General features: G+C 72.7%; 47 protein-coding genes, 2 pseudogenes and 1 CRISPR repeat array (2 of these 50 running past the window's edge). Of the genes and pseudogenes, 28 read left to right on the top strand and 21 right to left on the bottom strand.

The genetic code is table 11. The features are described 5' to 3' along the window. Positions 1–21: the 3' end of an aldo/keto reductase gene (locus tag ACIOC1_RS03560; protein ID WP_391041793.1), read on the top strand. It extends 954 nt beyond the left edge of the window; only the last 21 of its 975 coding nucleotides appear in the window; the start codon falls outside the window, past its left edge; the stop codon is at positions 19–21. A gap of 93 nt (positions 22–114) precedes the next feature. Here the strand turns inward: ACIOC1_RS03560 and ACIOC1_RS03565 are convergent, their stop codons facing one another. Then, entirely contained in the window at positions 115–585 is a 471-nt protein-coding gene (locus tag ACIOC1_RS03565; protein ID WP_401851529.1) for a winged helix-turn-helix transcriptional regulator, read from the bottom strand. A 196-nt stretch (positions 586–781) separates the two neighbouring features. Between ACIOC1_RS03565 and ACIOC1_RS03570 the strand changes: the two genes are divergently transcribed. After that, positions 782–1,420, top strand: a complete 639-nt coding sequence (locus tag ACIOC1_RS03570) for an NADPH-dependent F420 reductase (protein WP_401851532.1) — start codon at positions 782–784, stop codon at positions 1,418–1,420. A 37-nt stretch (positions 1,421–1,457) separates the two neighbouring features. Here ACIOC1_RS03570 and ACIOC1_RS03575 read toward each other — a convergent pair whose 3' ends face one another. Beyond that, the gene (locus ACIOC1_RS03575) at positions 1,458–2,600 is read right to left on the bottom strand and encodes an enolase C-terminal domain-like protein (protein WP_391041789.1); all 1,143 of its coding nucleotides are present in this window, start codon (positions 2,598–2,600) and stop codon (positions 1,458–1,460) included. A gap of 251 nt (positions 2,601–2,851) precedes the next feature. Here ACIOC1_RS03575 and ACIOC1_RS03580 point away from each other — a divergent pair, with 251 nt between their 5' ends. The 8 genes from ACIOC1_RS03580 to ACIOC1_RS03615 all read left to right on the top strand — a co-directional run bounded on the left by ACIOC1_RS03580 (position 2,852) and on the right by ACIOC1_RS03615 (position 13,612). Next, positions 2,852–3,859 (top strand): LacI family DNA-binding transcriptional regulator, encoded by a 1,008-nt coding sequence (locus ACIOC1_RS03580; RefSeq protein ID WP_355339792.1) that lies wholly within the window; start codon positions 2,852–2,854, stop codon positions 3,857–3,859. A 129-nt stretch (positions 3,860–3,988) separates the two neighbouring features. After that, on the top strand, positions 3,989–5,389 hold the full coding sequence (locus tag ACIOC1_RS03585) for an ABC transporter substrate-binding protein (protein WP_401851534.1): 1,401 nt from the start codon (positions 3,989–3,991) through the stop codon (positions 5,387–5,389). Between the two features lie 6 nt (positions 5,390–5,395). Beyond that, positions 5,396–6,346 carry a carbohydrate ABC transporter permease gene (locus tag ACIOC1_RS03590; RefSeq protein WP_401851537.1) on the top strand — a complete coding sequence of 317 codons (951 nt, stop codon included), beginning with the start codon at positions 5,396–5,398 and terminating at the stop codon, positions 6,344–6,346. Beyond that, entirely contained in the window at positions 6,343–7,233 is an 891-nt protein-coding gene (locus ACIOC1_RS03595; protein WP_355339801.1) for a carbohydrate ABC transporter permease, read from the top strand. The genes ACIOC1_RS03590 and ACIOC1_RS03595 overlap by 4 nt, the downstream gene beginning before the upstream one ends. A gap of 63 nt (positions 7,234–7,296) precedes the next feature. Continuing rightward, positions 7,297–9,594, top strand: coding sequence for a hypothetical protein (locus tag ACIOC1_RS03600; protein WP_401851540.1), 2,298 nt, complete (start codon positions 7,297–7,299; stop codon positions 9,592–9,594). A gap of 38 nt (positions 9,595–9,632) precedes the next feature. Beyond that, positions 9,633–11,858, top strand: a complete 2,226-nt coding sequence (locus ACIOC1_RS03605; protein WP_401851543.1) for an FAD-dependent oxidoreductase — start codon at positions 9,633–9,635, stop codon at positions 11,856–11,858. 11 nt (positions 11,859–11,869) lie between these two features. Next, positions 11,870–12,727, top strand: coding sequence for an NAD(P)-dependent oxidoreductase (locus tag ACIOC1_RS03610; protein WP_355339810.1), 858 nt, complete (start codon positions 11,870–11,872; stop codon positions 12,725–12,727). Between the two features lie 129 nt (positions 12,728–12,856). Then, complete coding sequence (locus ACIOC1_RS03615) at positions 12,857–13,612, top strand: spermidine synthase (RefSeq protein WP_401851546.1); 756 nt, start codon at positions 12,857–12,859, stop codon at positions 13,610–13,612. Between the two features lie 119 nt (positions 13,613–13,731). Here ACIOC1_RS03615 and ACIOC1_RS03620 read toward each other — a convergent pair whose 3' ends face one another. Beyond that, entirely contained in the window at positions 13,732–14,310 is a 579-nt protein-coding gene (locus ACIOC1_RS03620; protein ID WP_391041776.1) for a TetR family transcriptional regulator, read from the bottom strand. A gap of 406 nt (positions 14,311–14,716) precedes the next feature. On the opposite strand from ACIOC1_RS03620, the gene ACIOC1_RS03625 reads away from it, so the two are divergent. Next, the gene (locus ACIOC1_RS03625) at positions 14,717–16,903 is read left to right on the top strand and encodes an MMPL family transporter (RefSeq protein WP_401717587.1); all 2,187 of its coding nucleotides are present in this window, start codon (positions 14,717–14,719) and stop codon (positions 16,901–16,903) included. Between the two features lie 70 nt (positions 16,904–16,973). Here the strand turns inward: ACIOC1_RS03625 and ACIOC1_RS03630 are convergent, their stop codons facing one another. Next, positions 16,974–17,798 (bottom strand): phosphotransferase, encoded by an 825-nt coding sequence (locus tag ACIOC1_RS03630; protein ID WP_401851550.1) that lies wholly within the window; start codon positions 17,796–17,798, stop codon positions 16,974–16,976. Between the two features lie 117 nt (positions 17,799–17,915). Between ACIOC1_RS03630 and ACIOC1_RS03635 the strand changes: the two are divergent. From ACIOC1_RS03635 to ACIOC1_RS03650, 4 genes and pseudogenes are all read left to right on the top strand, one after another. Continuing rightward, a pseudogene (locus ACIOC1_RS03635) lies at positions 17,916–18,331 on the top strand (transcriptional regulator); the annotation flags it as partial. Continuing rightward, positions 18,320–18,775, top strand: a complete 456-nt coding sequence (locus ACIOC1_RS03640) for an NUDIX hydrolase (RefSeq protein WP_401718491.1) — start codon at positions 18,320–18,322, stop codon at positions 18,773–18,775. The pseudogene ACIOC1_RS03635 and the gene ACIOC1_RS03640, both read left to right, overlap by 12 nt. A 225-nt stretch (positions 18,776–19,000) precedes the next feature. Beyond that, positions 19,001–20,860, top strand: a complete 1,860-nt coding sequence (locus tag ACIOC1_RS03645; RefSeq protein WP_401851552.1) for a protein kinase — start codon at positions 19,001–19,003, stop codon at positions 20,858–20,860. A 34-nt stretch (positions 20,861–20,894) separates the two neighbouring features. Beyond that, the gene (locus tag ACIOC1_RS03650) at positions 20,895–21,647 is read left to right on the top strand and encodes a hypothetical protein (RefSeq protein ID WP_401851555.1); all 753 of its coding nucleotides are present in this window, start codon (positions 20,895–20,897) and stop codon (positions 21,645–21,647) included. Positions 21,648–21,665: 18 nt separating this feature from the next. On the opposite strand, the gene ACIOC1_RS03655 is transcribed toward ACIOC1_RS03650, so the two are convergent. Further along, a complete protein-coding gene (locus ACIOC1_RS03655) occupies positions 21,666–24,737 on the bottom strand; it encodes a glycosyl hydrolase (RefSeq protein WP_401851558.1) in 3,072 nt (1,023 codons plus the stop codon). Positions 24,738–25,077: 340 nt separating this feature from the next. On the opposite strand from ACIOC1_RS03655, the gene ACIOC1_RS03660 reads away from it, so the two are divergent. Further along, positions 25,078–25,797 carry a peptidoglycan recognition family protein gene (locus ACIOC1_RS03660; protein ID WP_401851561.1) on the top strand — a complete coding sequence of 240 codons (720 nt, stop codon included), beginning with the start codon at positions 25,078–25,080 and terminating at the stop codon, positions 25,795–25,797. Between the two features lie 175 nt (positions 25,798–25,972). Here ACIOC1_RS03660 and ACIOC1_RS03665 read toward each other — a convergent pair. After that, positions 25,973–27,076 (bottom strand): annotated as a pseudogene (locus ACIOC1_RS03665) (LLM class flavin-dependent oxidoreductase). A gap of 158 nt (positions 27,077–27,234) precedes the next feature. Here ACIOC1_RS03665 and ACIOC1_RS03670 point away from each other — a divergent pair. Next, positions 27,235–27,555 (top strand): SCO0607 family lipoprotein, encoded by a 321-nt coding sequence (locus tag ACIOC1_RS03670; RefSeq protein ID WP_391041766.1) that lies wholly within the window; start codon positions 27,235–27,237, stop codon positions 27,553–27,555. Positions 27,556–27,632: 77 nt separating this feature from the next. Here the strand turns inward: ACIOC1_RS03670 and ACIOC1_RS03675 are convergent, their stop codons facing one another. Next, entirely contained in the window at positions 27,633–31,124 is a 3,492-nt protein-coding gene (locus ACIOC1_RS03675; protein WP_401851563.1) for a phosphodiester glycosidase family protein, read from the bottom strand. 340 nt (positions 31,125–31,464) lie between these two features. Between ACIOC1_RS03675 and ACIOC1_RS03680 the strand changes: the two genes are divergently transcribed. Beyond that, positions 31,465–32,358 (top strand): hypothetical protein, encoded by an 894-nt coding sequence (locus tag ACIOC1_RS03680; RefSeq protein ID WP_401851565.1) that lies wholly within the window; start codon positions 31,465–31,467, stop codon positions 32,356–32,358. A gap of 101 nt (positions 32,359–32,459) precedes the next feature. Here the strand turns inward: ACIOC1_RS03680 and ACIOC1_RS03685 are convergent, their stop codons facing one another. Next, positions 32,460–33,593 (bottom strand): N-acetylmuramoyl-L-alanine amidase, encoded by a 1,134-nt coding sequence (locus ACIOC1_RS03685; protein ID WP_355339846.1) that lies wholly within the window; start codon positions 33,591–33,593, stop codon positions 32,460–32,462. A gap of 54 nt (positions 33,594–33,647) precedes the next feature. Beyond that, positions 33,648–34,097 (bottom strand): hypothetical protein, encoded by a 450-nt coding sequence (locus tag ACIOC1_RS03690; RefSeq protein WP_401852026.1) that lies wholly within the window; start codon positions 34,095–34,097, stop codon positions 33,648–33,650. Here ACIOC1_RS03690 and ACIOC1_RS03695 point away from each other — a divergent pair. Beyond that, a complete protein-coding gene (locus tag ACIOC1_RS03695; protein ID WP_401851567.1) occupies positions 33,994–36,549 on the top strand; it encodes a lamin tail domain-containing protein in 2,556 nt (851 codons plus the stop codon). The genes ACIOC1_RS03690 and ACIOC1_RS03695 overlap by 104 nt on opposite strands. Positions 36,550–37,166: 617 nt before the next feature. Here ACIOC1_RS03695 and ACIOC1_RS03700 read toward each other — a convergent pair. Further along, on the bottom strand, positions 37,167–37,832 hold the full coding sequence (locus ACIOC1_RS03700; protein WP_391121938.1) for a redoxin domain-containing protein: 666 nt from the start codon (positions 37,830–37,832) through the stop codon (positions 37,167–37,169). A 122-nt stretch (positions 37,833–37,954) separates the two neighbouring features. Between ACIOC1_RS03700 and ACIOC1_RS03705 the strand changes: the two genes are divergently transcribed. Further along, complete coding sequence (locus tag ACIOC1_RS03705; RefSeq protein WP_401851570.1) at positions 37,955–38,590, top strand: TetR family transcriptional regulator; 636 nt, start codon at positions 37,955–37,957, stop codon at positions 38,588–38,590. Positions 38,591–39,167: 577 nt separating this feature from the next. Here the strand turns inward: ACIOC1_RS03705 and ACIOC1_RS03710 are convergent. Then, on the bottom strand, positions 39,168–39,842 hold the full coding sequence (locus ACIOC1_RS03710; protein WP_401852011.1) for a formylglycine-generating enzyme family protein: 675 nt from the start codon (positions 39,840–39,842) through the stop codon (positions 39,168–39,170). A 269-nt stretch (positions 39,843–40,111) separates the two neighbouring features. Between ACIOC1_RS03710 and ACIOC1_RS03715 the strand changes: the two genes are divergently transcribed. Together ACIOC1_RS03715 and ACIOC1_RS03720 are read left to right on the top strand one after the other, a co-directional pair. Continuing rightward, positions 40,112–40,552: a VOC family protein gene (locus ACIOC1_RS03715; RefSeq protein ID WP_391041758.1), complete on the top strand. Its 441-nt coding sequence runs from the start codon at positions 40,112–40,114 to the stop codon at positions 40,550–40,552. A 44-nt stretch (positions 40,553–40,596) separates the two neighbouring features. Further along, positions 40,597–41,328 (top strand): cytidylate kinase family protein, encoded by a 732-nt coding sequence (locus tag ACIOC1_RS03720; protein ID WP_401851573.1) that lies wholly within the window; start codon positions 40,597–40,599, stop codon positions 41,326–41,328. Positions 41,329–41,343: 15 nt separating this feature from the next. On the opposite strand, the gene ACIOC1_RS03725 is transcribed toward ACIOC1_RS03720, so the two are convergent. Further along, the gene (locus ACIOC1_RS03725) at positions 41,344–42,195 is read right to left on the bottom strand and encodes an SDR family oxidoreductase (RefSeq protein WP_401851575.1); all 852 of its coding nucleotides are present in this window, start codon (positions 42,193–42,195) and stop codon (positions 41,344–41,346) included. A 105-nt stretch (positions 42,196–42,300) separates the two neighbouring features. On the opposite strand from ACIOC1_RS03725, the gene ACIOC1_RS03730 reads away from it, so the two are divergent. After that, the gene (locus tag ACIOC1_RS03730; RefSeq protein ID WP_401305682.1) at positions 42,301–42,711 is read left to right on the top strand and encodes a winged helix-turn-helix transcriptional regulator; all 411 of its coding nucleotides are present in this window, start codon (positions 42,301–42,303) and stop codon (positions 42,709–42,711) included. A gap of 49 nt (positions 42,712–42,760) precedes the next feature. Here ACIOC1_RS03730 and ACIOC1_RS03735 read toward each other — a convergent pair whose 3' ends face one another. After that, positions 42,761–43,207: a DUF1772 domain-containing protein gene (locus ACIOC1_RS03735; RefSeq protein WP_355339867.1), complete on the bottom strand. Its 447-nt coding sequence runs from the start codon at positions 43,205–43,207 to the stop codon at positions 42,761–42,763. A gap of 97 nt (positions 43,208–43,304) precedes the next feature. Between ACIOC1_RS03735 and ACIOC1_RS03740 the strand changes: the two genes are divergently transcribed. Next, complete coding sequence (locus tag ACIOC1_RS03740; RefSeq protein ID WP_355339870.1) at positions 43,305–43,883, top strand: TetR/AcrR family transcriptional regulator; 579 nt, start codon at positions 43,305–43,307, stop codon at positions 43,881–43,883. 45 nt (positions 43,884–43,928) lie between these two features. Here the strand turns inward: ACIOC1_RS03740 and ACIOC1_RS03745 are convergent, their stop codons facing one another. The 3 genes from ACIOC1_RS03745 to ACIOC1_RS03755 are packed head-to-tail and all read right to left on the bottom strand — an operon-like array spanning position 43,929 to position 45,210. Next, entirely contained in the window at positions 43,929–44,150 is a 222-nt protein-coding gene (locus ACIOC1_RS03745; RefSeq protein WP_401851578.1) for a DUF397 domain-containing protein, read from the bottom strand. 20 nt (positions 44,151–44,170) lie between these two features. Beyond that, positions 44,171–44,392 carry a DUF397 domain-containing protein gene (locus ACIOC1_RS03750; protein ID WP_401851580.1) on the bottom strand — a complete coding sequence of 74 codons (222 nt, stop codon included), beginning with the start codon at positions 44,390–44,392 and terminating at the stop codon, positions 44,171–44,173. 2 nt (positions 44,393–44,394) lie between these two features. After that, on the bottom strand, positions 44,395–45,210 hold the full coding sequence (locus ACIOC1_RS03755; RefSeq protein WP_401851583.1) for a helix-turn-helix domain-containing protein: 816 nt from the start codon (positions 45,208–45,210) through the stop codon (positions 44,395–44,397). Positions 45,211–45,439: 229 nt separating this feature from the next. Between ACIOC1_RS03755 and ACIOC1_RS03760 the strand changes: the two genes are divergently transcribed. Together ACIOC1_RS03760 and ACIOC1_RS03765 are read left to right on the top strand one after the other, a co-directional pair. Continuing rightward, a complete protein-coding gene (locus ACIOC1_RS03760) occupies positions 45,440–45,952 on the top strand; it encodes an ATP-binding protein (protein ID WP_401851585.1) in 513 nt (170 codons plus the stop codon). Between the two features lie 479 nt (positions 45,953–46,431). After that, positions 46,432–46,932 carry a GNAT family N-acetyltransferase gene (locus ACIOC1_RS03765; protein ID WP_401851587.1) on the top strand — a complete coding sequence of 167 codons (501 nt, stop codon included), beginning with the start codon at positions 46,432–46,434 and terminating at the stop codon, positions 46,930–46,932. A gap of 157 nt (positions 46,933–47,089) precedes the next feature. Then, a CRISPR array of direct repeats spans positions 47,090–47,601; the repeat unit is 20 nt; unit sequence CCCCCGCGCACGCGGGGATG. Between the two features lie 138 nt (positions 47,602–47,739). Here ACIOC1_RS03765 and ACIOC1_RS03770 read toward each other — a convergent pair. Together ACIOC1_RS03770 and ACIOC1_RS03775 are read right to left on the bottom strand one after the other, a co-directional pair. Continuing rightward, complete coding sequence (locus tag ACIOC1_RS03770) at positions 47,740–48,555, bottom strand: ABC transporter permease (RefSeq protein ID WP_401851589.1); 816 nt, start codon at positions 48,553–48,555, stop codon at positions 47,740–47,742. Then, complete coding sequence (locus ACIOC1_RS03775; protein WP_401851591.1) at positions 48,552–49,493, bottom strand: ABC transporter ATP-binding protein; 942 nt, start codon at positions 49,491–49,493, stop codon at positions 48,552–48,554. The genes ACIOC1_RS03770 and ACIOC1_RS03775 overlap by 4 nt, the downstream gene beginning before the upstream one ends. Positions 49,494–49,646: 153 nt before the next feature. Here ACIOC1_RS03775 and ACIOC1_RS03780 point away from each other — a divergent pair, with 153 nt between their 5' ends. Beyond that, positions 49,647–51,089, top strand: coding sequence for a sensor histidine kinase (locus ACIOC1_RS03780; protein ID WP_401851593.1), 1,443 nt, complete (start codon positions 49,647–49,649; stop codon positions 51,087–51,089). Then, complete coding sequence (locus tag ACIOC1_RS03785; RefSeq protein ID WP_401851595.1) at positions 51,086–51,793, top strand: response regulator; 708 nt, start codon at positions 51,086–51,088, stop codon at positions 51,791–51,793. The genes ACIOC1_RS03780 and ACIOC1_RS03785 overlap by 4 nt, the downstream gene beginning before the upstream one ends. Positions 51,794–51,866: 73 nt before the next feature. Here ACIOC1_RS03785 and ACIOC1_RS03790 read toward each other — a convergent pair whose 3' ends face one another. The 3 genes from ACIOC1_RS03790 to ACIOC1_RS03800 form a co-directional block, all read right to left on the bottom strand. Beyond that, positions 51,867–52,679, bottom strand: a complete 813-nt coding sequence (locus ACIOC1_RS03790) for a maleylpyruvate isomerase family mycothiol-dependent enzyme (protein ID WP_401717510.1) — start codon at positions 52,677–52,679, stop codon at positions 51,867–51,869. A gap of 115 nt (positions 52,680–52,794) precedes the next feature. After that, on the bottom strand, positions 52,795–54,150 hold the full coding sequence (locus tag ACIOC1_RS03795; protein WP_355339903.1) for a M1 family metallopeptidase: 1,356 nt from the start codon (positions 54,148–54,150) through the stop codon (positions 52,795–52,797). 133 nt (positions 54,151–54,283) lie between these two features. Next, positions 54,284–56,290 carry the 3' portion of a Pls/PosA family non-ribosomal peptide synthetase gene (locus ACIOC1_RS03800; protein WP_401851598.1) on the bottom strand. Its footprint extends 1,968 nt past the window's final position, so the window shows 2,007 of its 3,975 coding nt (coding positions 1,969–3,975); the start codon falls outside the window, past its right edge; it ends in the stop codon at positions 54,284–54,286.

Here is a 56,290-nt window from a genome sequence, read left to right on the forward strand (position 1 = left end):
CGGAACTTCTACGCGTCGTAGCGGGCTGTCGCCTCACCACCGCGAGCCACGGCGAGCAACCGTGAACCCCGGCGAGCCACCGCGACGCACCGCTCATCACCGCTCACCGACTGCTCACCACTCCTCGGCGCCCCGCGCCGCTTCGCGCGCCGCCGTATGCGCCGCTGCATGCGCCGCCGTATGCGCCGCTGCATGCGCCGCCTCCTGGGCGTCGAGGAGTTCGTCGCCGTGGTCGAGGGCCCAGCGGCCGAGCGCCCGCATCGGGCCGTCGACCAGGCTCTCGCCCAGCGCGGTCAGCCCGTACTCGACGCGCGGCGGCGCCTCCGCGTACGCCCGGCGGCCCACCAGGCCGTTCCCGAGCAGCCGGTGCAGCGTCTCGGTCAGGACCTTGTCGCTGATCCCGCCGATCGCGGCGCGCAGCGCGCGGCGGCGGCGCGGGCCCGTGCGCAGCGCCGCGAGCACGACCGGGTCCCAGGTGTGGGCGAACAGGTCGGTGGCCGCGCGCAGCCGGCAGTCGGCGACCCGTTCGTAGCAGTGCGCGCCGGGGCTCTCGCGCGTCTCGTCGGGGCTCTCGTGAGGGCTCATCGCGCCACCCATCATGGTCCGTCCCTCGCGCACCGGCCGGTGCGTATCGGCTTCCCTACCGTATCCGTCAGACGATCGCCGCTGGTCACGGCGCCGGGCGGGGACTGGTCGCAGCGCGGGTCAAGGCGCTGGTCACGGCACAGGCCACGGGCGCGGCGCGGGCCACGGCACAGGGGCACGGTCGAGGGAGCGAAGGATGCGGATCGGGATTCTCGGTACGGGAACGCTGGCGCGGGCGCTGGGCGAGGGCTGGCTGCGCGCCGGGCACGAGGTGGTGGTCGCGGGGCGCTCGACGGCCAAGGCGGCGGCGCTCGCCGAGGCGCTGGGCCGCGGCACGCGGGCCGTCGCGCCCCGGACGGCCGTCAGCGGGCGGGACGCGGTGTTGCTCGCCGTCGCGTGGGACGGCGCGGAGGACATGCTGGGCGCGGCGGGCGCGGCCGAGGGACTGCTGGCCGGGACGCCGCTGATCGACCCCACGAACGCGGTGGCGCACGGCGCCGGAGTCCTGCTCACGGGACCCGCCGAGTCCATGGCCGGGCGCGTCGCCGCCCGCGCCCCCGGCGCGCATGTGGTCAAGGCGTTCCACCTCTTCCCCTCGACCCAGTGGACCGACCCCGTCGGGCCGGCCGTCACCGTCCCGATCTGCGGCGACGACCCGGCCGCGCTGGACGTGGTCGCCCGCCTCGTCCGGGACGTGGCCGCGACCCCGGCCGTCCTCGGCGGACTGGACCGCGCCCGCCAGGTCGAGGAGGTCGCGGGCTTCGTCATCACCCTGGCCTTCGCGGGCCACGACCCCAACGCGGCCGTCCCGGTCGTCCCGTCCCCGGTCGCGTAACGCCCGCCGAATCCGCGTCCGACGTGCCCTGATCCTTCTACCAGTTGGTGAAGGCGCCGTCCGGCGTGCGCAGATGGGGCCGCTCGGTCGTCGTGGCGCGGTGGGCGCGGGCGGCGTCGCGGTCGAGGGTGACGCCGAGGCCCGGCGCGTCGGTCGGCGTGACGCGGCCGGGGGAGATGGCCGGGCGGCTGGGGAAGAGCGCGGCGATGGCGGGCTCGGGGTCCGTCTGGTGCTCCTGGATCGCCACATTCGGGCAGGCCAGGTTGAGTTGGAGCGAGGACGCGGCGGTGACCGGGCCCAGCGGATTGTGGGTGGCGAGCTTGATGTGGTGGGTCTCCGCCATCGCGGCGATCTTCTTCGCCTCGGTCAGCCCGGCCGCCACCCCGATGTCGACGCGGGCGTAGTCGATCAGCTCCTCCTCGATCAGGGTCCTGAACTCCCATTTGGAGCCGTACTGTTCGCCCGCCGCCAGCGGTACGCCGGTCCGCGCGCGCAGCATCCGGTAGCTCTCGGGGTTCTCGCTGCGCAGCGGGTCCTCGACGAAGTACGGTCGGGCCGCCTCGATCTCGCGGCACAGGGTGACCGCCTCCGGCGGGTCGAGCCGGGTGTGCACGTCCAGGATCAGCTCGATCTCGTCGCCGAGCGCGTCCCGCACCGCGTGGAACAGGCTCACCGAATCGCGCAGGCAGCGCCGGGCGTCGAGGACGTCGTCCACGTCGTGCGGCGCGGAGAAGCGCACATGCCGCCAGCCCTCGGCGACCAACTCCCGGCAGCGGTCGAGGAATCGCTCGCGGTCGTGGTAGTCGTCGCCGACGTGCACGTACGCCGGGACCCAGTCCCGTACGCGTCCGCCGAGCAGGTCGTGCACCGGCACGCCGAGCGCCTTGCCGCGGATGTCCCACAGGGCGACGTCCACGGCGGCGATGGCGGCGCCGATGATGCGGTCGGCGGGGAAGAAGCCGCGGCGGAACATCACCTGCCACAGGTGCTCTATGCGCCGCGGGTCCTCGCCGACGATCAGCTCCGCGAGGTGTTCGAGGCCGCCCGCGACCGCCCGCTGCCGGGATCTGATGCCGACCTCGCCCAGGCCGTGGATGCCCTCGTCGGTGTCGACCACCACCAGCATCATGCTGTCGCCGTGGTCGGGGAGGGTCAGCACTTCCAGGCCGGTGATCTTCATCCCGCTCCTCCGTGAGTGAGGCCCCCGCGAGTGAGGCACTGTGCGCGGCGCCGTCCGCGGCCGGTGAGCCGCTATGAAAACGTTCCCGCAACTTCATCATGCTTGCTGAGAACGCATCATCCGCAAGGACCGCCCTGATCCGCAAGACCCTGCTGCACTGGAGATTTTCATTGCGGTAACACTCTTGACACCTCCGGGAACGTTCGCAAAGATCCACGGCATCCGGCAGCAGCGACGCGAGGAGGCGGTCCGTGGCAATCACGATCCGGGAGGTGGCGAGCGCCGCGGGCGTATCGGTGTCGACGGTCTCCCGCGCCTTCACGGCGCCCGACCAGGTGCAGCCGAAGACCCGGCAGCGCATCCTGGAGGCCGCGGCGAAGCTCGGTTACGCGCCGAACCCGGCGGCGCGCAGCCTGCGCGGCGGCGGCACGGGCACGCTCGGGCTGATCATCCCCGACATCGCCAACCCGTTCTTCCCGCCGATCGTCAAGGCGATGCAGGCCCGCGCCCGGCGGCTCGGCTACACCGTGCTGGTCGCCGACAGCGACGAGCGCGAGGCCGACGAACTGGAGACGATCGCGGCGGTCTCCAAGCGGGTCGACGGCCTGGTGCTGTGGGCGTCCACGCTCACCGAGGACCGGCTGGGCGAACTGGCCGACCAGATGCCGCTGGTGGTCGTCAACCGCCATGTGCCCGGCATCCCCGAGGTACGGATCTCGCTGTCGGCCGGGATCGCGCAGGCCGTGGAGCACCTGCGCGCGTACGGCCACCGCCGGTGCGTGTTCATCAACGCCTCACGGGACGAGCTGAGCCGCGGCAAGTCCATCCACGAGTCCTTCGAGGCGCAGGACGTCTCCTTCGTCGAACTCGGGCCCTACGAGCCGCGGTTCGAGACGGGCGTGCTGGCCGCCACGCTGGTCGCCGCGCACGGCGCGACGGCCGTGCTCGCCCACAACGACCTCGTCGCCCTCGGCGTCCTGCACCAGATGGCGAGCCTCGGCGTGAGCGTGCCCGGTGACGTCAGCGTCATCGGCATCGACGACACCCTGCTCGCGTCCGTCTCCACCCCCAGCCTCACCACCATCAGGATCGACCCGGAGGAGGTCGCCACCCGGGCGGCCGACCTGCTCCTGGAGACCATCGCGGGCCACGGCGCGGCGCGTGCCGACGCGCCCGCCGACCCGCGGGCCACCCCCTTCGTGGAGATCGGCTCCCGGCTGGTCCCCCGCGCCTCCACCGGGCCCGCGCCGGGCCGCTGAGTCACCCGCCGTACCCGCGGCCACCGGCCGCCACGGCGCACATCGGCGCGACCCGCCCCGGGAACCGCGTCCCCCCATTCACAGCAAGGCACCCCGCACCGACCTCACCCTGCCCTCCGTGGAGACGAAATGTCCAGACAATCCCGTAACGCGGCCCTGCTCGGCTGCACCGCCATAGCCGTGTCCGTGGCCCTCACGGCCTGTTCCGCCGTCACCCCGAGCAAGTCCGGCGGCGACGGCGGCGGCGACCTCACCCTCCGCGTCCAGGGCATGCCGCCCGCCACCGACAAGGCCGCGCTGACCCTCTTCAAGCAGCAGGTCGCCGACTTCGAGAAGGCCAACCCCGGCATCAAGGTCAAGGGCTCCACCACCGTCTTCGACCCGCTGACCTTCTCCGCCAAGCTCGCCGGCGGCAACGTCGAGGACGTCATCAAGGTCCCGCTCACCGAGCCGCAGCGGCTGATCCAGCAGAAGCAGGTGCAGTCGATCAGCGGCCAGCTCCAGTCGTGGGACCACTTCAAGGAGTTCAACCCGCAGGTCCTCAAGCCGCTGAGCGACAGCGCGGGCCAGGTCTACGGCGTCCCGCAGAATCCTTACGCCCAGGGCCTGGTCTACAACCGCGCGCTGTTCAAGGCCGCCGGGCTCGACCCCGACAAGCCGCCGACGACGTGGGACGAGGTCCGCGCCGACGCCAAGGCGATCGCCGCGAAGACCGGCAGGGCGGGCTTCGTCCAGGAGTCCAAGGACAACCAGGGCGGCTGGCAACTCGCCATGCTCTCCTACGCGTTCGGCGGCGACCTCGAACAGCGGCGGGGCGACACGTACACCGCGACCCTCACCGGCGAGGCCACGAAGAAGGCGCTCGGCCTGCTCAAGGACATGCGCTGGAGCGACAATTCGCTCGGCCGGAATCTGCTGAACAACCAGAACGACGTCATCAAGCAGTTCGCGGCCGGACAGGTCGGGATGTTCATGGGCAGCCCCGGCACCTACCGGCTGGCCAAGACGCAGTTCGGCATGGAGAACACCGACGACTTCGGCGTCGCCTCGATGCCGCAGTCCGGCGGCAACGCGACCCTGACCGGCGGCGACATCTACATGGTGCCCAAGTCCGCCGACACCAAGCACGCGGCGGCCGCCGTGAAGTGGCTGACCTTCGCCTACGCCGAGCCGCAGTACAGCACCGAAGCCGCCGCGGGCCAGGCCAAGGCGCTGGCGGCCGACCCCAAGTCGGCGGTCGGCGTACCGACGTTGCCAGTCTTCGACACCGCGCGGCAGACCGAGATCAACGCGGCGATCAAGCCGTACGTGAACGTCGAGCTCGACAACTTCGCGCCGTACACCCAGGGACTGGGCACGCTCGACCTCAAGCCCGAGCCGCCGTACGAGGCGCAGACGCTGTACACCGCGCTCGACCCGGTCGTGCAGGCGGTGCTCACCGACCGCGGCGCGGACGTCGACGCACTGCTCGCGAAGGCGGAGAAGGACGTCAACGCCAAGCTCGCCACCGACCAGTCCACCCAGAAGTAGCCGTTCATGAGCCTGCTCACCCACTCCCGGCGCGCCGCGCCCGCACCCGTCGCCCCCGCCCAGGGGAGCGCGGGCCGCCGCCGCGGCGGGACCGCCGCGCGCAAGCAGATCACGGCCTGGCTGTTCCTGCTCCCGGCCGTGCTGGTCTTCGGGCTGTTCGCCTGGTGGCCGATCGTCCGCAGCCTGCTGCTGAGCTTCCAGCGGACCAATCTCGTCGATCCCGCCGTCTGGGTCGGCTTCGACAACTTCCGCGCGGTCTTCGACGATCCGCTGCTCGGCACCGCCGTCGGCAACACCCTGTTCTTCGTCGGCCTCGGTCTGCTGATCGGGTTCCCCGCGCCGCTGATCCTGGCCGCGGTGATGTCGACGGTACGGCGCGGCGCGGGGGTGTACCGCTTCCTGGTCTATCTGCCGGTCGTCATCCCGCCCGTGGTCGCGATCCTGCTGTGGAAGTGGTTCTACGACCCGGGCAGCGGCCTGTTCAACACCGCGCTCGGCAAGGTCGGCCTCGGCCCGTACACCTGGCTGGAGTCCTCCGACACCGCGATGCTCTCGCTGGTCCTGGAGGCCACCTGGGCCGGGATGGGCGGCGCCGTGCTGATCTACCTGGCCGCGATGGTCGGCATCCCCGGCGAGCTGTACGAGGCCGCCGAGGTGGACGGCGCGGGCGTCTGGCGCCGGATCTGGCACATCATGCTGCCCCAACTGCGCTCGGTCATCGGCCTGTTGCTGCTGGTCCAGCTCATCAACACCGTGCAGGTCTTCACCGAGCCGTACGTCTTCACCGGCGGCGGCCCCGACAACGCGACGCTGACCGTACTGCTGCTGATCTTCCGCTACGCCTTCCAGGACGGCGAGTACGGCCAGGCCGCCGCGCTCTCCTTCCTGATGGTGCTCGCGCTGGGCCTGCTGTCCGGGGTGTATCTGCGCGCCACCCGCGGCTGGAGCACGTCATGACCCTGCTGAGCGAATCCCTCACCACCTTCGTCTCCGCCCACGACCGGCGGCGGCCCGGCGTACGGGCGGCCGTCCGCTCCGTCCAGGCGCTGACGCTGATCCTGCTGCTGCTCATCGGCATCGGACCGCTGTACTGGATGGTCAAGGGCGCGGTGTCCGCGCCCACCGAACTCACCAACCACCCGCTGGCGTTGTGGCCCGACCGGCCGCGGCCGGGCAACTTCGCCACCGCGTACACCGACCTGAGCGTCGGCCGCTATCTGATGAACACCTTCCTGGTGGTCGGCGGATCGTGGTTCGTGCAGCTCTTCGTCTCCGCGACGGCGGGCTTCGCGCTGTCGGTCCTCAAGCCGCGCTTCGGCAAGGCCGTCTACGGCGCGATCCTGGCCACGATGTTCGTGCCGTACACGGTGAACATGGTCAGCCTCTTCATGACCGTCATCGACCTGCCGCTGCTGCACCTCAACCTCGGCGACACGTACTGGGCGATCTGGCTGCCCGCCGGGACCAACGGCTTCACGGTGCTGCTCGCCAAGCAGTTCTTCGACGCGCTGCCGAAGGAACTCTTCGACGCGGCACGGGTCGACGGGGCGAACACCTGGCAACTGCTCACCAGGATCGTGCTGCCGATGAGCAGGCCGGTGCTCGCCGTGATCAGCCTCCTCGCGGTCATGCACAGTTGGAAGGACTTCATCTGGCCGCTGGTCGCGCTCACCGATCCGGAGAAGCAGCCGATCAGCGTCGCCCTTGCCCAACTCGCCACCCAGGCACCGCAGGACCAGCTCATCGCGGCCATGGTGCTCGCCGTCGCGCCGCCGATCCTGTTCTTCGCCGTCGGCCAGAAGTACATCGTCGCCGGGCTCGGCTTCACCGGCGTCAAGGGCTGAGTACGCCCGCACCCCCCGCTTCATCCACGCACCTTCTCTTCGGGACAAGAGAGAGGCACCTCCATGCCAGTCGCACGCCGCACATTCCTCCAGGGCACGGCCGTCGCCACCGGGGCCGCGCTGCTCCCGGCCGTCGCCGCCCAGAACGCGCACGCCGCGGGCGCGGTCACCGTCTCCGCCGACGGCATCACGCTCGTCGGCCAGAGCGACGGCAGCGTCCTGATCAGCGACGGCTCGGGCACCGCCCGCGTCCTGATCAGCCACTTCATGATCAAGGACAGCGTCCTCGGCCAGCAGCGCACCTACGGCGGCACGCCGACACAGGTCACGCTGCCCGACGGCCGCCCCGCCGTGCGGATCACGTACACCATGGGCAGCGGCGCGTCCGGCGTCACGGTGCGCGGCACCTTCGACGTCACCGCGCACAAGGCCCACATGTCCTGGGAGGTCGGCGGCTCCACCACCCTGACGCCCACCGGCTTCATGGTCGCCCGCACCGTCCAGACGCCGAGCGCGGCCGAGTCGTACGAGGCGCTGACCACCTGGACGAAGGACCCGCGCGGCGGCATCCCGTACGAGGTCGACGCGGGCGCCGCGTACACCGAGACCTGGTCCGACACCCGGGGCTCCTTCTGCCTGGCCGCCAGCAACTCCACCTATACGACGGCCACATGGCTGCACACCCCCGGCGCGTCTACGGGCACGGACACCGCCGCCACGACGGCGGACTTCGTCCTCGGCGGGCTGCGCCCGCGCGGCGCCGGGGTGCTGGCCGCGGGCAGGCCGCTGGGCGTGGAGGTGTGGACCGACCAGCCGTTCAACCTCTACAAGACCGCCGGGCAGACGATGACGCTCAAGGCGCAGGTCGTCAACGGCGGTTCGGCGGCCAAGCCGGTCACCGTGACCTGGTGGGCGCGGGACTTCGCGGGCACGCAGATCGCGGGCGGCACCGTCTCGCAGACCGTCGCCGCGGGCACCGCATGGGACGCCTCCTTCCCGGTCGCCGCCCCCGCGCACGGCATCGTCTTCACCGAGGTCAGCGCCGTGAGCGGCGCCGACTCCGCGCTCGCCAGGACCAACCTGTCGGTGCTGCCCGACTTCGCCTACCAGGCGGGCGGCGAGTCGATGTTCGGCCTCGCCAACTACCCCTGGCTGCTCGAGCCGAGCCAGGCCGACGTGCTGGCGCTGCTGAAGCTGATCGGCGTGAAGCGGATCAGGATCGCCTACGCGGGCGCGCCCGGCATCGACACCGCGACCCTCGACGCCCACGGCATCCACCACAACGTGGAGCTGAGCGGCATCCCGATCGGCGGCAGCGCGGACCAGATCGCCGCATGGGCCGACACCAACACCGCGAAGGCGACCGCCGCCGCCGCGGAGTACTTCGAGGTCGGCAACGAGGTGAACGCCCCCTGGATGGAGGGCCGGGCCGTCGAGGCGTACATCAGCGACGGGCTGAAGCAGGTCACCGACCGGCTGGCGGCGGCCGGTTCCACGATGAAGGTCATGAACGCGGGCCTCGGCGGCATGGACTACGTGTGGACCGAGAAGTTCCAGCAGGCGGGCGGCTGGGACCTCATCGACGCCTTCGCCTTCCACCCGGGGCGCGGCAACTTCACCCCCGACTACGCCCCTTCGCCCGACGACTGGGTGGAGGGCACCACCGGCACCTACTGGAACTTCCTCGGCGCGCTGCGCAAGGCCAAGGAGATCATCGCCGAGTACGGGCCGAAGGAGCTGTGGATGTCCGAGGCGTACGCCCCCACCAAGCCCAACTCCTGGTGGCAGGACACCTACCGGCACGCCGCCGAGAACGTGCTGCTGAGCCTGGCGCTGGCCAAGTCCGAGGGCGTACGCGGCGTCAACTGGTACCAGTTGCACGACTCGACGATCCACCACCCGCAGGAGGCCGACCCGGACAACGTCGAGTTCCACTGCGGGATGATGCACCGCGACACCAGCGCCAAGCCGTCGCTGCTGGCGTACGCGACGGCCGCGCGCGTCCTCGACCAGGCCACGTACGTACGGCCGTTGGTCTTCGCCGACGCGGACGTGAAGGGGCTGCTGTTCACCACGCCCTCGGGCCCGGTGTCGATCCTGTGGACCCGCAAGGACGGCTACGTCCTCAACGCCGACCACGGCGCCGACTCCTGGTACGCCTCGCCCGAGCCGTGGACCGACCCGTGGCCGACGAAGACGCAGGTCGTCGCGCACTCCGGGACCGTGGCCGGGACGGTGCGGGAACTCAACTGCGTCGGCGAGGAGCGGACGTTGAACGCGGCCGGCGGGAAGGTCACGCTCACCCTGGACGGAGCGCCGCGCGTCTACTACGGCCTCGCCGCCAACCCCGACTGGAAGTAAGCACGTCATGAGGGGCCGAGAAGAGTCATGAGGACGTCATGAGGAACGACACCGCACGGCACGACATCACCGTCGTCGGCGGCGGCCTGGCCGGGGTCTGCGCGGCCGTCGCCGCCGCCCGGCTGGGCCGGACCGTGGCGCTGGTCAACAACAGGCCGGTGCTCGGCGGCAATTCGAGCAGCGAGGTCCGCGTGTGGGTCTGCGGTGCCACCGGGCACGGCAAGAACCACCACGCCCGCGAGGGCGGCATCATGGGCGAGCTGTTCGTCGAGAACCAGTACCGCAACCCGGACGGGAACCCGTACTACTGGGACACCGTGGTGCTCGACGCCGTGCGCGCCGAGCCCAACATCACGCTGTACCTCAACACCGATGTGCGCGAGGTCGACGCCGAAGGTCCCGACGACGCGCGCCGGATCACCGCGCTGACCGGCTGGACCATGGGCTCCGAGCGGCGCGTCCGCTTCGAGAGCGAGGTGTTCCTCGACTGCACCGGCGACGGCCTGATCGGCTACCTGGCCGGGGCCAGGCACCGCATCGGCCGCGAGGCGCGCGCGGAGTACGACGAGCCGTGGGCGCCCGAGACCGCCGACGACATCACGCTCGGCTCGACGCTGCTGTTCTACACCAAGGACGCCGGCCGCCCCGTCACGTACGTGCCGCCGGACTTCGCCAAGGACATCACCACGACGTCCATCCCGCAGCGCCGCATCATCAAGGCGGGCGACAACGGCTGCGCGTACTGGTGGATCGAGTTCGGCGGCGAACTGGACACCGTCCACGACAACGAGCGCATCCGCGACGAGCTGTGGTCGGTCATCTACGGCATCTGGGACCACATCAAGAACTCCGGCGAGTTCGACGCCGAGACCATGACGCTGGAGTGGGTCGGCTCGCTGCCCGGCAAGCGCGAATACCGGCGCTTCCTCGGCGACTACGTCCTCCACCAGGGCGACATCCTCGGCCAGACCGAATTCGCCGACCGCGTCGCCTTCGGCGGCTGGTCCATCGACCTGCACCCGCCGCAGGGCATGTACGCCACCGAGGCGGGCGCCAAACAGCGCTACGCGGACGGCATTTACCACATCCCGTACCGCAGCCTGTACTCGGTGAACACCGCCAATCTGCTCTTCGCCGGGCGGAACATCTCCGCCAGCCACGTGGCCTTCGGCTCGACGCGGGTGATGGCCACCTGCGCGACGATCGGGCAGGCGGCGGGCACGGCGGCGGCGCTGTGCGCGGACGCCGGGATCTCCCCGCGCGAGCTGGAAGTGGCGTCGCTGCACCGGGCGTTGCTCCGCGAGGACGCCTCGGTGATCGGGCTGGCCTCCGACGACCCGGACGACCTGGCGCTGCGGGCGACGGCGACGGCGTCCAGCACCCTGGCGGACCTGACCGTCGAGACCTCCGACGCCACCTGGCCGCTGACCGCCGACGCGGGCCTCGTCCTCCCGGCCGACCCCGCGCTCACCGGCCTCGAACTGCTGCTGGACGCCGAGCGCGACACCGTGCTGACCGTCGAGCTGTACGACCCGGAGCTGGGGCAGAACTATGTGCCGCGCCGCCTGGTCGGCTCGGTGTCGGTCCCGGTCGCCGCAGGGCACGGGCAGTGGGTCAAGACCGGACTGGAGTGGGCGCCGGACACCCCGCGCAACGCCTTCGTCGTCGTCCGCGCCGACCCGGCGCTCGCGCTGCGCGTCGCCGACCGGCCGACGCCCGGCGTGCTGTGCTTCACGCGGGTGCCGCTGCGACCGCAGGACGAGTCGCCGCAGCCGCTGCGCGAGTGGACGGACTCCGGCCTGCTGCGGCGGACCTTCTGCCTGCGGGCGGGGGAGACGGCCGCGTTCGCGCCCGCCAAGGCGGTCGACGGATACGCCCGGCCGTACGCGGGCCCGCACCTGTGGGTCTCGGAGCCGGTGCGCGAAGGCACGCCGGAATGGCTGGAGTTGGCGTGGGACGAGCCGGTCGCGCTGCGCCGGATCGAGGTCGTCGCGGACGACGACGTCAACGAGGACCTGATCAATCTGCACCACCACAGGACCCCCTTCGACACGCTCCCGACGCTGGTACGGGACTATCGGGTGGAGGTGCGCGACGCGGCCGGGGCCGACTGGCGGGTGCTGGACCGCGTGACGGCCAACCGGCGCCGCCGCCGGGTCCACGTCCTGGAGGAGCCGGTCACCGCCCGCGCGGTACGGATCGTCGTCGAGGCGACCAACGGCGCCGCGTCCGCGCACGTCGTCGCCGTACGGGCCTACAGGTAAGGGAGTTGGCGGTGGTCACAAGGGTGCTGGTCACCGGGGCGGCCGGGCGGATCGGGCGGGCGGTCCTCGCGCTGCTCGCCGAGCGCGGCGTCGAGGCGAACGCGCTGGTCCTCGACGACCCCGGCGACCTGGGCCGGCTCGGCGCGCGGCTGGTCGTGACCGGCGACGCGGCCGACCCGGAGACCGTCCGCAGGTCCCTGGACGGCGCCGACGCGGTCGTCCACCTGGCGGCGATCCCGACGCCCGAACGCAACACGCCGCAGGAGGTGTTCAGCGGCAACACGCTCGCCACCTTCTCCGTACTGGAGGAGGCCGGGCGGGCCGGGGTGCGGCACGTGGCACTGGCCAGTTCGTGGGGGGTCACGGGACTGCCCTGGACCGGCGACCCCGCACCGCACCCGCCGTACGTCCCCGTGGACGCCGCCATGCCCGGCCAGGTCGAGGACCCGTACGGGCTGTCCAAGCAGGTGGACGAGGTGACCGCCGCCATGATGGCGCGTCGGCACGCCATGAGCGTGGTCTGCCTGCGCTACCCGTACGTCGGCGGCTTCGAGGAGCGGCTGCGGGCGCACGCGGCGCTGGTCACCGAGCAACCGGCGTACGGCGCGCGGGACTTGTGGACGTATCTGGAGGTCGGCGACGCGGCGCGGGCCGCGCTGCTGGCCCTGCGGGTGACGCAACCCGGCGCGCATGTCGTGCACGTGTGCGCGCCCGAGATCCTGGTGCCCTTCCCCACCGAGGAGTTGATGCGCCGCTTCCACCCGACGACCCGCGTACTGCGTCCGCTGCCCGGCCGTACGGCACCGGTCGACACGGCGGCGGCGCGGCGGCTGTTCGGGTTCACGGCGGAACGCCTGATCGACGGGTGAGGTGACACCGGCCGGTCGGCCCCCGGACGGCGCCCGGTCGGGCTGGCGGTTGACGGCTGGTGAGGCGCAGGCCGCGCGGGCCGCTACCTTGGCCCGTACAACGCTGCCGTCGGGCCGGAGGAAAAGCACGTGAGCCGTCGCTTCGAGGAGATCGACTGGCGTCCGACGCCGATGGGCGAGATCAGCCTGCGGCGACGGCGGGACGTGGCGACCGGCGAGGACGTGCACGAGGTCAAACTCGGCGACGAGTTCCTGATGTCGAGCCTGTTCACCGCCGGTGAGATCGCGCTGTCCCGGCTCGGCCTGGCCGAACTCCCGGACGGGGACGCGGATGGGGATGGGGACGATGGAGGGGACTCGTACGCGGATGTCGCCGTCGGCGGGCTCGGCCTCGGCTACACCGCGCGCGCGGCGCTGGAGGACGCGCGCGTACGGTCGCTGGTCGTCATCGACGCGCTCGCCGAGGTGATCGGCTGGCACCGGGAGCATCTGGTGCCGCTGGGCGCGGAGTTGACGGCCGACCCGCGCTGCCGCTTCGTGCACGGCGACTTCTTCGCCCTGGCCGCCGACGCCGACGGGCTCGACCCCGAGACGCCCGGCCGCCGCTTCCACGCCGTGCTCCTGGACGTCGACCACTCGCCCGCCCACGTCCTCCACCCCCGGCACGCCGCCCTCTACCGCACGGACGGCCTGCGGCGGCTGGCCGCCCACCTCCACCCCGGCGGCGTGTTCGCCCTGTGGTCCAACGACCCGCCGGACGCCCCCTTCACCGCCACCCTCCGCGAGACCTTCGCTACGGCCGAGGCCCACGTCGTCACCTTCCCCAACCCGCTCCAGGACGGCGAGGCGACCAACACGATCTACGTGGCGCGCACGGCGTCCTGACGTCGGCGCCGTGCTGACGGACCGTCAGGCGGGCGCCGTGGTCGGGAAGGCGCGGGTCTCGGCGACCACACGGTCCTGGAACTCCGGCTCGCGCACCTGCGCGGTCCCACGTGCGGGCGCTACGACCTCGGCACCCGCAGAATCCGCAGCATCGTCGTCCGTAGCGCTTCCCCCAGCTCCTCGTCGGAGAGGTCGGCGAGGAGCGGCAGGGTCTCCGGGGCGAGGAGGGCGGTGCTGTAGGCGATGCGTTCGGCGGGCGTCGGCTGCTCGCCGTAGAAGAGGGTGAGGCCGCGCCGGTGCAGTGCGGCCACCTCTTCGTGGTTCTTGGTGGTGTGCCGCGCGTCCGGATCGGTGGAGGCCATCACGGCGTAGTGCCGGTTGGTGACGAGGAATTCGGCGAAGCCGTTGACCACGTGCTCGATGCGCGCCCGCCGGCCGCGCATCGCGTCGGCGTCGTCCAGCAGCGTCTCCATCCGGCGCATGCCGGGCTGCATCGCCGCGTGCAGGATGTCGCCCTTCGCGCGGAAGTGGTAGTAGACGGCGGCCTTCGTCAGGCCCAGCTCGTCGGCGATCATCTGGAGCGAGGTGGCGTTGTAGCCGAGTTCGAGGAAGAGCCGCTGGGCGGTGTCCAGGATCTGCTGCCTGGTCTGCTCGGCCTGCGCCGCACGGGTGGACATGCCCTTGGCAGGCGTCGGCATGGTTCTTGCTCCTCCTTCGTGGGCCGCGAGGACCGCACCGCAGCATACAAGCCGCCGGGGGCCCGGAAGCCGGTCGTCCGGCGGGTCACGGCCCCCTCGCGGGCCCCTCGCGGGCCGGTCGCGGGCGGCCCGTCTCACCGGCCGGGGGCTGGTCGCGGGCGTGCCGGATCACCGGCCGGGGACCGTTGCGGACGTGCCTGCCGTAGCGCCGGCCGGGCGCTGGTCGAGGGCGTGCCGTATCACCGGCCGAGGCCCGGTCACTCGCCAGCCAAAGACTAGTGACTCACCTGCCGATGTCCAGCGACTCACCTTACGTTGGCAAGCGATTTACTTGACCTGCGGCTAGTGAATGCTTAACGTCAGGCTCGGCGTGCGCTACCCGAACCGGCCGTGGAGATATGTACCCATGTCAAGCTATTTGTACCGACTCGCCCGGCTCGCCTTCCGGCGCCGACGGCTGGTCCTGGCGTTGTGGCTGGTGGCGGCCGTGGTCGCCATCGCCGCCGCCCAGATCAGCGGCGGGAAGACCAACGACAACTTCACGATCCCCGGCACCGAGGCGCAGAACGCGTCCGACGTCCTGTCCGCCAAGCTGCCCGCCTTCAGCGGCGGCCAGAGCACCATCGTCTTCGCGACGACCCAGGGCAGCAGGAAGGTCACCGACCCGGCCACCATGAAGGTGATCGAGTCGGCCATGACCAAGCTGCGGACGGTCCCTCAGGTCTCCAACGTCGTCGACCCGTTCCAGGGCAAGCTCGTCTCGCAGGACGACAAGATCGCGCTCGGCCAGGTGCAGTGGTCGGCGGCGGCCACCGACGTCAAGGACGCCAACCTCGACCTGTTCAACGACGCGATGAAGCCCGTACGGGCGGACGGCGTCCAGGTCGAGTACAACGGCAGCGTCTATCCGGGCTGGCGGCAGGTGATCTCCGAGCTGCCCGAACTCATCGGCCTGATCGTCGCCTTCTTCATCCTGATGATCACCTTCGGGGCGTTCGCCGCGGCGGGCATGCCGATCCTGGGCGCGATCATCGGCGTCGTCACCACGCTGATGGCCATCACGGCCGTCGCGTCCGTGGTCACCATCGCCTCGGCCTCCACCACCGTCGCGCTGATGCTCGGGCTCTCCTGCGGCATCGACTACGGCCTGTTCATCCTGTCCCGGCACCGTACGAACCTGCTCAACGGCATGACGCCCGAGGAGTCCGTGCCGCTGGCCATGGGCACGGCGGGCAGCTCCGTCGTCTTCGCCGCGCTCACCGTGATCATCGCGCTGTGCGGGCTCACCGTCGTCGGCATCCCGTTCCTCACCGTCATGGGTCTGGCCGCCGCGGCCTCGGTCGCCGTCGCGCTGCTCATCGCGCTGACCCTGCTGCCCGCGATGCTCGGCTTCGCCGGGACCAAGGTCGCCACATTCACCCGGCTGCCCTGGCTCGGCGCCCGCGCGGAGCGGGTCGCCCGCCGTTCGGCCGCCGACCCGGACAGCCCCAACGGCGCCCGCTGGGCCCGCTTCGTCGTACGCCACCGCATCCTCGTACTGATCGGCGGCGTCGCCCTGCTCGGCGTGCTGGCCATCCCCGCCCTCGACATCCGGCTCGGCCTGCCCAGCAGCGCCTCCCAGCCGAAGAGCACCACCCAGCGCAAGGCGTACGACCTCACCACCGAGGGCTTCGGCGCCGGTTTCAACGGCGCGCTGCTGATCGTCGCGCAGAACACCAGCAGCCCGGCGGACACCGCGGCCATCGCGGCGCGGCTCACCAAGGTGCCGGGCGTCGTCAAGGTGACGCCGCTGGCCTCCAAGAACGGGGTCTCACTGATCCGCGTGATCCCCAAGACCGGGCCGAACGACCCCGCCACCGCCGACCTCGTGCACACCCTGCGCGACGACCGACAGCAGCTCGAAGGTCAGACCGGCACCGACATCCTCGTCGGCGGCACCACGGCCTCCAACATCGACGTCTCGGCCAAACTGTCCAGCGCGCTGCCGGTCTTCCTGATCGTCGTGGTCGGCCTGGCCTTCATCCTGCTGACCTTCGCCTTCCGCACCATCCTGGTGCCGATCAAGTCCATCCTCGGCTTCCTGCTGTCGATGGCCGCGGCCCTCGGCGCCCAGGTGGCGACCTTCCAATGGGGCTGGGGCCAGCGGATCTTCGGCATCACGCCGACCGAGACGATCAGCTTCCTGCCGATCATCATGCTGGCCATCATCTTCGGCCTGTCCAGCGACTACGAGGTCTTCGTCGTCTCCCGCATCAAGGAGGAGTACACGAAGAACGGCGACGCCCGCCGGGCCGTGCAGCGCGGCACCGGCCTGTCCGCCCGCGTCGTCACCGCCGCGGCCCTCATCATGTTCTTCATCTTCGTCGCCTTCATGTTCACCGACGACCCCACCATCAAGGCCATCGGCTTCAGCTTCGCCGCGGGCGTCTTCCTCGACGCCTTCGTCGTCCGCCTCACCCTCGTCCCCGCCGTCCTCGCCATCGTCCGCTCCAAGGTCTGGTACCACCCCCAGTGGTTCTCCACATACATCCCCGACCCCGACATCGAGGGCCAACGCCTCGAACACGACCTGAAATCCGGCCGCCTGACCTGACCCGCCCTGACCCGACCTGGCCCGCCCTGACCCCGGCGGCTCCGCGGTTCAGACCGAGCCGACGGCCGGCTCACCCCACACCGTCGTCCCGAGCGAAACGCCGAGCCCGCGTTCCCGCCGCAGTGCCGAGCAGCGCCTGATACCGCAAGTTGCTCGGCCGCGCGGCGTCGGGTCCGAGACGTGCTTCCCAGTCCCGGCAGACGCCCGCGACGAGCGCGGCCACGGCCACGGGGTCGGCGCTCCGCCAGGACGGGAACCGCCCGGCCCAGGCCAGAGCGGCCTCGTCCGGCCAACCGGCTTCCATCAACCGCACCGCGGTGAGCGCCACGTCCACCCAGGCGGGCCCGGAAGCGACCATGGCCCAGTCCACGACGCGCGCGCCGCTCGCGCCGATCAGCAGATTGTGGGGATTGGTATCCGTGTGCAGCAACGCGTCCCCGGCCAGCAGCAGTTGCTCGTCATCCGACAGAACGTGCGCGTAGCGGTCACCCAACCGCGGCGCCAAGCCGTCCGCGGTCACCTCCTGCATACGCGCCAGCGCCCGCGCGACCAGTGCCGTGTCGGCGGAGCCCGGGGTGAGGTCGGCGTGCCGACCGTCGATGTACTCGAATACCAGCACATCCCACCCGGCGACCGTCACCCGGGCCAGCAACAACGGTGCCACCCCGGCGACCAGCGGATTCGCCGCGACTTCCCAGTCCTGGCCGACAACCCCGTCCGTGTCCGAGACCGGAACGCCCTTGACGAACACCCGCCCGTCCGCGGTGGCCAGTACGGCGGCGGTCTGGCACGTCAGCCCCTCCGCCACCGGCACCCAACCCGTCACCGCCCCCACGTACCCACCCACCGCTACCCGTACGGCGGACGGCAGCGCGTCCCATTCGGTACGTGGCATCCGGGCACCTCCGACGAAAGGTCCCCGAGGCGACCGCTTCGGGGCCGAACACGCTACTGCGTCGCCCCGCACTTCCGGCAGCGAATCTTGCCCGACCATCCGACCCACTCGTGATCGCAATTCGGCACGACGGTGGGCGGCCTGGTCGCGGTCGCCGGGATCTGCGCGTACGACTCCGACGCGCAGGGCCTCGCGCAGCGGTACTTCCACCAAGCGCTCCGCCTCGCAAAAGCCTCCGGTGACGGCGCCGACATGTCGCCCGCGCTGGCGACCGACCTGTACGCGATGCAGGCCAAGGCGTTCTCCCGCATGGGCGACCAGGCAGCCTCATCAGCCTGCGCGACTGGACCCCGGCCCGGACCTACGCTGCCGAAGCCGTACGCGCCCAGGCGCACGCGCGCGGTTCCGTGCACCGTCTGGCCACGCTCGCCACCGCCGACCTCGGCCGTGGCAACCCCGAGCAGGCCGCCGCCCACAGCCTCACCGCCCTCACCCTCGCCCAGGGCCAGGAACCACAGCGCCTGCGCGGCCGTCATCTCGATCATTACCTCATCCGCCAGCGGCCGGTCGCCCTGGCCACCACCGTCAACGAAGCAGGCGAAGCCCTCCTGCTGTGGCGCCACCGCTTCATCACCGACAGTTGGGGCTGGGAACTGGCCGCCGGTGTCGTCGAGCACGGTGAGGACGTCGAAGCCGCGGCCGCCCGTGAAATGCTCGAGGAAACCGGCTGGCGCCCCGGCCCTCTCCGCCACCTGCTGACCGTCGAGCCCTCCAACGGCCTCACCGACGGCCGCCACCACGTCTACTGGTCCACCACCGCGGAACACATCGGCCACCCCGAGGACGACTTCGAGTCCGAGCGCCGCGAATGGGTCCCCCTGTCCTCGGTCCCGACCCTGATCGAGCGCGGCGAGATCCACTCGGCCAACGCCGTCGCCGCTCTCCTTCTGCTCCACCACATGCACGCCACCACGTGAGTCCGGCACCGCCGGTCAGACCGAGCCGAGGTCGATCTCCGCGGCGAAGGGGACCACGGCCTTCACGGTGCCGGTGAACACGGCGGTCTGTTCGACCCTCCGGTCCCGCCAGGGGGTGCCGGGGAACCCCGGCCGCAGTAATCTGCGTCGACGCCTACGAGCGCGCGTGAGCGCGGCGACGGCCGCCGGGGGGCGGGCAGGGGCGGATGAGGGGGACGGCACACGATGGACGGAAACGACGGCTCCGGCAGACCGGCGTACGACCCGGCCACGGGCTACGGCGGCACGCCCGCGAGCGGCGGCGGTACGGGCCACAGCGGCACGGGCTACGGCGGTACGGGCGGGGACGGGCTGTGGAGCGTGCCCGGGTACAGACACGAACGTGACCTCGGCGCGGGCGCGTCCGGCCGGGTCGTGCTGGCCACGCACGTCGCCACGGGGACGGCGGTGGCGGTCAAGTACCTCGCGGGACCCCTCGGCGGCGACCCGCGCTTTCGCACCGCCTTCCGCGCCGAGGCGGAACTCCTCGGCGGCCTGCACTCGCCGTACATCGCGCGCTTCTACGAGTACGTGGAGGACGGCGGGAACGCCGCGATCGTGATGGAGCTGGTCGACGGCATCGCGCTGCACGCGCTGCTGCGGCAGGAGGGCGCGACCGATCCGGAACCGGCGCTCGCGGTGCTGAAGGGCTCGCTGCTCGGCCTGGCCGCCGCGCACGCGGCGGGTGTGGTGCACCGCGACTACAAGCCCGCGAACGTGCTGGTCACCACGGACGGCGTGTCCAAGCTGGTGGACTTCGGCGTCGCGGTGCGCAGCGGCGAGACGGGCGCGGTCGCGGGCACGCCGTCGTACATGGCGCCCGAGCAGTGGGCGGGCGGCCCCGCCACCCCGGCGACCGACGTGTACGCGGCCACCGCGACCTTCTACGAGTGCCTGACCGGCAGTAAGCCGTACTCCGGCTCGACGATGTTCGAACTGGCCGTGCAGCACGCCGAAGCGCCCATCCCCGACGAGCGGGTGCCGGAGCCGGTGCGCGGTCTGGTCACCCGCGGTCTGGGCAAGACCCCGCAGGAACGCCCGCAGAGCGCGGCCGAATTCGTCGCGGAGCTCCAGGCGGTGGCGGGCGCCGCGTACGGCGAGGACTGGGAGGAGCGCGGGCAGCGCAAACTCGCCGCGCTCGTGGCCCTGTTGCCGCTGCTGCTGCCGTTCGGCGGCGGCAGCGCCGCCTCGGGGACGACGGCCTTCGCGCACACGCAACTCGGGCAGGGGGCGGGCGTCGCCTCGGGCGCGGCCCCCGCGCCGACTCCGGGCGCGGCGGCACCGGGCGACGCCCTGGTCGCGCTGGAGCGGCACCGCCCGGTACGCCCGGCCCGCTTCGGGCGGCGCGCCAAACTGGTGGCGGGCGCGGTCGCGGCCGTCCTGATATCCACCGGGCTCGTCGTGACCGCGGTGGCCACCGGCGGCGACGGTCCCTCCGACGAGGTCACCGCCGCCTCGACCCCCTCGGCCCTGACCTCCCTGGTCTCCGGCCAGCCCGTCGCCCCCGCGACCGGCACCCCGGCGTCCGGTTCCCCGTCCGCGTCCCCCTCGGCATCGGGGTCCGCGTCCCCGTCCCCGTCCGCCTCGGACAGCGCCTCACCGAGCGGTACGACGACGACGGCGCCGGTCGATCCCCCGCCGACATCGGCGCCGACATCGACGCCCCCCACCACGGCGCCCACGACGCCGCCGACGACGCCGCCGACCACGACGACGCCACCCGCGCTGGTCGTGGACTCGGTCGCCATCGTGCGGTTCATCTGTAGCGCGGGCGCCGGACACACGGCGGTCGCGGCGGTCACCGTGCAGGGCAACGGAGCCGACGACGGCACCTTGGTCCTCACCTGGGCGCACACCACGGCGTCGGGACTCGTGTCGGGAGCGGTCACCGAGTCGTACCCGATCCCCAAGGGCGAGACGTCCTCCACCCAGTCCTACACTCACGCGTTCGGCGTCAGCCGCTTCCCCGGCTGGACGCTCACCGTCTCCTCGACGCCCGCCGCGGGCAAGGGGAACGGCTCCTCACAGACGATCGACGCCTGCTGACCCGCACTTCGGCCCTCCGCCAAGGAACCCGCCCATGCCGCACGACCGTGACCGCGACCAGAGCCGTGACCCACGCCTGCACTTCAGCACCCGGCCGCAGGCCACCCCCGCCCCCGCCCCCGCCGCGCCGGACGGCGGCACCTTCCGGCTCAGCGACCTCGGCTTCCGCGGTGCGGGCGGCACCGAGGAGCCGGACGGCGCGACCGTACTCGACCCCGACTCCTGGTCCAGCGAGGTCCCGGAGGCGGAGACCTTCGCGCCCGGGCTGCGCCGCTTCGGGCCCGGGGTGCCCGAAGGGCCCGAGCCGTCGGTCGGTACGGAGCGGACCGCCGCCGTGTGGCACGGCACCGTGCGGCCGGGGGAGCCGGTGCTGCCGCCCGAAGAGCCGCGCCGGAAACGGGCGTTGGGCGGCTGGCTGCTCGCGCTGTTGGTGCTGCTCGGGGTGGTGGCGTATCTGCTGTGGCAGCACTGGCCGGGCTCGGTGAAGGTCGACGGCGTCAGTGTCCGCAACGACACCGCCGTCCAGGGCTGCCACAGTACGGCGAAGGTGGTGGGCACGCTGCGGACCAGCGGGGACGCGGGAACGGTGCGCTACCGGTGGCGGCGCAGCGACGGCACACTGTCCGACGAGTTGCGGCAGCGGGTGGCGAAGGGGCGGCGCAGTACGGATGTCGTGCTGCTGTGGTCCTTCGACGGCCGCGGCACGCTCCAGGCGACCGCGACCCTCGAAGTGCTCTCCCCGCAGCGGCAGTCGGGGTCGTACACCTTCACCTACCGCTGCTCCTGAGGCCGTTGACGCGCGCGGTCAGCCGATCCGCGCCTCCCCGTACGGGAGCAGCCGCACCGGACCGACCAGGCCGTACGGCTGGCGCGGCGATCCGCCGTAGACGCCCGGATCGCTGACGCGCAGCCGGTTGCCGAGGGTGGTGGCGACCTCGACCTCGATGGTGTTGTCGCCCTGGCGCAGCCAACCGCCCAGGTCCACCACGGGGTTGATGTGGTCGACGGGGTCGAGGCGGTGGCCGTTGACCGTCACGCGGCAGGTGTCGTAGACCGTGCCGAGGTCGAGCAGGGCGCCGTGGCCGCCGGTCCAGGCGCGGCCGAGGCGGACGGTGGTGCGGTAGCGGCCGATGCCGGAGACGTCGGCGAGCGCGGGGATGTCGGGCCAGGCGGCGAGCGCGTCGAGGGTGAGCGCGCGGCGCACGACCCTCGTCTCGGTGGCGGTGGCGCCCGGCTGCCAGTCCTCGACGTCCAGCCGCCAGCCCGTGAGCTGGGTGGGCTGCGGCACGCCGGAGATCCGGCTGCGCACCGTGCGGCGGCCTTGGGACAGCTCGGTGACGTACTCGCCGTCGGCGGAGCCGCGTACGGTCAGCCGCCCGTCGGCGAAGAGCACGGTGTCCGCGGTGGTGGACACCGCGTGCGGGCCGCTGCCCGTGCGGTCGCCGAACAGGCCGGGCACGCCGAGCGCGACGACCATGGTCTCGCCGGGCTGGAGCGCGACGCGCAGCGTGACCGTGTCGCCGTTCTCGGTGTACGTGCCGATCCGCCGCACGCGTCCGGTCCACAGGTCCAGCAGGTACGGGACGTGGCGGGTGCTGCCCCGGCGCAGGGTCACCTCGTGGTCGACGGCGGCGACCGGCGGCTTGACCGTCTCGGCGTGCTTGCCGTTGCAGAAGTAGAAGTAGTCGACGCCGTCCGCGTACCGGTGGGCGTTGAGCAGCGTGGAACTGGTCGCGTACGAGACGAGCGGTGTCACGCCGAGGTCGGCGAGCGCGGCGCCCACCGCGGTCTTGTCGGTGATCTGCCGGACGCGCGGCTGGGCCAGCAACTGGGCCAGCACCGCGCGCAGTCGGGCGTCCTGCCCGCCGGTGTCCAGGCCGGGGACGGTCGCGGTGCTCCAGTCGCCGAGCAGCACGATCGGCAGCCCGGCCTTGGTGAACGCCAGGAATTTCTCGGCGACTTCGACCGGCAGCGTGCAGGTGGACCCGGCGAAGAAGTCGGCCTCCACGAACAGGGCGCGGTACGCGGGTCCGCCCGCCGCCAGCACCCCGTTGGTCACCCGCGCCGACGGCAGGCTCAGCAGCGGCTCGCTGATGAACTGGTGGTTCCAGCCCAGCGGTATGCCGGTCGAGGTGAACCAGGACGCGCCGATGCCGGTCGCGGTGTAGCCGGTCTGCCGGAAGATCGCCACGTCCTGGCGCGGCTTCCCCGCTTGCAGGACCTGGTGCACACGGGCCAAGTAGCCCGACATGTCGGCGATGTGACGCCACGTCGGATGCCGCGGTCCCCACGACTCCCCGTAGCCGACACCGCCGTGGTACGGGGTGAAGGCCGCGTATCCCGGCCAGGCCACACCGGGCAGGGCCGCGTACGAGAAGCCGTGGATCACCGTCTGGTTGACCCCGGCCGCGTACGCGCCGCCCATCGTGCGCAGGAACTTCTGCCAGGTGGTGCTGTACGCGCCGCCGGTGTACGCGCCCGACTCGCAGGACAGAATGGTGCTGCCCGCCATGTCCCGCCCGCCGGCCAGGCACCGGTAGTCGTCCAGGTTCTTGAAGCCCAGCGACTCGCCCTCGGGGATGTCCAGGAGCGCGGCGGTCGCGATGGCGTCGGTCTGGAGCCCGTACGGCTGCGCGCGCAGCTTCAGTCCGAAGGTGCTCGCCCACTTCTTGATCGCGGTGACGTGGTGGGTGTTGTACAGCTCCGAGACCGTCTGCCAGAAGTCGTGGCGTACGCGGACGGTCAGCGCGGCGCCGTACGCGTAGACCTGGTTGCTCTTGTTGAGCAGCAGCGCGGGCAGGTACGGCAGCAGGTCGTAGCCGCGGCGCCGGGCGAATTCGGCGGGCAGCGCCGGGGTCCACAGCAGGGCGCGCGACTCCAGCTCGATGGAGTCCTCGAAGAGGGCGCCGCCCGCGCGGGCGATCAGCCGGCGCACCGGGCGGGTCAGCAGGTCCGACTCCCAGAAGTCGGTGATCGCGCGGGTGCCGGCGGGGCTGAAGTGGTCCACGACGTACGCGGTCGGCGCGGTGTGCGGCCCGGCCTCGGGGGTCTGGCCGGTGCCGCGCAGCCAGTGGGCGAAGAGCAGCCAGGACCCGCCGTCGTCGGGCGCGGTCCAGGTGACGGCGCCGTTGGTGACCGTGCGCGTGAGGTCCACCAGGGTGGCCGGGTCGAGGCCGGTCTCCTTGCGGGTGCTGTTGGCGGTGTCGACGCGGACCGCCTGCACGGCGAGCAGCGTGGCCTTCGCGGCGGCCGGGTCGGCGGCGACGACGGGGGCGGGGACGGGTCCCTCGTAACGGGCCCCGGCGGCCAACGCGACGACACCGTAGGCGAGTTCCTGTACGGCGGCCGGGCTGTCCGGGGTGATCGTGGGGACGGCGGTCGGCCAGGCGGGGCCCGCGGTGAGGTCGACGGTCAGGCCGCGGCGGTCGGCCTGCTCCAGCGCGGCCTCCATCCCGGCGACCCAGCTCGCGCTGCCCCAGCCGTGGTGCGCGGTGTCCAGGACGGCCGGGTCGTCCACGCTGTGGTGGACCGCGGCGATCTCGACGCCGCCGAAACCGGCGTCCGCGATCTGGTCGATCTCGCGGCGGATCTCGGCGGGCTCGACCAGCCCGTCCGGCCACCACCAGCGGAATTTGGGCCGGACGGGGGCGGGCGGGGCGCTGAACCAGGAGGCGGAGCCGGGGGCGCCGGGTCGGCACGGGGCCGGGTGCGCGGAGGCGCTGCCCGCCGCGCTCGCCCCTTCGGCCGCGTGCGCGGTGCCGGTGGCCGCGCCCCACGTGAGGGCCGCGCCCGCGGCGGCTCCGGCTTGGAGGACGCGGCGGCGGGCGACACCGGTGTCCGGGCGGCTGTCGTCGGCGTGGCTGGCGTCGTCGGTCATGGTGCGCGTCTCCTCGTATGAAACGTTTTAAGTTCCGGGCGGACGCTATGGCCGAGAATCGTCAGACGTCAAGGGGGTGGACTTGTCGGATTCATTGAACAGATTCAATCGAGCGGGGAAATGCATGCCGCGGGGCCGAGGGCGGCACCCGTGGCGCGCGCCCGTCCGCCGCGCGCCCCGCCCCGTGTCCGCCCCGCGCCCGGCGCCGCGTCACGCTCCGCCGTATGGAGGAAAGTTTCATCCGCACTCTGTTCTGCGGTGGTTACTTGGCATTAAGTTCCAACGGCAGCTGCCCGCACGGAATTTGACGCTCTCCCTCACCCCCACCACGGGAGCACACATGTCGGTCCCTGAGCACTTCGCCATGCCCCGCACCGCCCAGTCCGGCACGGACAAGTCCCGCGCCGCCCTGTCCCGCCGCCGCTTCCTCGCCTCGGCCGCCGTGCTCGGCGCGAGCGCGGGAGCCGTGATCGTCGGCGCCGCGCCCGCCTCCGCCTCCGCCGCGCGGATCGTCCCCGAGCCCAACATGTTCGACACCACGGCGTGGGGCGCCCGCCCGCCGTCCTCCCCGGTCAGCCTGGCCGGGAACAACCCCAACAAGATCGTCGTGCACCACACCGCGTTCGCGAACACCGCCGACTCCGGCACGTCCGGCTCGTTCGCCATCGCGCACGAGATCCAGGACCTGCACATGGACACCAACGGCTGGATCGACACCGGCAACCACTTCACCATCAGCCGGACCGGCATCATCATGGAGGGCCGCCACCGCAGCCTGGAACGGCTGCTCGCGGGCAGCAACATGGTCGTCGGCGCCCACACCGTCGGCCAGAACACGCAGGGCATCGGCATCGAGAACAACGGCACGTACACCTCGGTCGCGCCGCCGTCGATCCTCTACGCCAGCCTCGTCAGCCTCTGCTCGTACATCTGCTACAAGTACGGCCTCGCGCCGACGCAGATCTTCGGGCACCGGGACTTCAACGTCACCGAGTGCCCCGGCGACAAGCTCTACGCGATGCTGCCGCAGCTCCGGTCGGACGTGGCGTCCCGGATGTAGCGGCGGGTCCGCCGGGTGCGGCGCCGGGCCCGCGCGGGTTCGGCGCCGCGCCGTGCGGACCTCCGGGTTCGGCGCCGCGCCGGGCCCGCGCGGACGCCCAGGAGGCCGCCGAGTCCCTCGACATCTGGCAGTCCGCCCACGCGTCCCGTACCGCGGCCCCGCTGTCGAGGCACGGCTACGAGGACTGAGCCGGGCGCCAGCCCAGGGCCGGGCCCAGGGCGCCGGCGAGGTCGGTGAGGATCTGGACGTAGTCCTCGTGGGCGAAGGTGAAGGGCAGGGCGAAGGCGACCTCGTCGATCTCGCGGAAGGCGGCGTGGGCGTGGAGGCGTTCGGCGAGCCGGGCCGAGGGGCCGACGAAGTCGGGGGAGAAGAGCATGCGCGCCGGGCCCTGCGGAGCCGTGGTGCGCGGGAGGCGCTTGCGGGCTTACTCCTCGTAGCGGGCGCGCTGCGCGGGCGTGGCGCTGTCGGTCGGGATGACGACGAGGCCCTGCGAGACGCGGGCGCGGTCGCCGTCGGGGTGGTGGGCGCGGAAGGTCCTGATGTGGGAGAGCTGGATGTCGGCGAAGTCCGGCGCCGGGCCCGTCACCGCCGCCTCGGCCGCCTCTGCCGCCTCGGCCTCCGCCGCCTTCGCCGACTCCGCGTCCTTCTCCGGCTCCTCCGCCTTGACGACGCTGCTCGTCAGGAAATTCATGCCGTTCTCGCCCGCCCACCGCGCCGACCGCAGGCTCGCGCCGCCGTACCAGAGACGGCCGCCGAGGCCGGGGGAGTGCGGCTGGACGCGGTCGGAGAAGACCTCGATGCCCTCGACGCCGCTGAAGTCGGTGGCGCGCTCGCCGCGTACGAAGTCCAGCAGCCGCCGGACGCGCGGGTAGCCGAAGTCCTCGGCGTCGGCGGTGTCCGGGTAGAGCGCGGGCCCGACCTGCTCGAAGTGCGTGGGCGGCCCGACGCTGACGCCGGGGTTGAGCCGTCCGCCGGACAGGATGTCGACCGTCGCCAGATCCTCGGCCAGCCGCAGCGGATTCTCCCAGCCCAGCGGGATGACGGCGGTGCCCAGCTCGATCCTGCGGGTGCGCTGGCTCGCCGCCGCCAGCACGGCGACCGGCGAGGAGATCCCGTACTGGAGGTGCCGGTGCCGCACCCACGCGCTGTCGAAGCCGAGCCGTTCGCCCAGCTCGATGATCTCCAGCGTCGACTCGTGCCCCCGCCGGGGGTCGGCCTCGTCGAACAGCCCGATGGTCAGGAAGCCCAGCTTCCGCAACGGCTCGGATTCCAGCGGCACAGCACGCCTCCCACGTTTCCGTCCATACTCACGCCCGCCCGCCGCCCCCGCACTCCGTACCCACCGCGACCTGAGTACGAGCACGGATGATTCGGACACATCCGCGCGGCCACACTGGTCCAGGAGCGAAGATCACCTACGCGAGAGGCGGCAGCGCCGTGCAGACCAACCATCCCCGTCGGCCCCGGATTCCCGCCGGCCCCCGGCTCACCCTGATCGGACTGTCCCTCGCGGGCGTCGCCTTCATGGGGCTCGGCTCGGCGTGCAGCATGCAGGACGCGATGTGCTCGGGCGGGGAGTACCCGGTGGCGTCGGTCGGGCCCCCGGCGGGCGGCGGGGCCTGCGTGTCGGACAAGGAGGAGCCGCCGAAGGGCTTCGTGCGCTACCCGAAGGGCAAGGTCCCCCGGCACGTGGACGACAAGTGGGACAAGTACTGGCAGGAGCACTCCCTGGACGCCGAAGGCAACGAGGTGAAGTGAGGCCCCGCCGCGGGGGGCGGGACCTCACAAGGCGTGCCGGGCCCGCGTACGGATCGGCGTACGCGGGTACGTAGCGGCTACTTCAGCGTCACCGTCGCCGACGCCGTCAGGCCGCCCGAGGCGACCGTCACCGTGACCGTGCCGCGCCGCAGCGCGGTGAGCGTGGCGGTCGTCGGGTCCAGGACCGCGAGGGTCCCGGGACGGCGCTTGGCGGCCTTGGCCTCGGAGGGCGAGTCGGTGACCAGGACGCCCGCGGACCCCGACCAGACCACCGTGGCGGGGTAGCGCAGCGGAAAGCGCAGCCCGAACTCGCTGGTGATGCCGGTGGCCGCCAGAGCGGCCGACGTGCCGACGGGCACGGGACCGTCCGCCGTCAGCTCGATCCCGTCGATGACCGGGCGGCTCTCGGCCCGCAGCCACTCGCGGGTCCGCGGGCTCGGCTGCCCGGCCCGGACGCGCGCGGGCCTGGGGTCGACGCCGACGTGCATCCAGCCGAAGAAGCCGCCCTGGTCGGGCGAGCTGTAGGGCGTCTTGCCCACGGCCGGGGTGGTGACCTCCAGGACGCCGTCGGTCCGCGTGACCGACGCGGTGTGCGCGTGGCCGGTGAAGAGCGCGACCGGTTTGCCGGAGGTCTCCCGGAAGTCGGCCAGCCACTTCTGGAGGAGCCCGGCCTCCAGCTGGTCGGCGAGCTGTGAGGCGCCCGCGCCCGAGGGGTCCCGCAAGGGGTGGTGGAAGGACAGCACGACACCGGTCACCGACCGGTCCCTGGCCGCCTTCGCCAACTCGGCCTGGAGCAGCGGCACTTGGTCCCAGTCCGAGGTCCGCATGTCGCCGGTGTGCGAGTCCAGCAGGATGAAACGGGTCCCCTTGTGGTCGAAGACCTGCCGGTTGGGGCGGCCGGTCACGGCGAGGAACGCGTCGAGGCCGCCGGTCGCGGACAGCCCCGCCTCGTGGTTGCCGGGCGTCCAGTACACCGGCAGCCCGGCGGGTACGTGGTCGCGCAGCAGCCCGTTGGCGAGTGCGAAGTCCTCGGGGTTGTTGTTGTCCACGAAGTCGCCGTTGATCAGCAGGAAGTCCGGCCGGGTCGCGACGGCCTGGCCGAGCGCGGTCACCGCCTGCCGCCCGGAGAAGGAGTCGAGCCCGGCCGCCGCGCTGACGTGCAGGTCGGACAGGACCGCGAAGGTCCACCGCCGGTCCGGCAGTCCGCCCTGCTCGACCACGTACGGGTCGGGCTGCGGGGCCTGCGAGGTGTCCGGCTGCTGCCCGACCTGCGCGGCGAGCCCGTCGAAGTCGAGCCGCCCCGCGTTCTTGTTGGTCTGCGACGTCTCCGCGATGTAGATCCGCAGCAGCGTGACCGGCTCCGAGTACCCGGCGGGGAGGTCCCCGACGACCCGCCGCCACCCCGTCCAGTCCACGGTCAGCGCGAGCGTGAACGGCACATTGGTGGTGCCCTGCGAGTACATCATGCAGCGCAGCCAGTGGTTGTTGCCGTCGCCGTTGACCCACAGCGCGATCCGCTTCGTGCCCGTGGGCAGCGTGATCGGACCGCCGCCGGCCACCGCGTATGCCGCCGACGTACTCGTCTGCCCGGTGAAGTCGTACGTGAGCCGCAGCGCGTGGTTGTCGGCCGCCGCGCCCGGCCGGTCGGGGGCGGCGACGAAGGCGACCGACGCCGTGCCCCGCGCGGCCAGCGCCGTCCAGTTCTCGGCCGGCTCGAACTCGGCCAGCGACACGTCGACCAGGCCGACCGTCACCGGCAGCCGGGCCGTCACGCCCCCCACGGTCGCCGTCAGGACGGTGGCCTTGCCGACCGCGCCCGCGTCACCGGTGATCCGGAGGCTGCCGTCGGGCTGCGCGGCCACCGTGATCAGGGCCTTGTCGTAGGCGAGTCGGACGTCACGCGGCGCGACGGGCGCGTCGAAACCGTCCGCGTCGTATCCGGTCAGGCTGACCGACGCGGTCGCGCCGGGGTCGATGGTGACGGCCCGCTCGGTGAACGCCAGCCGGTGCAGGTCGCCGAGGACCCGCAGTTCGTGCGCGCCGTCCGCGTCCCCGGTACGGGCGCGCAGCGTTCCCGCGCCGGGCTTCCTGGCGCGGAAGACGCCGTCGCGCGCGGTGCCGAGGGAGCCGGGCGAGGCCGACCACCGTACGGGGTCGCGGTGTTCGTCGATCGGCACCGGCGCCCACGTCTCGTCGTAGCCCGCCGCCGCGACGTCCACGGTCAGCCCCGGCACGACGCGGTCGGCGCGCGGGCGTACGTCGAGGCCGCGCAGCCGTCCCGAGCCCTTGCGGGCGGCGAAGAGGCCGACGCCGTTGGGCACGGGCCGCTCGCCGCCGTCCGAGGGGGTGTTGACGACTCCGGCCCCGGTGTCTCCGGGCCTGCGGGCGACGATCTCGGTGGAGCCGCCGCCGTCGAGCATGAACGCCTCGGTGGCGCCGAGCCGCACCAGCAGCTTGGCGGTGTCGTCGAAGCTGAGCCCGGCGGAGAAGTTGGCCGAGCCGTCGATCGCGACGAGCAGCAGGCGGTGGCCGCCGTCCAGCCACGCGATGGCGGTGCGCGGCTTGGCCGCGTCGTTGCCGGTGCTCGGCGGGAAGTCGATCGCCGTGCCGCCGCGCACCAGCACCTCGCCGCTGCCGAGCGCGGTGCGCAGCGCGACGGGCGCGTTCGTCCGCGGCGCGAAGTCGACGGTGACGGCGTCACCGGGCTCGGCGGCGGCCAGTTGGGCCGCCGCCGCGCCCCGGCCGAGCACGACGAGACCGCCCTCCGGCACCGCGGTGTCGGTGAGTTGGGCGTTGACGGCGGTGATCTTCCCGCCCGCGACGACGAGTTCGGTGTACGGGCCCGCGTCCTGGATGAGCGTGCGGCGCCCGGCGCCCCACTCCGGGGTGTACGCGGCGACGCCGTCGGCGGGCACCGAGGGCGAGTTGAGGGCGGTGAGCGGCCGTCGCGTCCCGGCGACCGTGACCGTACCGGTGAGCACCAGGTCGGCCAGCCGGGCCACCCGGTCGGCGCCGATCGCCGCGACGGTCGCCGTCTTGTTCGTGCCCTTGCGGAGCGTGCCGTCCTGGATTTCCGGGCCCTCGGCCGCGAAGGTCTCGGTGATGTCGAAATAGTCGCCGTTGACGGCGGCCACGGCGTGCTGCGCGTTCGCCGCCTGGGCGAGCGGACGCGGATCGCTCACCTTGTCCGCGACGAGGTCCACGCCGACCGACGCGTTGCCGAGATCGGCGTTGAGCACATGGACCCGCGTCCAGCCGGTGCGGCCGAATGTGTCGAAGGAGGTGAGGACGATACCCGGCGCGACCGGGTAGTCCGCGCGGCCCGCCACGAGGGATTCCCCCGGAACGGCCAACTGGTAATTCGGCGGCTTGTATTCGGCGTAACCGGGGTATTTCGCCGATTCCGGCGGAGTGAACGCCGGTGCGCTCCCGGCCTGTCCCGATGTGCCCTGTCGGCTCGTTTGCGCGCTCGCGGTTCCGGCGGTCGCGGTGAGTCCGGCGGCGACGGCGCCGACGATGAGGCCGCGTCGCGTTATCCCCGAGGCGGCACTGGTTTGCTGATTCTCCATGGCGCATCACGCTATGGGTTTTTGCCGTCGATGAGATGAACGAAAACGTAGGTGAGGACATCGGGTTGCCGGTGCGCGGGCGGATTGCGCCCGAACGGCACCGTGGGCGGCGCGGCCTGCCGCACTTCACGTCGTTGACGCGGGTGCGGAACGTCCGCATTTGGCGGGCACGTCGGGATATTGCCGCCCAGGAGGCGGCGCGGCTTTTCAAAAAACACACAGGTCGCTTGCAACCCCTCCCGTTACAGCTGTTAGTTTCGGTCGGGCTGCCCCTTCGCGGGGGACGTGGACATCCCTGCGGCCCACCCTCGGCCGCGAAGCCAGCGGAGAAAGACCACGAATGGATTACTGCTACACGTGCCGCCGCTCCGTCAACGGGGCGCTGGTGTGCCCGGGTTGCGGCGCCTACGCGCCGGAGACGGACGCGGCACCGGTCTCGTACGCGGACCCGGCGTCGTACGCGGACCCGGCTCCGGTCTCGTACGCGGACCCGGCCCCGTACGAGCCCGCCGCGTACATACCGGAGCCCTCCGTCTTCCCGGCCGCCCCTGTGGCGGTGGCCGCGCCTGCGGTTTCGGCTGGCGCCGCGGCTTCGGCTGCGGCTGACGAGGAGGGGACGGCGTCCGTCCTCGGGCCCTCCTCGCTCGTGCCCCGCTTGCAGGGCGGACGCGCCGCCCGGCGACGGCAGTTGGAGCGGTGGAAGAAGAACCGGCGCCGTGCGGGCGTCGCCACGGCGGTGGCCCTCTTCGGCGGCGGCGTGACCGTCGCGTCCATGCAGAACCACGGCTCCGGCCGGGGCACGACGGCGTCCTCGTCGTACGACACCGTGACGCCGGTGACGCTGCGCACCGACAACGCGCAGGCCACGGAACCGACTTCGGGCTCGCACGCCGCCGCGCCCGCCACCCAGCGGCACACCCGTACCCCGGCGCTCCCCACGACCCAGGCGACCCACCCGGCCGCCACCAACGCCGGTACGGCCCCGCTGCCCGCCACTTCCCCGGCCACCGGCCCGGCCCCGTCCGCCTCGACGGCTCCTTCGACGCCCCCGTCGACCGGCACGCAAGCCGTGAACACCGGCACCGGCACCGCCGCCGACACCCCCGCGGACCCCGGCACGACGACGACGGCGCCCCCGGCCACCACCCCCGCCGACCCCGCGCCGCCGAGCACGTCCCCGACGACGCCGCCAGCGCACCAGGGCCTGTGCATCCTGATCCTCTGCCTGCCGTAAGACCCCGGCCGGGACGTGCCCCGTAGGGGCGTTGGCTCCGCCCCCGGCGGCGGCCCCAACGCCCCTAAAAGATCAGGTGCACCGCACCCGTATGGCGCGGGCTAACAGAAGGCCTCGCGGACGGACCCGCCGACCGCGGCACACCACGTGCTCAGGTCGACCTTGCCGTTGGGGCGCAGGCCGTGCAGCCGCTGGAGGTCCTGGACGGCCTTCTGGGTGGCGTGGTCGAAGGTGCCGTTGACCGTGACACCGGCGAAGCCCTTGAGGGCCAGGATCGACTGGAGGCCGCTCACCGGCAGCCCGGTGGCGTGCTTGTCGAGTACGGGCGCCAGCGCTTCCCACGTGGCGGTGTCGAAGGTGGCGTCGGGCGTGACCGGAATGCCGTGCGTGGTCTGGAAGTCGGCGACCACGGCGTTCATGTCGGTGCCGAAGACGCCGTTGGGCGTCAGCGCGGTGTACCCGGCGTTGTTGAGCAGGTACTGCGCGACCCCGACGACCTGGCTGTCCACGAACCGCCAGATGTCCGGCCAGCGGCGCGCGGGGATGTCCCGCCGGGGCGTGCGCATCTGGGTCAGGACGCGCGAGCGGATCGTTGGGAACTGCGCGTAGAAGGCGGCGCCGGGACACTCGGTGCCGAGCCGGAAGTCCCAGTGCCCGAAGATGTCCCAGGCGTGCAGGTCGAACTGCCGGCACACGGCGACGCACAGCTCCACCAGGGAGTCGAGCAGCGCGCGCGGCGGCGTCTCCGTGATGTACGTGCCCTCGTTCTCGATGCCGATCGCGTTGCCGTTCTCACCGGGGCAGTGCGCGGCCGTGACCTGGTGTTCCCCGGTGACCAGCGTCTCCAGGCTGCGGTGCCTGCCCTCCATGACGTAGCCGCCGCGGCTGACGGTGAAGTGCTGGCCGGTGTCGGCCCAGCCGTTGGTGTCCATGTGCAGGTCCTGGCAGTCCTTGGCGAGCTGGACCGCGTGGGCGCGCGAGTAGTCCGTGACGTTGGGGAACGCCATGTGGTGCAGGATGATCTTGTTCGTGGTGTTGCCCGTGATCTGGATCGGGCTGGACGGCGGCCGGGCGCCCCACGTGTCGCAGTCGATGATCCACGGGAATTGCGGCGACGGCGCGGCGACGGCCGCTCCGGGCAAGGCCAGTTCGGTACCGACGACGGCGGCGACCGCTCCGCCCAGGCCGACTCTGAACAACGTGCGACGGTCGACCTCGTGCTCGTGTATGGCCAATGCATGCTCCCCGAGGAACGTGGCAGTCACTGTTAACTGCCGTGCACCCGGAGACTATTGAGCCTTCTGATGTCTGACCAGAATTGTTTCAAGATCGTGATGCTCGGTGTGGAACCGAAGGCTCACCTGGCGTTCGCCCGCGGTTCGTCCGCCATTCGCCGGGCTGCCGGAGGCTTCGCGGGACCCCTGCTCATTTCCCGCCGTGCCGACCGAAGAGGGACCCACAGCCTTGCAAATCTTGCATAAGAGATGGCGTGCGTCAATCACTCTGGGCGTCGCGTTCCTGACCGCGATTCCCTTTTTCCTCGCGTCCTCGCCCGCCGCCTCGGCGGTTTCGCCGGCCGGTTCGCCGACCGTTTCACCGACTGTTTCGCCGACGGCCGACGCGGCGCCTTCCGCCGTGAAAATCAATGAGGTCGAGTCCAATGGCGGAACGCCGGGCGACTGGGTCGAGTTGGTCAATTCGGGTGCGGTTGCTGTTGATGTGTCGGGTTGGCTCGTCAAGGACAATGACGACTCCCATGTGTTCACGATTGCCGCCGGTACGTCGATCGCGCCCGGCGGTTTTCTCGTGCTCGACGTCGACCCCGTCTTCGGGCTGGGAAGCGCGGATTCCGCGCGGCTTTTCCTGCCCGACGGCGTGACCTTGGTGGACGCGTACTCCTGGACCGCCCACGCGGCGACCACGTACGGCCGTTGCCCCGACGGCACCGGCGCTTTCGTCACCACGACCGCCTCCACCAAGGGCGCCGCGAACGACTGCGGAGCGCCCTCGTCGGCCGTGCGAATCAATGAGGTCGAGTCCAATGGCGGAACGCCCGGCGACTGGGTCGAGTTGACCAACACAAGTCCCGTGTCCGTGGACATATCGGGCTGGCTCGTCAAGGACAACGACGACTCCCACGTCTTCACGGTCCCCGCCGGTACGTCGGTCGCGCCGGGCGGTTTCCTCGCCCTCGACGTCGAGTCGGCCTTCGGTCTCGGCGGCGCCGACTCCGCCCGCCTCTTCCTGCCGGACGGCACGACGCTGGTCGACGCGTACTCCTGGACCGCCCACGCGGCGACCACGTACGGGCGTTGCCCCGACGGCACGGGCGACTTCGCGACGACGGCCGCCTCCACGAAGGGCGCGGCCAACGCGTGCGCCGGTCAGGTCGCGGCCTCCCCGTGGCCGGGCGGCTCCTCGGTGACCACGGTCGACGACGCGAACGTCTTCGGTACGAACCTGAGCGGTCTGGCGTACGAGGGCTCCGGCGGGCCGACTCCCGGTGTGCTGTGGGCGGTCAGGAACGGCCCCTCCACGCTGTACCGGCTGGAGTGGGACGGCGCCAAGTGGGCGCCGGACACCGCCGACGGGTGGAGCGCGGGCAAGGCGCTGCGCTACCCGGACGGGACCGGTGACCCCGACGCCGAGGGGGTCGCCCTGACGGGCGCGGGCCCTTCCGGCGGCGTCTTCGTCTCGACCGAGCGCGACAACGCGGTCAGCGGCGTGAGCCGTCCCGAGGTGCTGCGCTTCGACCCGCCCGGCACGGGGTCCGGCGCGCTGCGCGCCACCCGCGAGTGGAATCTGACCGCGGACCTGCCGCCGGTCGGCGCCAACAGCGGCCTCGAGGGCATCACTTGGGTGCCCGACAGCTACCTGACCTCGCACGGCTTCCGCGACCAGCACACGGGCGCCGCGTACTCCCCGGCCGCCTACCCCGACCACGGTGACGGCCTCTTCTTCGTCGGCCTCGAAGGCAACGGCAGCGTCTACGCGTACGCCCTCGACCAGTCCGGCAGCGGCTTCACCCGCGTCGCCGCCTTCGCCAGCGGCTTCCCGAGCGTCATGGAGCTCCAGTTCGACGCCGAGGCCGACCAGTTGTGGGCCGTGTGCGACGACACCTGCAACGGCCGTACGGCGACCTTCGCCGTGGGCGCCAACGGTGACTTCGCCGCCACCGGCCTCTACGAGCGCCCGGCCGCGATGCCCAACTTCAACAACGAGGGCTTCGCCTTCGCCCCGCGCTCCGAGTGCGTCGACGGCCGCAAGCCGGTCTTCTGGTCCGACGACAGCGACGACGGCGGGCACGCGTTGCGCGGCGGCACGATCGCCTGCGCGGCGGGCGGCGCCTTCCTGCCCCTGAACGGCTTCTCCGACGTGGCCCCCGGCGGCACCACCTCCGGCCGTGTCGTCGCCACCGGCGGCCGTACGGTCCTGGTCTCCGACGCCCGCGACCCCGCGGGCGTGCTGGTGTACGTCGGCCCCGGATCCGCCCCCGCCCAGGTCCAGTTGACCGGCGGCGCGGCCACGCTCTCCCTCGGGCGCGGCTCCTACGAGATCACCGGCTCCGGCCGCACGACCACCGTGCGTACGGTCGACGGCGAGCCCGCCGTCCTCGCCCCGGTCCCCGCGACCGTCGCCCGCGGCGCCTCCCTCACCTACACCGAGACCCCCACCGGCCTCACCGGCATCCGCCACACCGGCTCCGTCACCTTCGGCCCCTGCACCGGCGTCGACATCCAGAACGTCATCCTCGGCACCCCCGGCAACGACCGCCTCACCGGCACCCCCGGCAACGACCTCATCCTCGGCCGCGGCGGCAACGACACCGTCGACGGCGGCGGCGGAAGCGACTGCGTCCTGACCGGCGCGGGCAACGACCGCATCTCCCTCCCGGGCACCGGCCCTTCGTACACCGACGCGGGCGCCGGCAACAACGTCGTCTCGGCGGGCGACGGCGCCAATGTGGTCCTCGCGGGCAGCGGCAACGACCAGATCACGACGGGTGGGGGCGACGACCGTATCGACGCGGGCGGCGGCAACAACGTCGTCTCGGCGGGCGGCGGCTCCGACACCGTCCGGTCCACCACCGGCAACGACACCTTCGACTGCGGCCCCGGCCTCGACACCGCCCACCCCGGCACCGGCAACAACACCAACGTCGGCGGCCGTTGCGAGACCTTCCTGTCCTGACCCCCGCCAAGAGAGGCCGGGCCCCCGCCCGGCCTCTCCCGTCCCCCCACACGCGGCGCCACCCCGCCGTACCCTGTACCCAGCCCCGGCACGCACTCCCACCGCGCGGCGGTTCGCCCCATCTGCCCAATCCTTGATGGTTGGTTCCATCCGCCTCCCCCCACTGCTGAACATGCACGTCAGCGAGACCGCCCACCCGCGCGTGCGGGGATGACCCCCCAGCCCGTGCCAGCTACGCGGGCCACAGCATCTGCCCCCCCGCGCGTGCGGGGATGTCCCCTTCAGGATGGCGGCGTTCGGGAAGCGCTCGGGCTGCCCCCTGCGCGTGCGGGGATGACCCCGTCCAGGACCTCATGGGCATCGACTGGCCCGTCTGCCCCCCGCGCGTGCGGGGATGACCCCCGGTCCAGCAGTTCGCCGATGCCGTCACCGAACTGCCCCCCCCGCGCGTGCGGGGATGAGCCCATGTGCTTGGTGACGGTCTTCTCCAGGGCGTCGTGCACCCCGCGCGTGTCAGGGGATGGCCCCGGGGGCTACTTGGCGCTGTGCCCCGCGCATGGCGGCCCCCCGCGCGTGCGGGGATGACGTGTTTGCTCAGGGCGCGGCTCCGCCGAGGGCTATTCGAGGGCCGCGACGGCGGCAAGGATCTCGGCGGGTTCCGACCGCGTCGTGTAATCGGGGTGGACGTCGATCCAGCGGATGGAGCCGTCGGCGCCGACGAGGACGGTCGTGGCGAGCGGGAGAGCGGCGGACCCGTCGGCGTTGACGTCGGTGAGGCGGACGCCGAGGGACGCCTGGGCGTCCTGCGCGCTGTCGGCGAGGGTGAAGACGATGCCGAGCCGCGCGGCGATCCGGTTCCCCGGGTCCGACAGCACGGCGTACGACAGGCCGAGCTTCTCGGTCATCGTCAGCGAGCCGTCCGGCTTCTGCGGGCTGAGCGCGATCAGGGCGACGCCCCGCGCTCGGAGTTGGTCGACCAGGGCCTCCTGGTAGGTGCGCAAGGTCAGGTTGCAGTACGGGCACCAGGCTCCCCGGTAGAAGACGACGACGGCCGGGCGCCCCGCCCGTACGGCCGAAAGGCTCGTCGGCCGACCGGTCGCGTCCAGAAGGTCGCCGTCGGGCATGGCGGTGCCCGGACCGGCGACGCCGTCCGGGACACCGGCCGCCATCAGCCGCCGCCTCTCGTTCTCGAAGGCGGTTCCGACCTCGGCGGGCAGCCGCCCGGCGGCCTGCGCCTGGACCTCGGCGGCCCGGTCGGCGACCGGGGTTGCGATGTCGTTCATGAGAGCGCCCCTTGCGTGCTGCGATTCGTGCTGCGATGGGCCCAGTGATTTCTGGGTCGCAGATTCCACTCTCGCGTCCAAAAAATGGGTTCTCAAGTCCAAAACGGTGTTAGCGTGGCGTCATGGCTACCGATACGCGCCCGACGGCCAAGCTGACGCCCAAGGGGCTGCGGACCCGGGCCCGTATCGTCGACGCCGCCGCCGAACTCGTTCACGAACGCGGCGTCGCGGGCACCACCCTCGAAGACGTCAAGGCCGCGGCCCAGGTCAGCGGCTCGCAGCTCTACCACTACTTCGCCGACAAGGAAGCGCTCGTGCAGGCGGTGATCGACCGCCAGGCCGACGCCATCGTCACCACCACCGAGCAGGCGGGGCTCGACACGGTCGAGGGGCTGCGCGCCTGGCGCGACCTCGTCGTCGCCGAGGCCGGACGCCTCGACGGCCGGGGCGGCTGCCCGCTCGGGTCCCTCGGCGGTCAGCTCGCCGAGAGCGACGCGCGGGCCCGCGCTCGGGTCTCGGTCGGGTTCGGCCGCTGGTCCACCGTCATCGGCCAAGGGCTGGCCGCCCTGCACGCCGCCGGGCGCCTCCGGCCCGGCATCGATCCGGACGACCTGGCCGTCACCCTCCTCTGCGCCTTGCAGGGCGCACTCCTGCTCGCCCAGATCCAGCGGGACAGCCTTCCGCTGGAGACCGCACTCGACACCGTCCTGGCCCTGAGCCTCAGCCCCGGCGTCACCTTCGGCCAGGGCGCCGGATGACGTCCGACGGAACTCCGGGCGCCGCCGCCCCCTCGGTGCGGCGGAACGAACTGCGGCTCACCGCACGCTGATTGTTTGGACCCAGCCCCCGTGAGTCGCCCGCACCCACGTCTTGGCGCTCGGTCCAGCCTTGGCCCCTGCGGCCGCCTGCCGCGGCCATATCCTGTGCTCGGGGCCGTGCGGCCCGCCTTCAGGAGCCGCTTGCCCTATTCGCCCGATCCTCGACAGTTGGTTCAATCGGCCCCTGCCCCCTGATAACCCCGCACGTCAGCGAGCCTGCTCCCCGCGCGAGCGGGGATGACCCCGATGCGGCGCCGATCGGCGCCGGCGGGCCGATCTGCTCCCCGCGCAAGCGGGGATGACCCCCTGTCGAGTGGTTTCCAGACCCCGCGCATGACCTGCTCCCCGCGCGAGCGGGGATGACCCCTCGGCGACCTCTTCGACGATCCGCATGACCGGCTGCTCCCCGCGCGTGCGGGGATAGCCCCGGCCCCAAGGCCGTGCGTTGGGGGAACGGCGATGCGTGTCCGGACGTGGGTGACCGTGGAGGTCGATCGTCCTGCGACCCTTACGGTCCTTACGGCCGGGGCGGCGACGGCGACGGCGGCAGCGTAGAACGTGCGACGCGGAACCCCACGTCGTCGATTCCGAACGTCGGATGGCTGCGGCGCCGTACGGACGCGCGGCAGCTCCAGTGCTCGTCGGCCCAGCCGCCGCCGCGCAGCACCCGGTAGGTCCCGTACACCTCGGCGTCGTAGACGTCCCAGCACCAGTTCCACACGTTGCCCAACATGTCGTACAGGCCGAAGGCGTTGGGCTCCTTGCCGCCGACGGGGTGCGTACGCCCGTCCGAGTTCCCCTGGTGCCAGGCGACGGCGTCGAGCTGCCCGTACCTCGGCCCCGTCGTCCCCGCCCGGCAGGCGTACTCCCACTCGGCCTCGGTCGGCAGCCGGTAACCGTCCGCCGTCTCGTCCCACTCCGCCCGCTCGGCCTCACGGTCCAACGCGTACGCGGGCGTCAGCCCCTCCCGTCGCGACAGGGCGTCGCAGAACTCCGCCGCGTCCCACCACGAAACCCCCTCCACCGGCAGCCGCCCGCCCTCCACACTGCTCGGCCTCCGGCCGGTGACCTCCGCGTACGCCTCCTGCGTCACCGGCACCGCCGCCATCTCGAACCCCGCGACCTCGACCTGCCAGCTCTTCTGCGTCCGCCGGTCCGACACCGTCACCCGTCCCGCCGGGACCCCCACCATGTCCTCCACAGCCGGCCACCCTACCGACCACCCCGAATACGCCCCCACGGCCCGTCGGCACCGTCCCCCACCAGGCGGCCACCCGCCCCATTCGCCCGCCCCCGCGACCTTGCCGAACCCACCCCCACCCGCCGACAATCCCCCAGGTCAGCCCCTCCGCCGCCCCCGCGTAATGCGGGGAAGACCCCCTCCGCGGAAGTCGAGGTATTCGCGGTCGGCCCTCGTCCGCGTCGGCCGCGATTGTCCGAGGTGCGCGTTACGGTCCTGTCATGGCAGCAAGAATCGATCTGACCCTTGATTGCGCGGACGCGAAACTCCTCGCCACGTTCTGGAAGACGGCCCTGGGGTATGTGGACGAGCCGCCGCCCGCTCCCTTCACGACCCGTGAGGAGTGGCTGGCGCAGTTCGACCTTCCGGAGGACGACTCCGCGGACGACGGCGCGTGGCTCTGCGATCCCGACGGCGTCGGCCCCCGGTTCTGCATCCTCAAGGTCCCCGAGCCGAAGACCGCCAAGAACCGGCTCCACATCGACGTCCGGGTGCCGGGACACGGCAGCCCCGACGAGCGGTGGGCACGGATCGAGGCGGAGTCCGAGCGGCTGGTGAAGGCGGGCGGGGTCGTCCTGGAGGAGTTCGAGGGGCACCATGTGGTGATGGCCGACCCCGAGGGCAATGAGTTCTGCGTTGCCGCGGCCTCGGCGGGAGGCTGACCGGGGACGGCATCCGCCCGCCCCTCACGTGGGGAGGGGCGGCGATGGAGCAGGGCACCCGTGGGGAGCTCATCGATCGGCTGGCGGAGGCGGTCGGGGCAGCCGGGGCGGTCACGGCTGGGGCGGTCACGACAGGGCACCCGGTGCGGGTCGCGGTCGACGGGCCGCCGGCCGCGGGGAAGACGACCCTGGCCGACGAACTCGCCGTCGTGCTGCGGGCGCGGGGCCGCGAGGTCATCCGGGCGACGGTGGACGACTTCCTCGTCCCGCGCGCACAGCGCTACCGGCGCGGCCGGTACACCGCCGAAGGCTGCTACTTCGACGCCCACGACCGCGCCGCGCTGTGCCGGTTCCTGCTCGACCCGCTGGGACCTGGCGGAGACCGGAGGTTCCGAACGACGGCCTACGACGCGCAGACCGACACCGCGCTGTCGCCACCGGCCGCGACCGCCCCGGCGGACGCCGTACTCCTCTTCGACGGCGTCTTCCTCCTGCGCCCCGAACTCCTCGACCGGTGGGACCTGCGCGTCCTCGTGTCCGTCCCCTTCGAGCAGACGGTGGACCGGGCCCGGAGCCGGGACGCGGCCCTGACGGCCGCCGCCCGGAGCCGAGACGCGGCACTGACGGCCGCCGCCGAGATCGAACGGTCCTGGCGCGACCGCTACCTCCCCGCCCAGCGGCTCTACGCCGCCACGGCGCACCCCGCCGACCACACCGACATCACTGTCCACAACACCCGCCTCCAGAACCCGAGTTGGGAGGTCAGGCAGGGCTGACCGGGACGCGGCGCCTCAGCGGAAGGCGGCGATGTTACGGGTGACCCAGTCGCGGAAGGGGCGCGGGGCGCGGCCGAGGACGCGCTGGACGTCCGGGCTGATGGCCAACTCGGCCGGACGCGGGGCGGAGAGGATGTCGAGGGTGTCGTCGGCGAGTTCGGCCGGTACGAAGCGGGTCATCGCCAACCGGGCCTCGTCGCGGGTGAGTTCGTGGAACCGTACGGGCGAGTCGAGCGCGGCGGCGAGGGCAGCGGCCTGCTGACGTGGAGTGATGACCTCGGGCCCGGTCAGTTCGTACACCCCGCCGTTGTGCCGGTCGTCCAGGAGGCAGGCCGCCGCGACCTCGGCGATGTCGGCCGGGTCGACGACCGGAACCCCCACGTCGCCGAAGGGCGCGGCGACCGTCCGCTCCGTACGCACGGACTCCGCCCAGGCCAGGGCGTTGGACGCGAAGCCGCCCGGTCGTACGATCGCCCAGTCCAGGCCGGAGCCGCGCAACGCGTCCTCCACCGCGCGCACCGCGACCCGCGACGGGTCGAGCGGCCTGGTCGACACGCCCTGCGAGGACAGCAGGACGACCCGGCGTACGCCGTGGGCAGCGGCGAGGCCGATGAGGTCGGCGGGCCTGGCTTCGGGGGCGTGCAAGTCGCCGGACAGGAGCAGGAACAGCGCCTTCGCTCCGTCCAACGCCGCTTCCAGGCTCGCCGGTTCGGCCAGGTCGGCCGACACGTGGCTTACGCCGTCCGGCAGTTGCCCCGAGCCGGTCGGGGGTCGCCGCGACACCGCCGTCACCTGCTCGCCCGCCTCGGCCAGTGCCTGCGTCAAAGGCCGGCCCACGTTTCCGGTCGCACCGGTCACCACGATCATGTTCGGCTCCTCGTTCCTGCTGCGTTATCCGTTGTGGCTACGGGGATTGACGCTAGGAGCCGGGCTTACTTTCCGTAAGGACATACCCCGAGGTAAGCTCCGGGCATGGAGGAAGGCGTGCAGCTGAAGCCGGTCGCGGCGGACCCTCGGTATGAGGTGTTTCACACCGACTGCCCCGCGCGCGACATGGTCGACCACGTGACCAGCCGGTGGGGCATCTGGGTGCTGATCTCCTTGCGGACCAACGACCTCCGGTTCTACGAGCTGCGCGACAGCATCCGGGGCATCAGCGAGAAGATGCTGGCGCAGACCTTGCGCGCCCTGGTCCAGGACGGCCTGATCTGGCGGGCGGTCGAGCCGACGACTCCTCCCCAAGTCACCTACGGCCTCACCGACTTCGGCCGCGACATCGGCGAGCCCCTCACCGACCTCTTCGACCGCATCACCCGCCGCCTCCCGCCGCCCTCGCCCGTCCCCGAAGGCGGTTCCACCCCGTCCTGGTCCCCTCGCCACTGACCGCCGACACGGCGCGCGCAAGCGCCTGGGCGGGGGCGGGGCGGCCCGGTCAGAGGAGGGCGGCGGCCAGGAAGGCGAAGGCGGCGATGATGACGGCGACGCGGACGTAGTGAAAGCGGTCCCAGCGATTCATCTGCTGCTTCCAGTCGGCGGGCCGATTCTCGGGGGTCCAGGTCTTGCTCTGGTTGTTGATGGGGACGAGCAGCAGGATCGACATGATCACGCTGACGATCAGCAGCGCGGCACCGGTGATGACGAGGCCGACGCCGTCGTGGTGCCGTCCGGCGACGGCCCAGACGGCGGCGAGGACGAGCGAGCCGATGTACCAGAACGGCATCACGGCGCCGAGCATGCGACCCCCGTGGGCGCGGGCGAGCTGGCCGCTGTCGTCGGGGAGCGCGTTGAAGATCGGGTTCATGACGAAGGCGACGGAGAACTCCACCCCCACCATCACGCCGACGACCACGGTGGTGATGACCTCAAGTGCGTTGAGCATGGTGACCCTCCCGGAGATCCGGATCTAGCGTTGCTAGCCGTTGGTGCAACGCTAGACCTGCTACCGCTCGATTGTCTAGCGGTGCTAGAATCGAGTCATGTCGGTACAGGAACGCAAGGAGCGCGAACGGGCGGGCCGCGAACGCCTCATCGTGGCCACGGCCCGCGAACTCGCCGAGCGCCAGGGCTGGGACGCGGTCACCACGCGCCGCCTCGCCGAGCGCATCGAGTACAGCCAGCCCGTCCTCTACAGCCACTTCCGGGGGAAGCGCGAGATCATCGGCGCCGTCGCCCTCCAGGGCGCCGCCGAGATGGCCGTGGCGATACGGGCCGCGACCTCCGCCGTGGACGACCCGCGCGCCCGGGTCACCACCCTCGCCCGCACCTACCTGGACTTCGCCGAACGCAACCCGGCGGTCTACGACGCCATGTTCAACCTCGACGGCGGCCTCGCCTTCGCGCACGAGGACACGCCGGAGCCGCTGAAGGACGCGTTCGCCGCTCTGCTGGAGACCCTGGGTGAGGTGGCCGGGGACGGCGTCCACCCGGGGCTGTTCACCGAGCTGTTCTGGGCGTCCCTGCACGGACTCGCCACCCTGACCCGTGCCGGGCGGCTCCCGCCGGGGGACAGCGAACGCAGAACCGAGCTGCTGGTCGACCGCCTCGCCGTCCTCTGACGCCCCGCCCCGGGCCCCGCCCCGACCCCGCGCCGGGGCGGACCGCTAGACGGTGGGGAGTTGGCCGGACTTCACGGCGTCGATGAAGGCGGACCAGGAGGCGGTGGGGAAGGTGAGGGCGGGGCCGTGGGGGTCTTTGCTGTCGCGTACGGGGACGGTGCCGGGGAAGTTGTCGGCGACCTCGACGCAACTGTCCGGGTCCGCCCCGCCGCTGTAGGACGACTTGCGCCACTCGGCGGCGCTCAGGTTCGGTCCGGTGCTTGGCATGATCACTGGTCCTCGGACGTTCAGGCGGTGGGGAGTTGGCCGGACTTCACGGCGTCGATGAAGGCGGACCAAGAGGCGGTGGGGAAGGTGAGGGCGGGGCCGTGAGGGTCTTTGCTGTCGCGTACGGGGACGGTGCCGGGGAAGTTGTCGGCGACCTCGACGCAACTGTTCGGGTCTGAGTTGCCGCTGTAGGACGACTTGCGCCACGCGGCGGCGCTCAGGTTCGGTCCGGGGCTTGGCATGGCTAGTGGTCCTCCAGCGCGGATCGCAGTAGGTCGAGGGACTCGGACGGCGACAGTGCGGAGTCCCGGAGACGATCGTAGGACAAGCGAAAGTGGTCCACCTCCTCTGTTTCCTCGACGAGTTGGCCGCTCCAACTGCTCTCGACGTAGGCGACCGTCCGTCCGCTGGGGAGCCACAGCAGTTGCAGCGAACTGCCGAGCAGATTGTGCAGGCCGACGCTGAACGGCACGACGTGAAGCGTGATGTTGGGCTGTTGCCCTGCCTCGATCAAGCGCTTGAGCTGGTCGTTCCACACCGCGTGGTCCTGAACTGGGCGTCGGATGACCGACTCGTCCAGCAAACCCCTGTAGTTCAGGCGCTTCACGCCGGTCAGCCGGTCCTGCCGCGTTATCCGGTCGTGGACCAGGTCGGCAAGCGGCTCGTCAGCGGTGTCGGCGCTGTGGACGCGGATCTGGGCCTCGGCATACTCCGGCGTCTGCAATAGGCCGGGGACGCTGCTGATGGCGAACTCCTGGATGCTCGTCGCCTCGGCCTCCAGGTCCTTGAAGCCCTGGTAACGGCTCTGCCCCGCCTCGCGCTTGGCGGCACGCCACAACTTGCTGAGCAGGTCACCGGTTCCGTACAGCCGGTCGAGCGCGTCGATGGCGTCGAGGGAGCCGAGCCGGACGCCCTTCTCCAGCCGTTGGAGATACGACGGGTCGTACTTGGAACGATCGGCGAGTTCGGCCAGCGTCCAACCGGCGCGCTCCCGCTGTCTGGTGAGTTCGGCCGCGAGCATCGCGCGTGGGCTGAGTTCGTCCTCGGCTCCGTCGATCATCCGAGCGCCCGTTCCTTTCGCCTTGCCTCCGCCGTGGGCAACGAGCCTGTGGCCAGCGCCGATTGGCGGCTCCGCCTGCGGGTTTCGCGGCGGCGGCCACGTAACCGGGCCCGTACCCCTTGCTGTTCGCGGGGTCAACGGCCGACCCCTGGCGATCGTATGGCTCCCGCCTCACGCTTGTGTACGGAAAGTGAGAATTCGATCACGCACGGAGAGACGGTAAGGCGCTATGTCGGGAGTTGCCGTAGAGGCGAAGGGCGGTGGCGCGCCGCCGCCCCCGCAGCCGTACACCGATCCACAAGAGCTGTGGCCCCCAACGGCGTTGGGAGTACGGCGCGCCCGTCACTCGCTGATGCGAACCCTTGCCGCGTGGCGGGCCGAACGCGACGTGGCCGAGGCCGCCTGCCTCGTCCTCGCCGAACTCGCCGCCAACGCACAGCGCCACGGGCACGTTCCCGGCAAGCAGTTCGGCGTCAGCGCCCATCGGCTCGCCGACGGCCTGCTCCTCGAAGTCCACGACGCCGCCGGCGGTTCCTTACCCGTCCTCCTCGACGCCCCCACCCCTGATCTTGCCGCCGAACGCGGGCGCGGGCTCCTCCTCGTGGACGCCGTCACCCACGGCCGCTGGGGTGTCGCCCCGCGCGCGGGCGCCCCCGGCAAGGTCGTCTGGGCCCTCGTCCCCGCCCCTGCCTCTGCGCCTGCGCCGTGGGGCGACTCTGCGGTGCCGGGCCCCGCCCGCTGAGTCCCCGCCGCATCCTCGGCCCTACCCTGTACGCGGGCGGCCTCGTCGCGACGCCGTTCGCCGCCTCTGCCTGACCCTTTGCACCCGGCTCAACCCGGGCTCTGCGCCCGGCAACTCCGCACGTCAGCAAGCCATTTCCCCGCGTACGCGGGGATGACCCCCGCACGCGGGCCAGCGGCCGGGGCGCGTCCTGCCGCTCCCCGCACACGCGGGGATGACCCCGGCGTGGTCGTCCACCACACCGTTACCCAGGGGCGGTCCCCGCGCCTGCGGGGATGACCGCTCGTCGGGACTCACCGACGCTGGAGGGGGCGTAGGGCCTCCCGTTTCTCCGACCGGGCGGTGCGGGGCGTACGGCGGGAGCTGCGGTCGCGGAGGGGAGCGGGGCACGTCGGAGGCTCGACTGCGTGCGTCGAGGCCGCTGACGGTCGATACGGGGTGGGTGCGGACGAAAGGGCGCCCCGTGTGATGCTGGCGGCATGAGTGATCAACCTGAGGTCGCCGTCGTCCGGTGGCCGGACCAGGCACCTTCGGCCGGGGACGGGCTGGACGGGCTGCTGGCGGCCTACCACCTGCGGACCGAGGCCGAGAAGGGGGAGCCGGTCGCGGGGGTGGACGGGCTGCCGGATCGGTACCGGGCGGAGATCACCGACCCTCGGAGCGCGTTCGCCGCCGATGTCGTGCTGGTGGCGCTCGTGGGGGACGCCGCCGTGGGCTGCGTGGTGGTGACGCGTCCGGACCACGGGCACTCCGAGGTCAAGAGGCTCTGGACCGAAGCCGAGTTCCGTGGCCGGGGCGTCGCGTCCGCCCTGCTCGGCGCGGCGTTCGCGCAGGCGGCGGAGAACGGCGCGGATACGGTCCGGCTCTCGGTGTGGAAGTGGCGGACCGGGGCCATCGCGCTGTACGAACGGCTCGGCTTCACCGTCACCGACTCGTGGGACGAGCGGGAGCAACTGGTCTGCATGCGGCGCGCCTTGTGAGCGGTCGCCGTCACCCGCTGACGGCCGCGCCATCGCGTATCGCGCGGCGATGGCACGGCGCGTCGTCACCCCGCGTCAGCCGGGACGGCGGCTGCCGAGGCGCGCCTCGCCCAGGGCCCCCGGCCCGCTCCACGAACCTCATGACGACCTCAGCCGCTCCCCGCCCACGCGGGCATGACCCCGGGCCCCGGAGGTCCAGCGCGAACGGGATCACCTGCCCCCCGCGCACGCGGGGATGCCCCCCAGGTCAGGGAGCGGCCGGCATCGAGGAGCAGCTGCCCCCCCGCGCACGCGGGGATGACCCCTGGCGGCCGGGAAACGGTGGGGCAGTAGGCCCCTCCCCCCCCCCGCGCACGCGGGGATGACCCCCACCCCGTGCTGGCCAGAAGCGCGGCGACCTCCTGCCCTCCCGCGCACGCGGAGATGAGCCCGGCGCCCTGACCCGCAGGATCGCGGCAGCGTACTGCCCCGCGCACGCGGGGATGACCCCAGGCGGCGCCACGTCTCCGGCCCCACGAGACCCTGCCCCCGCGCACGCGGGGATGACCCGAACCTCGGCACCCGCGTCCACACCCGGGCGCATGCTGCCCCCGCGCACGCGGGGATGCCCCCCCCGGCCGCTTCCAGCTCCCGGCGCACCAGCGCCCTGCCCCCTCGCACGCGGAGATGCCCCCCGGACGCCGCCGCGACGGCCCACCGTCGCCGACCTCGCCCCGGCGCGCCCGCCGCCCCGGCGCGCCCCCCGCCCGGGCCCGCCGCCCCCCGACGGCGAGGTCAAGGCGAAGCGCAGCCCCCGCCGGGGCGGCGTTATTGGTCGCGGCGGGGGACCGTCAGGAGGACGAGGAGGGCGGGGGCGGCGGCCCAGGCGGCGAAGGTGAGCCAGGCGCCGGGGATGGTGGAGGGGTAGGGGGCGTGGAGGATGGCGATGGGGAGGGTGAGGCGGTACCAGGCGTTGAAGGGGAGCGCGTGGGTGAGAGTGGCGCTGAGGTGGGTGCGGTCGGTGATGGAGACGGGGAGGATGAAGGCGAGAAGGAACAGCGTGACCATGGTGGCGACGCTGTGGCGGATGACGGCGCCGAGGCCGAGGCCGATGAGGGCGCCGAGCGGGGCGAGGACGGCGGAGGCGGCGGTGATGCGGAGGGCGACGGCGTCGGTGAGGGGGACGCCGGTGTAACGGCCGTACAAAATGGCCGCGTCGCACCAGACGGAGGCGGCGACGGTGAGGACGCCGAAGACGGCGGCGACCGCCGTGACGACCAGGACCTTGGCGGCCATGACCTCCCGGCGGGCGGGGACGGCGCAGAACGTCGTACGGAGCAGGCCGGTGGTCTGTTCGCTGAGGATCGCGATGGCGCCCACCGCGCCCATGGCCAGCAGGACCCAGGCGGCGGCGGGACGGCTGAACGCCTCTTGCAGGGCGCCGTGCGCGGTGAACGGGGGCGGCCCGGAGTGCCAGTGCGCGCGGGCGGCGCGCGCGGCGTTGGCGTTCACGCCGACCGCGGCCAGGGCGCTGAGCAGCACGAACCACGGGATGGACCGCAGCGACCACAGTTTGATCCACTCCGCCGCCAGCAAGTCCCAGAAGCGGGGGGCGGGTTCGAGAAGGCCGGATTCCGTACTCATGACCGCTCTCCCGACTCCGCCGCGTACTCCACGCTCATACCTGTCAGTTCCATGAACGCCTGCTCCAACGAGCCGTTCAGCGTCGTCAGTTGGTGGACGAGGATGCCGTGCTCCACGGCGATCCCCGCGATCCGTACGGCGTCCATCCCGGAGCCTTCGGCAGCCGTCACCGTGAGCAGGCCGTCCGGCGCCTGCGTCACCCGGGCGCCCGCTCGCGTGAGCGCGATCACCAGCCCCGCCGGGTCGTCGGCGCGGACCTCGACGACCTGCCCGCGCTGCCGCGCGCCGCGCGCGGCGAAGGCGGAAACGCTCTCGTCGGCGAGGAGTCGACCCCGGCCGAGGACGACGAGCCGGTCGGCGGTGTGCTCCATCTCCGTCATGAGGTGGCTGCTGACGAAGACGGTGCGCCCCTCGGCGGCCAGCCGTCTGAACAGCGCACGGACGAAGAGCACGCCCTCGGGGTCGAGCCCGTTCAGCGGCTCGTCGAAGAGCAGCACGGGCGGATCGCCGAGCAACGCGCCCGCGATACCGAGCCGTTGCCGCATGCCGAGCGAGAAGCCGCCGATGCGCCGGCCGGCGGCGTCGCCGAGCCCGACCTCGCGCAGGACGGTGTCGATCCGGCCGCGCGGAACGGCGTTGCTGCGGGCCAGGAAGCGGAGATGGTCGTACGCGGTGCGCCCGCCGTGCGCGTCGCCCGCGTCGAGCAGCGCGCCGACGTGGCGCAGGCCCCGGCGGCGGGTACGGAAGTCGTGGCCGTTGATGGTCGCGGTGCCGCCAGTGGGGGTGTGCAGGCCGACGAGCATCCGCAAAGTGGTGCTCTTGCCCGAGCCGTTGGGGCCGAGGAAGCCGGTGACGTGGCCGGGGCGGACGGTGAAGGACAGGTCGTTGACGGCGGTGGTCCGGCCGTAGCGCTTGGTGAGATGGCTGACTTCGATCACGGGACCACGCTGCCGTCCGGAGCGGCGCGGGTCATCGGCCGCCGGAGGACGTCCCCTGTCCGCCGGTCGCGGAACGGTCCGCCCCGCCGTACGCCCACGGGCTTACGTCCCCGGGTGAATGCCCAGGTGGGGGACGGTCGTTACGCTCGGAGCATGGACCTGGGCAGGGAGCTGAGCATGGACTTCACCCACTCACCGCTCAAACGCCTCTCCCGCGTACGGCCGGGTACGTGGATGGCGCTGATCTGGTTCGCGGTCACCGCGTACACCGTCTTCGAGCAGACGCAGACCCGCGGCCTCAGCGTCCTCGACCTGAGCCTCGGCAACCAGTTGGACGAAGTCCTCGCGGCCGTCCTCGTCCTGGCCGCCGCGCGCCGCGAGCGCCGCCCGCTCCCCGCCCTGTGCCTGCTGCTCACCGGGACCGTCTGCTCGGTGTTGGCCATGGCGGTGGGGGACATCCCGCTGTTGCAGTTCCTCGCGGTGGACGTGGCGGTCTGCTATCTGGCGGCGACGCAGCCGCTGCGCACGTCGGCGACGGCGGGCGTGCTGGCGCTGGCCACGCTGGTCGGCTACTCGGGCGGTCGCGCGCTGCTCGGCTACGAGACCGACGCGACGACGACGCTGACGGCCGCGCTCACGACGGCGATCGTGTGGCTGGTCGGCAACGCGGTGTGGCAGCGCCACGCGCACGCGGAGGCGTTGCGCGCGGAGGCGACGGAACGGGCGATCACCTCCGAACGCCTGCGGATCGCGCGGGAGTTGCACGACATGGTCGCGCACACCATCGGGATCGTCGCGCTCCAGGCCGGTGCGGCGCGGCAGGTCTTCGACACCCAGCCGGACCGCGCCCGCGCCGCGCTCGGCGAGATCGAGACGGCGGGGCGGGAGACGCTGACCGGGCTGCGCCGCATGCTCGGCGCCCTGCGCGAGGCGGACGGGAACGGCGCGGACGGGAACGGCTCTGACGGGAGCGGCACGGACGGCAATGGCGCGGACGCGAACAGCGCGCAGGGGAACGGCTCTGCCGGGACGGTCGCGACCGGGCGCGGCGCGCAGGCGGGCGGCGCCCACGCGGGCGGAGACGGTACGCGCGAGGCCGTACGGGCCGCCCCCGCGCCGGGAATCGCCGACGTGCCCCGGCTCGCCGAGACCACGACCGCCGCGGGCGTGCGCGTGGACGTGACCTGGTCCGGCGTACGGCGCCAACTCCCGCCGGAGATCGAGCTGTCGGCGTACCGCATCGTCCAGGAGGCGGTGACGAACGTCGTACGGCACGCGGGCGCGCGGTCCTGCGCGGTGACCATCGACTTCCGCGCGGCGGAGCTGGCCGTCGAGGTCAGCAACCCGGGCGCGGACCCGGAGCCGCACCCGGCGCGTACGACGACGCACGGCGTACGGGCCCCGGCCCGCGGCGGCTACGGCATCGTCGGCATGCGCGAGCGCGTCGGACTGCTGCACGGCGACTTCTCGGCGCAGCCGCGCCCCGACGGCGGCTTCCGCGTGACGGCCCGGCTGCCGGTGCCGCCCCAGGAGGCCCAACCAGCTGCCGACGCGGGGACGTTCACGTGTATGCCGGTCGCGGAGCCCGTCCGATGACCGCCGACGCCGCCGGACCTGCGGTCCCCGTGCGCGTCCTCCTCGTCGACGACCAGCCCCTCGTCCGCGCCTCCCTCGACATGATCATCACCGACGCGCCGGACCTCGCGGTGGTCGGCGAGGCGGGTACGGGCGAGGACGCCGTACGGCTGAGCGCCGAACTGCGGCCGGACGTCGTCGTCATGGACATCCGCATGCCCGGCATGGACGGCATCGAGGCGACGCGCCGGATCACCGAGGACCCGGTGTACGCGACCGGGGTCCCGCGCGTCCTCGTGCTGACGACCTTCGACCAGGACGAGCACGTCTACGGGGCGTTGCGCGCGGGCGCGTCCGGGTTCCTGGTCAAGGACATGGCGCTGGACGACATCTTGGCCGCGATCCGCGTCGTGGCGGCGGGCGACGGCCTCATCGCCCCGGCCGTCACGCGCCGCCTGATCGCGCACTTCGCCCAACAGCCGCCGCCCGCGGGGCCGGTGGACGCACACGCTCCCGCGCGGCTGGCCGCCGTCACCGACCGCGAGCGCCAGATCCTCACCCTCGTGGGCCTCGGCCGCGCCAACGCCGAGATCGCCGCCGAGCTCTTCATCAGCGGCGCGACCGTCAAGACGTACATCTCCCGCCTGCTCACGAAGCTGGACGCCCGCGACCGGGTCCAGCTGGTCATCATCGCGTACGAGTCGGGCCTCGTCGGCACGGCCTGAGCGCTGCCTGAACACGGAGTCGGCGCCCCGGCTCAAAGACCCCGGTTCAAGGCCCCGGCTCAGCGCCCCCGGCTCAGGGCGCCGTGAACAGCGTCGGGAAGCGCGGCGCGAGCCAGGGCCTGCGGCCCCAGGCCAGGATCGCGCCGCGCGCGAGCGCGCTCGTGGCGGTGCGGCGGCCGAGGGCGATGAGGAGGAAGGTGACGGGCTCGGTGACGATCGTGCAGTCGGGGCGGCGCGGCGGGGCGTCGGTCACGGCGAGGGCCCCGTCGGTGAAGGTGGCCGTGAAGCGGGGGCCGCCGCGCAGGCGGAGGTCGTAGCAGGCGGTGTGCCCGGCGGCGGTGCGGGGTTCGACGACGCGGGGCATGGCCGTCATGAGGAACGGGACGGTGAGCAGGGCCCGTTGGGGGCTGACCATGTGGGGGCGGCGAAGGGCCACGGCGATGTCGTAGCCGTGTCCGAGCATGTGGGCGAGCAGATACGCGCCGAGGTGGCCGAGGTCCATGGGGCCCATCGGGGTGGCCAGTTGGGCGTCCGGCTCCCTGGACGGCGCCGTGTCCGTGAACGCCCGCGCGTGCCGGACGATCCCGGCCGCCAGGATCGCCGGGTCGCGCTCGGTAAAGGCTTCCAGGGACGCGGTGTTGGCAGCGGCCAGGCCGCCCGGCGTCCCGTCGCCGTACGACCGCTCGCGCCCGGCGGCGAGGTCCGCCATCAGGGCGTTGGCCAGCATCAGATGCGCCGCCGCCTCCCCAACCGTCCACCGCGCGCCGGGAATCGGCACGGCCATGTCCGAGGGCGACCGCAGCAGCGCCGCGATCCGCTCGGCGACGGCCGGGACGGCCACGGACAGCGGCGAGTCCGCGCTGACCAGGGGGCTGGGTACCGTCATGGTGCAGAAGAGTGACCGAGCCCGCCGCTTCTGTCCAGGGTGCGCGTCGCGCGACGCGGGCCACGACCGCGGCTCCCTGCTCCCCGCCCGCGCCCGGCCCCCCGGCGGACGCGCCCTAGAGCCGGGGCAGCGGCGTGCGGTGGACCCAGGCCGTGAAGAGCGGGTCGAGCGAGTCGGCGCTGTAGCGCGCCGCGTGCGCGGCGAGGTCGGCCGTGACCACCGTCGAGTGGCGGTTTATGGTCGTCCACGCCTTGAGCATCCGGAAGAACGCGCCCTCGCCGAGGGCCAGTCGCAGGGCGTGGACGGTGAGGCCGCCGCGCTGGTAGAGGCGGTCATCGAACATCAGACGGCGTCCCGGGTCGCCCAGGCGCAGGTCCTGCGGGAGCCGGGAGAGGCGGTCGTGGGCGGTGGCGGCGTGCGCGGCGGCGAGCGGGCCGCCGGTGTGCTCCGACCACAGCCACTCGGCGTATTTGGCGAAGCCCTCATTGAGCCAGATGTGCCGCCAGTCGCCGATGGACAGGCTGTTGCCGAACCACTGGTGGGCCAGCTCGTGGGCGACCAGCCGTTCCCAATGCCGCCTGCCCCCCAGGTGGTTGGTGCCGAAGGTGGCCATGCCTTGCGCCTCCACCGGCACGTCCAGCTCCTCGTCGGCGACGACCACCGCGTACTCGCCGAACGGATACGGACCGAAGACGTCCTCGAAGAAGTCCATCATGCGGGTCTGCCGCTCGAAGTCGACGGCGAATTCGCCGCGCAGCCCCGCCGGTACGTAACCGGTCTGCGGTACCGGGCGGCGCGGTGCGAACAGCGAGGCGCCGCCGGTGAGCTGGACCGTCTCGTAGCGGCCGATCGACACCGTCACCAGATAGCTGGACGTGGGCGCCGCCTGCTCGTAGACCCACGTGGTGCTGCTGGCCTTGGTGGTCCTGGACAGCAGCCGCCCGCCGACGACCACGGTGTACGCGGACGGCGCGGTGACCGCGATCTGGTACGACGCCTTGTCCGCGGGCCGGTCGTTGCACGGGTACCAGGACGGCGCGCCGACCGGCTGGCTCGCCACCAGCGCGCCGTCGGTCAGCTCCTCCCAGCCCAGGCCGCCCCACTGGCTGTTGATGGGCTGCGGGTTGCCGGTGTAGGCCACCTCGACGGTGAAGGCCGCGCCCGCCTCGACCGGCTTCGCGGGCCGTACGCGCAGCCGTCCCGCCCGGTGCGTGTAGTGCGCGGGCCGACCGTCGACCACGACCCGCTGGAGCCTGAAGTCGGCGAGGTCCAGGGCGAATTCACGCAGCGGCGCGCCGCCCGCGACCGCGCTGAGCCGCGCCGTGCCGCGCAGCCGGTTGGACGCGGGCCGGTAGTCCAGGGCCAGTTCGTACCGGTGGACGCCGTAACGGCTGTCGCCGTGCGCGGGGAAGTACGGGTCCGCCGCCCCCGGCCCGGCTGCTCGCTTCTGGCTCAACGGTTCCTCGCTCATCGTTCCCACCGGGCCGCACCCCCGTACGGCCTGGTCGTTCCCCCGGACGGGCCGGGCACACGTGCCGGCGCGCCGGCACGTGGCGCGCCGCCCGACGGACCGCGTCCGCCCCCGGCCGGCCGCGGACGACCTCTCACGCCTCGCCCCGCCGCGCGGGCGGCTCCTCCTCGAACCACACCTCGGCCGGATTCCCCAGCCAGCGGCTGTCCGCGGGGATGGACTCGGCGCGCATCACCAGGGACGCGGGCCCCAGGGTGCTGCGGGCGCCGATCTCGCTGCCGGGCAGCACGATGCCACCGGGACCGAGGGTCGCGCCCGTGCGGAGCACCACCGTATCCATGCGCATGATCCGGTCGTGGAAGAGGTGGGTCTGAAGGACGCAGCCGCGGTTGACGCTGACGCCGTCCTCCAGCGTGACGAGGTCGGCCTCGGGCAGCCAGTAGCTCTCGCACCACACGCCCCGGCCGATGTGCGCGCCGAGGCCGCGCAGCCACAGGCTCATCACGGCGGTGCCGGGCACCGCGCCGAGCAGCCACGGCACGGCCAGCACCTCCACGAAGGTGTCGGCCAGCTCGTTGCGCCACACGAAACCGCTCCACAGCGGGCGCTCGACCGCCCGGAAGCGGCCCACGAGCAGCCACTTCGCGGCGATCGACACCAGCGCGGCGGCGCCGCCCGCGGCCAGCAGCACCGGCCCCGACAGCAGCGCCACCGCCAGGACGCCCGCGTCGCGGGCCAGCCGGGCCAGCACGGCCAGGACGAGTACGGCCAGCGCGGCGGAGGCCAGCACCGGCACCAGGCGGCAGACCTCGACCAGCCCGCGCGCCCACACCAGCCGTACCGGCGGCGCGTACGTCAGGCTCTGGTCGGCGTCGTCGGCCGTGCGCGGCAGCCGTACCGGCGGCATGCCCAGGTACGAGCGGCCCTCCTTGGCCTTCTTCGGCGTCGCCGACAGCACCCCGACCAGGCCGCGGTCCGGGACGGCGCGCCCCGGCGCCGTCATCCCCGAATTGCCGAGGAACGCGCGCTCGCCGATCTCGGCCGCGCCGATCCGCAGCCAGCCGCCGCCGAGCTGGTAAGGGGCGACGAGGACGTCGTCGGCGAGGAACGCGCCGTCGCCGACGGTGGTGAGGCTCGGCATCGCCAGCACCGTGGAGACCTCGGCGCCGCTGCCGACCTTCATGCCGAGCGCCCGCAGCCACACGGGCGTGATCAGGCCCGCGTACAGCGGGAAGAGCTTGTCGCGGGCGGCGTCCATGAGCTGGATGACCGTCCACGACTGCCAGCCGACGCGGCTGTGCAGCGGGTGCCAGCCGGGCCGCAGGCCCAGGCTCAGCAGCCGGACGGCGGCGATCAGCAGCGCCGCGTACACCAGCGCGAAGGCGGGGGTGGCGGGGACGAGCGCGATGAGCGCGCCCCGCGCGGCGGCGCCGAGACCGCTGTGGGCGGGCACCAGGCAGGCCGCGACGGCCAGCGCCGCGAGCCCGGCGATCAGCGGCAGCAGCGTCACGCCGACGCCGCTCGCGCCGTACGCCGCCGCCCAGCGGGCCCGGCGCGCGGGCCGCTGCTTGGGCCAGCGCCGCTCGGCCTTGCCGACCTTGACGGCGGGCGCGCCCGCCCAGCTCTGCCCGGTCGGCACCTGCCCGGTGACGCTGGACCCGGCCGTGATCTGCGCGCGCTTGCCGATCCTGGCGCCCGGCAGGAGTGTGCTGCGGGTGCCGACGACGGCGCCGGAGCCGACCTTCACCGGGCCGACCTCGAGCCGGTCGCCGTCCAGCCAGTACCCGGCGAGGTCGACCTCGGCCTCGACCGCGCAGCCCCGGCCGAGCTTGAGCATGCCGGTGACCGGCGGCAGCGAGTGCAGGTCCACGTCCGGGCCGATCCGCGCGCCGAGCGCCCGGCCGTACCGGATCAGCCAGGCCCCGGACAGCGAGGTCGCGCCGGTCGCCTCGGCCAGCCGCTCGGCCGCCCACAGCCGCAGGTGGACGCCGCCGCCGCGCGGATAGCTGCCGGGGGTCAGCCCGCGCAGCAGCAGCCGGGCACCGGCCGCGGCCAGCGCGAGGCGGCCGGGCGGGCTGAAGAGCAGGACGGCCCCGGCGGCGACCAGCCACCAGGACGCGGTGGGCGCCCACGGGTAGTG

This window comes from Streptomyces sp. NPDC088197 (genome assembly GCF_044741185.1).
GTDB lineage: Bacteria > Actinomycetota > Actinomycetes > Streptomycetales > Streptomycetaceae > Actinacidiphila.

Excerpts from the sequence above, each read along its gene's own strand:
- ACIOC1_RS03565 (WP_401851529.1), bottom strand. The coding sequence starts at position 585 with ATGAGCCCTCACGAGAGCCCCGACGAGACGCGCGAGAGCCCCGGCGCG.
- ACIOC1_RS03570 (WP_401851532.1), top strand. The coding sequence starts at position 782 with ATGCGGATCGGGATTCTCGGTACGGGAACGCTGGCGCGGGCGCTGGGC.
- ACIOC1_RS03575 (WP_391041789.1), bottom strand. The coding sequence starts at position 2,600 with ATGAAGATCACCGGCCTGGAAGTGCTGACCCTCCCCGACCACGGCGAC.
- ACIOC1_RS03585 (WP_401851534.1), top strand. The coding sequence starts at position 3,989 with ATGTCCAGACAATCCCGTAACGCGGCCCTGCTCGGCTGCACCGCCATA.
- ACIOC1_RS03590 (WP_401851537.1), top strand. The coding sequence starts at position 5,396 with ATGAGCCTGCTCACCCACTCCCGGCGCGCCGCGCCCGCACCCGTCGCC.
- ACIOC1_RS03595 (WP_355339801.1), top strand. The coding sequence starts at position 6,343 with ATGACCCTGCTGAGCGAATCCCTCACCACCTTCGTCTCCGCCCACGAC.
- ACIOC1_RS03600 (WP_401851540.1), top strand. The coding sequence starts at position 7,297 with ATGCCAGTCGCACGCCGCACATTCCTCCAGGGCACGGCCGTCGCCACC.
- ACIOC1_RS03605 (WP_401851543.1), top strand. The coding sequence starts at position 9,633 with ATGAGGAACGACACCGCACGGCACGACATCACCGTCGTCGGCGGCGGC.
- ACIOC1_RS03620 (WP_391041776.1), bottom strand. The coding sequence starts at position 14,310 with ATGCCGACGCCTGCCAAGGGCATGTCCACCCGTGCGGCGCAGGCCGAG.
- ACIOC1_RS03625 (WP_401717587.1), top strand. The coding sequence starts at position 14,717 with ATGTCAAGCTATTTGTACCGACTCGCCCGGCTCGCCTTCCGGCGCCGA.
- ACIOC1_RS03630 (WP_401851550.1), bottom strand. The coding sequence starts at position 17,798 with ATGCCACGTACCGAATGGGACGCGCTGCCGTCCGCCGTACGGGTAGCG.
- ACIOC1_RS03645 (WP_401851552.1), top strand. The coding sequence starts at position 19,001 with ATGGACGGAAACGACGGCTCCGGCAGACCGGCGTACGACCCGGCCACG.
- ACIOC1_RS03650 (WP_401851555.1), top strand. The coding sequence starts at position 20,895 with ATGCCGCACGACCGTGACCGCGACCAGAGCCGTGACCCACGCCTGCAC.
- ACIOC1_RS03655 (WP_401851558.1), bottom strand. The coding sequence starts at position 24,737 with ATGACCGACGACGCCAGCCACGCCGACGACAGCCGCCCGGACACCGGT.
- ACIOC1_RS03660 (WP_401851561.1), top strand. The coding sequence starts at position 25,078 with ATGTCGGTCCCTGAGCACTTCGCCATGCCCCGCACCGCCCAGTCCGGC.
- ACIOC1_RS03675 (WP_401851563.1), bottom strand. The coding sequence starts at position 31,124 with ATGGAGAATCAGCAAACCAGTGCCGCCTCGGGGATAACGCGACGCGGC.
- ACIOC1_RS03680 (WP_401851565.1), top strand. The coding sequence starts at position 31,465 with ATGGATTACTGCTACACGTGCCGCCGCTCCGTCAACGGGGCGCTGGTG.
- ACIOC1_RS03700 (WP_391121938.1), bottom strand. The coding sequence starts at position 37,832 with ATGAACGACATCGCAACCCCGGTCGCCGACCGGGCCGCCGAGGTCCAG.
- ACIOC1_RS03705 (WP_401851570.1), top strand. The coding sequence starts at position 37,955 with ATGGCTACCGATACGCGCCCGACGGCCAAGCTGACGCCCAAGGGGCTG.
- ACIOC1_RS03710 (WP_401852011.1), bottom strand. The coding sequence starts at position 39,842 with ATGGTGGGGGTCCCGGCGGGACGGGTGACGGTGTCGGACCGGCGGACG.
- ACIOC1_RS03715 (WP_391041758.1), top strand. The coding sequence starts at position 40,112 with ATGGCAGCAAGAATCGATCTGACCCTTGATTGCGCGGACGCGAAACTC.
- ACIOC1_RS03720 (WP_401851573.1), top strand. The coding sequence starts at position 40,597 with ATGGAGCAGGGCACCCGTGGGGAGCTCATCGATCGGCTGGCGGAGGCG.
- ACIOC1_RS03725 (WP_401851575.1), bottom strand. The coding sequence starts at position 42,195 with ATGATCGTGGTGACCGGTGCGACCGGAAACGTGGGCCGGCCTTTGACG.
- ACIOC1_RS03730 (WP_401305682.1), top strand. The coding sequence starts at position 42,301 with ATGGAGGAAGGCGTGCAGCTGAAGCCGGTCGCGGCGGACCCTCGGTAT.
- ACIOC1_RS03735 (WP_355339867.1), bottom strand. The coding sequence starts at position 43,207 with ATGCTCAACGCACTTGAGGTCATCACCACCGTGGTCGTCGGCGTGATG.
- ACIOC1_RS03740 (WP_355339870.1), top strand. The coding sequence starts at position 43,305 with ATGTCGGTACAGGAACGCAAGGAGCGCGAACGGGCGGGCCGCGAACGC.
- ACIOC1_RS03745 (WP_401851578.1), bottom strand. The coding sequence starts at position 44,150 with ATGCCAAGCACCGGACCGAACCTGAGCGCCGCCGAGTGGCGCAAGTCG.
- ACIOC1_RS03750 (WP_401851580.1), bottom strand. The coding sequence starts at position 44,392 with ATGCCAAGCCCCGGACCGAACCTGAGCGCCGCCGCGTGGCGCAAGTCG.
- ACIOC1_RS03755 (WP_401851583.1), bottom strand. The coding sequence starts at position 45,210 with ATGATCGACGGAGCCGAGGACGAACTCAGCCCACGCGCGATGCTCGCG.
- ACIOC1_RS03760 (WP_401851585.1), top strand. The coding sequence starts at position 45,440 with ATGTCGGGAGTTGCCGTAGAGGCGAAGGGCGGTGGCGCGCCGCCGCCC.
- ACIOC1_RS03765 (WP_401851587.1), top strand. The coding sequence starts at position 46,432 with ATGAGTGATCAACCTGAGGTCGCCGTCGTCCGGTGGCCGGACCAGGCA.
- ACIOC1_RS03770 (WP_401851589.1), bottom strand. The coding sequence starts at position 48,555 with ATGAGTACGGAATCCGGCCTTCTCGAACCCGCCCCCCGCTTCTGGGAC.
- ACIOC1_RS03780 (WP_401851593.1), top strand. The coding sequence starts at position 49,647 with ATGGACCTGGGCAGGGAGCTGAGCATGGACTTCACCCACTCACCGCTC.
- ACIOC1_RS03785 (WP_401851595.1), top strand. The coding sequence starts at position 51,086 with ATGACCGCCGACGCCGCCGGACCTGCGGTCCCCGTGCGCGTCCTCCTC.
- ACIOC1_RS03790 (WP_401717510.1), bottom strand. The coding sequence starts at position 52,679 with ATGACGGTACCCAGCCCCCTGGTCAGCGCGGACTCGCCGCTGTCCGTG.
- ACIOC1_RS03795 (WP_355339903.1), bottom strand. The coding sequence starts at position 54,150 with ATGAGCGAGGAACCGTTGAGCCAGAAGCGAGCAGCCGGGCCGGGGGCG.